The sequence below is a fragment of the uncultured Pontibacter sp. genome, from assembly GCF_947502515.1.
Classification (GTDB): Bacteria; Bacteroidota; Bacteroidia; order Cytophagales; family Hymenobacteraceae; genus Pontibacter.
Map to the genome: position 1 here is coordinate 457,150 of NZ_CANNAI010000001.1, position 56,260 is coordinate 513,409.

The window sequence follows — 56,260 nt, forward strand, 5'->3', positions numbered from 1 at the left end:
CACGTGAGCTTCGTGAAAAGCAATTCATGAAAATTGTTTCGTTGGCACCTGAAGTTCTTTAATCATTAATTCAGACATCAAGATGAATAAGAAAAAACTTCATGTAAAAACTGGCGATACAGTAAAAGTGATTGCCGGTGATGACCGCGGAAAGACAGGCCGCATTACTGCTGTTAATATTGAGAAGCAAAGAGTAACAGTTGAGGGAATCAATATGGTGACTAAGCATGCAAAGCCTAGCGCTAAGAACCCTCAGGGTGGTATCTCTAAAATGGAAGCTCCTATTCATGCCAGCAACGTAGCTTTGGTAGATCCTAAGTCAGGTGAAACCACTAAAGCTGGCAGAAGAAAAAACAGCGAAGGTAAAACAGAGCGTTATTCTAAAAAATCAGGAGAAGTAATCTAATATGGCAACTGCAAGATTTAAAGAAAAATATCAGAAGGAGGTTATACCTGCCCTGAAGGAGAAGTTCCAGTACAAGAACGTAATGCAGGTGCCTAAGATCACAAAGATCTCTATTAACAAAGGTATCGGTGCTGCAGTAGCTGACAAGAAACTTGTTGACATCGGTGTTGAAGAGCTTACTACCATCACAGGTCAGAAAGCTGTTGCAACTATCGCTAAGAAGTCAGTTTCAAACTTCAAGCTTCGTGAAGGCATGCCAATTGGTGCACGTGTGACACTAAGAGGCGAGCGTATGTACGAATTCATGGACCGTTTGTTAACAATTGCTCTACCACGTGTACGTGACTTCAGAGGTGTTAGTGATAAAGGTTTTGATGGTCGTGGCAACTATACACTTGGTGTAAAAGAGCAGATCATCTTCCCAGAGATCAGCATTGATAAAATTAAAGCCATTAGTGGTATGGATATTACCTTCGTAACGACTGCTCAGACTGATGAGGAGAGCTACGAGTTGCTTAAAGCGTTTGGTATGCCTTTCACTAATATTAAGAAATAAGAAAAATGGCTAAAGAAGCAGTAAAAGCGAGAGAGCTTAAAAGACAGAAGTTAGTAGCAAAGTACGCTGCGAAGCGTGCTGAACTTAAAGCTAAAGGAGATTACGAAGGACTTGATAAGCTTCCTAAGAATTCATCTCCAGTAAGGTTACATAACCGTTGCAAGCTGTCTGGAAGACCACGTGGTTACATGAGAAAATTCGGTATCTCACGTGTAGTGTTCAGAGAACTGGCTGTTATGGGTAAAATTCCTGGTGTAACAAAATCGAGCTGGTAATTTTTTCTTAACATATTAAGAAAGAAGAAAAGATATTCTTATCTTTGCCGCTCGCTTAGAAAAAGCGTTCAAGATTTAAGTGATTCATAATGAACTCAGATCCAATAGCAGATTATTTAACTAGAGTGCGTAATGCCATCAAGGCAAACCACAGAGTAGTTGAAATACCATCTAGCAATATCAAGAAAGAGATTACAAAAGTATTGTACGAAAAAGGATACATTCAAAGCTATAAGTTTGATGATTCCTCTGTACAAGGTACTATTAAGATCGCTCTGAAATACAACCCTACCACTAAGCAATCTGCTATTGTGAAACTTGAGAGGGTAAGTAAGCCAGGGCTTCGTAAGTATACCGGAAATGACAGCTTGCCACGCGTTCTGAACGGATTAGGCATTGCTATTCTGTCAACTTCCAAAGGTGTAATGACTGAAAAAGAAGCCAAATCACTGAATGTAGGTGGTGAGGTATTATGTTACGTTTACTAATAGGAGGATAGACAATGTCACGTATAGGAAAATTGCCAATCACTCTGCCAAACAACGTAGAAATGTCTGTTGCAAAAGACAACGTTGTTACTGTAAAAGGTCCTAAGGGATCCCTAACAACTCCAGTAGATAAAGACATTATTGTAAAGCAGGAAGACAATCAGATTGTGGTTGAGCGTCCTACTGAGCAGAAGCGTCATAAAGCTATGCACGGTCTTTACCGTTCACTGATCAACAACATGGTTGTAGGTGTAAGTGAAGGCTATAAGGAGCAGCTGGAGTTAGTAGGTGTAGGTTACAAAGCAACCGTTCAAGGTAACGTTTTGGAACTTGCTCTTGGATACTCACACAATATCTTCATGACTATGCCTGAAGAAGTTTCTGCTACAGCAGTAACTGAGAAAGGTAAAGCACCAGTTATCACGCTTGAAAGCAATGACAAGCAACTGATCGGTCAAGTAGCTGCTAAAATCAGATCACTCCGTAAAGTAGAGCCTTACAAAGGTAAAGGTATCCGTTTTGTGGGTGAAGTTGTAAGAAGAAAAGCTGGTAAGACAGCGTCTAAATAATCATCATCATGTCTGTTAATAAAGTATCAAGAAGACTTAGAATTAAGAGAAGTATCAGAAACAAGATTTCTGGTACTTCCGCCAGACCAAGATTATCTGTTTTTAGAAGCAACAAAGCTATCTATGCGCAGCTGATCGATGACACTACAGGAAAAACTTTGGTGGCTGCCTCTTCTGTGAAGCTTGATGGTGCAACTAACGCTAATATTTCTGTGTCCAATCAGGTTGGTAAAGAAATAGGAGCAAAAGCTATCGAGATGGGTATTTCACAAGTGGTGTTTGACCGTTCTGGATACCTTTACCATGGTAATGTAAAATCATTGGCTGAAGGCGCTCGCGAAGCAGGCCTTAAATTCTAAGAATTATGTTGAAAAATAATATTCGTAGTGTAAAGGCTAGCGAGATCGAACTGAAAGAAAAAGTTGTTGCGATCAATCGTGTAGCCAAAGTTGTAAAAGGTGGTAGAAGATTTAGCTTCGCTGCTATCGTCGTAGTTGGTGATGGCAATGGTGTAGTTGGATACGGCCTTGGGAAAGCAAATGAGGTAACTGATGCAATTGCGAAAGGTATCGATGATGCGAAGAAGAACTTGGTTAAAGTTCCTCTTTATCATCACACTGTACCGCATGCAATGGAAGGTAAATACTCAGGTGGTTTCGTTCTTGTGAAGCCTGCTGCACCAGGTACAGGTGTAATTGCCGGTGGTGCAATGCGTGCTGTATTAGAAAGTGCTGGTATCAAAGACGTACTTTGCAAGTCTAAAGGTTCTTCTAACCCACATAACGTGGTAAAAGCAACTTTTGATGCGCTGTCAAAAATGCGTGATCCTTTGGCCGTAGCTCAGCAGCGTGGTGTTAATTTGCAGAAAGTATTTAACGGTTAATTGAGATGGCTAAAGTAACAATCACACAGGTTAAAAGCATTATTGACAGACCAAAGAACCAAAAGCTTACAATTCAAGCGTTAGGTCTTGGTAAGATCAATAAATCAGTAACTGTTGAGAAAACACCTCAGATTGCTGGTATGATTAACAAGGTTCACAATTTAGTAGAAGTAAAGGACATTTAATATGTATTTGAATTCATTAAAACCTGCAGAAGGGTCTGTTAAGACTAGAAAGAGAATAGGCAGAGGAACTGGCTCAGGTAGAGGTGGAACTTCTACTAGAGGTCACAAAGGTGCCAAGTCTCGTTCAGGCTACTCTCAGAAGTCAGGCTTTGAAGGTGGTCAGATGCCACTTCAGAGACGTGTACCTAAGTTTGGTTTCAAAAACTTCAACAGAGTAGAGTATAAAGGAATAAATTTAGATGTTCTGGAGTCTTTGGCTGCAGAAACTAATGAAAAAGTTTTTAACTTTGATTTCTTCAAGGCACACGGTTTAGTGTCCAAGAATGACAAAGTTAAGATCTTAGGTAGAGGAGAGATATCTAAAGCTGTAGAAGTACACGCTCATGCTTTTTCTCAGACTGCCATTTCATCCATCGAAAAAGCAGGCGGTAAAACAGTAGCCCTTTAATTTTTATGAAGAAGTTTATAACAACAATTAAGAACATTTTTGCTATTGATGATCTAAGAGTACGAATACTCAATACCTTAGGTTTTATAGCTATTTTTAGATTAGGTTCTTATGTTGTTCTTCCTGGTATAGATCCTAACCAGCTCAAGGCCAACACCGAAGGTATATTTGGCCTTTTGGATACGTTCTTAGGTGGAGCATTTAGCAATGCTTCCATCTTTGCGTTAGGGATCATGCCATACATTTCAGCTTCTATCGTATTACAGCTACTTACTATAGCCGTTCCGTATTTTCAAAAAATGCAGAAGGAGGGTGAGTCTGGTAGAAAGAAAATCAACCAAATCACCCGAGTTCTTACTATTATTATTACGCTTGCTCAAGCAGTAGGCTTTGTTGCGACTATTAATAGTGAAGCAATTGTAATAAATACTACGCTGTTTACCGTAAGCTCCATGATTGTGTTGACATCAGGCACGATCTTTTGTATGTGGCTTGGTGAAAGAATTACAGATAAAGGTATAGGTAATGGTATATCAATGCTGATTATGATTGGCATTATCTCTCGTTTCCCAGGTGCTATTGTTGCTGAAGCCTTATCTAAAGAATTAAATGGTGCATTGCTGTTTATATTTGAGTTAGTGGTTCTCTTCTTTGTAGTAATGTCTGTAGTAATGCTTACTCAGGCAGTAAGAAGAATACCTGTACAATATGCTAAGCAGGTTGGCGGTAGCTCGCTATACAGCGGACAGCGCCAGTTTATTCCTTTGAAAGTAAATGCGGCAGGTGTTATGCCTATCATCTTCGCTCAATCATTAATGTTCCTACCCTCTATGATTGCTTCAATCTGGGCAGATTCAAATGAAACAGCAAGTTATATAGGAGCAACATTCTCTGACTTCACTTCGTGGCAATACAATGTAGTGTTTGGATTGATGATCCTGATATTTACATACTTCTACACAGCGATCACGGTTAATCCAAATCAAATTGCTGATGACTTGAAGCGTAGCGGTGGTTTTGTGCCGGGTGTTAAGCCAGGTCGTTCTACCTCAGAGTATATTGATAATATTCTTACAAAAATCACGCTGCCTGGTGCTATTTATCTAGCGCTTGTTGCAATCTTTCCTGCTATCGCCATGCTATTTGGAGTAACTAGAGAGTTTGCTCAGTTCTATGGTGGCACTTCACTGATTATCATGGTGGGTGTTGTTCTCGACACATTGCAGCAGATTGAAAGTTATTTACTAATGCGTCATTATGATGGCATGATGAAATCTGGTAAGCTTAGAGGCAGAACAGAGAATATTGCCATGGTATCCTAATAAATGGTTTTTTACAAGACTGAAGAAGAAATAGAGCTAATTCGCCAGAGTGCTTTAATATTAAGTAAAGCACATGGCGAAATAGCTCTTCTTATAAAGGAAGGGGTGTCAACCCTTACACTGGATAAAAGAGCTGAAGAGTTTATCAAAGATCATGGAGCTGTTCCATCTTTTAAGAACTACAATGGGTTTCCTTTTAGCCTCTGTATCTCGGTAAACTCGACTGTAGTTCATGGGATGCCAAGTAATTACGTTTTGAACGATGGAGACGTAATTTCTGTTGACTGTGGAGTCTATTATAACGGTTTTCACAGCGACTGTGCTTACACCCATGCTGTTGGTAATGTTTCAGAAGAGGTTTCTCATCTGTTAGATGTTACAAAAGAGTCCTTGTATAAAGGTATTGAAAAGGCAGTAGTTGGAAATAGGCTTGGTGATGTTAGTCATGCTATCCAGACACATGCTGAAGCTTCTAAATATGGTGTTGTTCGAGAATTGGTAGGACACGGTATTGGACGTAACCTACACGAGGCTCCTGAAGTGCCTAACTACGGTAAACGTGGACAGGGATTAAAGCTTCAGAATGGGCTGGTACTTGCAATTGAGCCAATGGTGAACCTTGGTACCAGGTATATTATTCAAGAGGAGGATGGATGGACAATCCGGACCCGTGATAATAAACCATCTGCTCATTTTGAGCATACAGTTGTAATAAGAAAAGATCAAGCAGAAGTATTAACAACTTTTGATTATATAGATAAAGCTAAACAACAATAAATGGCGAAGCAGTCCTCTATCGAGCAAGACGGTACTATCATCGAAGCATTATCAAATGCAATGTTCCGGGTAGAGTTAGAAAATGGTCATCAGGTGATCGCACATATCTCAGGTAAAATGAGAATGAATTACATCAAGATTCTGCCAGGTGACCGAGTTAAATTGGAGATGTCTCCTTATGATTTAACTAAAGGAAGAATTGTTTATCGATATAAATAACTACAATGAAAGTCAAAGCATCAGTAAAAAAGAGAAGTGCTGAATGTAAAGTGATCCGCCGCAAGGGGAAGCTTTATGTGATCAACAAAAAAAATCCAAGATATAAACAAAGACAAGGATAATTATTAATTATGGCAAGAATAGCAGGAGTTGATATTCCGGACAACAAAAGAGGAGAGATCTCTTTGACGTACATCTATGGTATAGGTCGTAATCTCTCTGTGCAAATCCTAAACAAAGCCGGGGTGGATCTTGACAAAAAGGTGAAAGACTGGACCGAAGATGAAGCTAATGAGATCAGAAATGTGATCGCAGCTGAGATCAAAACAGAAGGTGTTTTGAGATCAGAAGTGCAATTGCATATCAAGCGTCTTCTTGATATTGGCTGCTACCGTGGTTTGAGACACCGTAAAGGTCTACCTGTACGAGGTCAGCGCACGAAGAATAACTCGCGCACAAGAAAAGGTAAGCGTAAGACAGTAGCAAACAAGAAGAAAGCTTCTAAATAATTTTTGATCATGGCTCAGAAAAGAAAAGACAAAGCTAAGAAGCGTGTTGTAGTTGTTGAATCAACAGGCCAGGTACACATCAAAGCTTCTTTCAACAATATTATTATCTCAGTAACCAACAACGCAGGACAAGTTATCTCTTGGGCTTCTGCTGGTAAAATGGGTTTTAAAGGTTCTAAAAAGAACACTCCTTACGCTGCACAAATGGCTGCTGCAGATTGCGCAAAGGTTGCTTATGACCTGGGTATGCGTAAAGCTGAAGTATTTGTTAAAGGCCCTGGTGCAGGTAGAGAGTCCGCCATCCGTACTGTACAGAACACTGGTATCGAAGTAACAACTATTAAGGATGTTACACCACTTCCTCACAACGGATGTCGTCCTCCTAAACGCAGAAGAGTTTAATTAGTAAATTAGATTAAATACAATGGCAAGATATACTGGTCCTAAAAGCAAAATCTCCAGAAAATTCAACGAGGAGATTTTTGGCCCAAGCAAAGCATTAAAAAAGAAAAGCTATCCTCCAGGACAGCACGGCCGTGGCCGTCGTAAGAAGCAGTCTGAATATGCAATTCAGCTTGCTGAAAAGCAGAAAGCAAAATATATCTATGGTATGCTGGAAAAGCAGTTTGCTAACCTGTTTGACAAGGCAGCTCGTAAAGGCGGTATCACTGGTGAAAACCTATTGATCCTTCTTGAGTCTAGACTTGACAACACAGTTTACAGACTGGGTATTGCTCCAACAAGAAGAGCTGCCCGTCAGCTAGTATTGCACAAGCATATCACTGTTAACGGGGAGATCGTTAACATTCCATCCTATAGCTTAAAAGTTGGTGATACGGTAGCCGTTAGAGAGAAGTCAAAATCTCTTGAGGCAATTACGACTAGCTTGACTGTACGTAATGCACGTGCTTTCAGCTGGTTAGAGTGGGATGCAGCTGAGATGGTTGGTAAATTTGTGTCTGCGCCACAGCGTGACCAGATCCCTGAGAAAATTCAGGAGCAGCTGATCGTCGAGCTTTACTCTAAGTAAGCCGCTTAATCAATTTTTAACCTTTAACACTGCAAGTATGTCAATATTAGCATTTCAAATGCCAGAGAAAGTTGTAATGGAAAAAGCCGACGACTTTCATGGTTTATTTGAATTCAAGCCGCTTGAAAAAGGTTACGGAGTAACCATCGGTAATGCTTTGCGAAGAATTTTGCTTTCTTCTTTGGAAGGTTACGCAATTACTAGCGTTCGCATACCTGGTGTACTGCACGAGTTCTCGTCTGTTGAAGGCGTTGTAGAGGATGTATCTGATATAATCCTCAACTTGAAAATGGTTCGCTTTAAGAAAGTAAGCGAAGTTATTGATGATAAGGTCACCGTATCTATCTCAGGTCAGGATAAATTTGTAGCTGGCGACATCAGCAAATTTTCTACAAGCTTTGAGGTTCTAAACCCTGAGCTGGTAATCTGCAACCTGGACAAGAACATGACTCTGGAAGTAGAGCTTACTATTCAGAAAGGACGTGGCTACGTTCCTGCTGAAGAAAATAAGCCAGCTGATCAGGTATTTGGTCTTATTCCAATTGATGCCATTTTCACGCCAATCAAGAATGTAAAGTTCAGCGTTGAAAATACACGTGTTGAGCAGAAGACTGACTATGAAAAGCTATTGCTTGACATACAGACTGATGGTTCTATACATCCTGAAGATGCCTTGAAAGGCGCTGCCAATATTTTGATCCAGCACTTCATGCTCTTCTCTGATAACACAATGACTTTCGAAACAGCTAAGCCTGAAGAAGAAGAAGCTGTGGATGAAGAACTGCTGCACATGCGCAAAGTACTGAAGACTTCACTTCAGGATATGGATCTTTCAGTTAGAGCTTACAACTGCCTTAAGGCTGCCGACATCAAAACGCTTGGCGACCTGGTACAGCTTGACATCTCTGACATGATGAAGTTCCGTAACTTCGGTAAGAAGTCTTTGACAGAACTTGAGAACCTGGTGCAAGAGAAAGGCCTGACTTTTGGCATGGACCTTTCTAAGTATAAATTAGAAGAAGATTAATAATCCTACGGCATAATTCCCGATCCCCGGGTGGGTCGATCGACGGTATGCACGTGCACAATTCAAAATAATGAGACACGGTAAAAAAATCAATCACTTAGGAAGAACCGCTTCGCACCGTAAAGCAATGCTGTCAAACATGGCTGCTTCGCTTATCATGCACAAGCGTCTTTCTACTACAGTAGCCAAAGCGAAAGCACTGCGCAAGTATGTTGAGCCTCTACTGACAAAATCTAAAAACGACACGACTCACTCCAGAAGAACTGTTTTTGCTTACCTGCAAGACAAGGAGTCTGTGAAAGAGCTGTTCGACGAAGTATCTGTAAAGATCGCAAACAGACCGGGTGGTTACACTCGTATCCTGAAGACTGGTTACAGACTTGGTGACAACGCTGAAATGTGCGTTATCGAGCTTGTTGACTACAACGAGGATATGCTGACTACAGCTGGTGCTGCCGGTGGTGCTAAGAAAACTCGTCGTCGTTCTTCTTCTAAGAAAAAAGGTGCTGAGTCTACTGAGGCTTCAGCTCCAGCAACTCCAGAAGCAGAGGACACTAAAGATGAAACAAAAGATGCTGAATAAGCTTCATTTGTGAAATATTGCAAAGGGACATGACGTAAGTCGTGTCCCTTTTTTATTTTTGTATCAAATTATTAAAATGAAAAAACACACAACTTCCGAAGCTATTCTTTTATTGCAAGATGGTACCGTATTCACAGGTAAGAGCCTGGGACGCATCGGTACAACAGGTGGTGAGTTATGCTTTAACACTGGTATGACAGGCTATCAGGAAATCTTCACGGATCCATCGTATTATGGTCAGTTAGTTGTCACTACTTTTTCACACATTGGTAACTACGGTGTGCAGTCTGATGAAGTCGAATCAGGGAAAGTGCAGATCAATGGTCTTGTGTGTAAAGAGTTCTCGCACTTCTTTTCCCGTAAGCGTGCGGAAGGCTCTTTGCAAGACTACTTTGAAAAAGCAGGTATAGTTGGTATCTGTGAAATCGATACGCGTGCCCTTGTGCGCCACATCCGAGATAAAGGCGCGATGAATGGAATCATTTCATCTGAGACTTCTGATGTAGCTGAGCTTAAAAAGCGTTTAGCCGAAGTACCGTCTATGGATGGGCTTGAATTGTCCTCGCATGTGAGCACGCCCGAGGTATACGACATGAAACCAGAAGATGTAAAGTATAGAGTTGCTGTGCTTGACCTTGGTGTAAAGCGTAATAGTTTGAACAACCTGGTAGCTCGTGGCTGTGAGGTGAAGGTATTCCCTTATGATACACCATTTGAAGAAATGGAAAAGTGGAACCCGGACGGCTACTTCATCTCTAATGGACCTGGTGATCCGGCTGCTACTACTATTGCGATCAACAGTGTAAAGCAAATACTGGACAAGAACAGACCGATGTTTGGTATCTGTATGGGGCACCAGATGCTGGCACAGGCCAATGGTATTGCAACTTACAAAATGCACAACGGTCACAGAGGACTTAATCACCCTGTTAAAAATCTGATCACTGGCTTTAGTGAGATCACTTCACAGAACCATGGTTTCGTAGTGGATTCGGAGCAACTGAAGAATCACCCGGACGTAGAAGTGACGCATATCAACCTGAACGATAATACCGTGGAAGGTATACGTATGAAGTCAAAGCCAGCATTCTCGGTGCAATATCACCCGGAGTCCTCACCAGGACCACATGATTCCGTTTACCTATTCGATGATTTTATCACGCTATTGGAGCAAAACAAGTAAAACTATATAAAAACAAACCGATGAGCTTAATTACAGATATTAAAGCCCGCCAAATCTTTGATTCAAGAGGCAACCCAACAGTAGAAGTTGATGTGTTTACAGAAAACGGCGTATTAGGCCGTGCTGCTGTGCCATCTGGCGCTTCTACGGGTGTGCACGAGGCGGTAGAACTTCGTGACGGTGACAAAGGCAAGTACATGGGCAAAGGTGTACTGCAGGCCGTTCAAAACGTAAACGAGAAAATAGCTGAAGAGCTTGTCGGGTTCCCGGTGTTCGAGCAGAACCTGCTTGACAAGATCATGATCGAGCTGGATGGTTCTGACAACAAAGCAAACCTTGGTGCCAATGCAATCCTTGGTGTATCGCTTGCTATAGCACGTGCAGCCGCGCAGGAGCTAGGTATGCCATTATACCGCTACGTAGGAGGTGTTAATGCTAATACCTTGCCCGTTCCGATGATGAACATCCTGAACGGTGGCAGTCATGCTGATAACGCCATCGACTTCCAGGAATTCATGATCATGCCAGTTGGTGCACCTTCTTTCTCTGAAGCGCTTCGTATGGGCTCTGAAGTGTTCCATCACCTGAAGAACGTGCTGAAGAAAAAGGGTCTTTCGACAAACGTAGGTGATGAAGGTGGATTTGCTCCAAACATTGCTTCCAACGTGGAGGCAATCGAGGTAGTACTGCAGGCCATCGAAGCAGCTGGTTATAAGCCGGGTGACGACATGATGATTGCCATGGATGCAGCTAGCTCTGAGTTCTACGACAAATCTACTGGTCTCTATACCTTTAAGAAGTCTACAGGCGATAAGCTGACGTCTTCTGAAATGGTAAGCTACTGGAAAGAGTGGACGGAGAAGTATCCGATCGCTTCTATAGAAGATGGTATGGACGAGGACGACTGGAAAGGCTGGAAAGAGTTGACTGAGTCTATCGGCAATAAGGTACAGCTGGTAGGCGACGATCTGTTTGTAACAAACGTTAACCGTCTGCAGCAAGGTATAGACCAAGGCGTAGCCAACTCTATCCTGATCAAGGTAAACCAGATTGGTACGCTGACGGAGACGATCAACGCCATTAACCTAGGGCTGCGTCACGGGTATAAGAGTGTAATGTCACACCGCTCTGGAGAGACAGAAGACAACACAATTGCTGACCTGGCAGTAGCGCTTAACACTGGACAGATCAAGACAGGTTCGGCTTCCCGTTCTGACCGTATGGCCAAATACAACCAGTTGCTTCGCATCGAGGAGGAGCTTGGCGAAGTGGCTTATTATCCTGGAAAGAAGTTCTAAAGAACATCTGGAAAATATTTTACCGATAAGGGTGTGGGTTTATGACTCACACCCTTATTTTTGTATAAAGCCCTCAGAATAATATCTATAGTTTCCTATATATGCTTCAACGTATACCTAAGTTTGTTCGCAGTTTTTATTTCATTACAGGTATGCTCTTCCTGGTATGGATGCTTTTCTTTGATTCCAACGACTTTATCACGCAGTACCGCATGAGCAGGGAGTTGCGCGATAAAGAAAAGGATAAGGAGTACTACCTGGAAAAAATGGCCGAGGTACAGCAGGATCGTGAGGAACTGATGGGTAATCCGGAACTGCTTGAAAAATTTGCCAGAGAGAAATACCTGATGAAGCGTCCGGGCGAGGATGTGTTTATCGTTGTGCCGAAGAAAGAGAAGTAAGAATACAGATCCAATGATGGATGTGCAGAAAGCTGTTTTGACGAACAGCTTTCTCTGTATATAGCCCATTGAGGTACATTAGACACAAATGTCATATGAATGACATAGTAATACCGCTATCCCGAAAGCAACTTTTGCTGTAACATTGAGCAAAAAACAGAAACACTATGAAACAGTTGGGACAGAAAATACTGGACATCCGTAAGCGAAAAGGACTGAGCCAAGAGGAACTATCAGAGCATGCGGGAATAAGCCTGCGCACTTTGCAGCGCATAGAGAAAAACGAAAGCGAACCACGAGGCTATACCTTGCAATCTATTTGCCAGGCCTTGGGCGTAGACGTAGAGGAGGTATATGACTACGGTAAGGAACCAGACAAAGGTGTATTACTGCTAATGCATCTATCGGTACTTTCTTACTTGTTGATGCCGCTGGGGAATCTCATTTTCCCGCTGATCATCTGGGTAACACAGAAAAAGAAAGTGCTTCACGTGCACGAGCAAGGTATAAGCCTGCTAAACTTTCAGATCACCTGGTCGTTGGTTACATATCCCCTTATGTTGACGTTTGTCTGGATGAAAATCTTACATTCTCCCATTTGGTGGTACATACTTATAGCTTATCTGGTACTATACTTCTCTAATGCACTGTATGCTATTTTTGTGAGCTGGAGAGTGAGCAAGGTTGCTGAGCGGTCGCCTTATCCTTTCTCGTTAGGTATACTGAAGGTATAAACCAGGGCAGCAGGTATAAAGCACGCCCATTCCCACACCTCCCCTTATTTTTTCGTAACTTTGCGTATAGCGTTGCCCAAGTAGAGGGCGACCTCACTAACGTATAAGAACATGGCAAAAGTTGCGATAAACCTTTCTACGGGAGCCCTTCAGCAGGAAGAGGTGATCGTAGGTATAGACCTTGGGACTACCAACAGTCTGGTAGCCTATATACATCCCGAAACCAAAAAGCCGGTAGCTATAAACGACCTCGGTCGCGGTACCATTGTGCCATCTGTGGTGCACTTCACCCAGAACGGCGAAACGATTGTGGGCAACGAGGCAAAAGAATACCTCACTACTGATCCGGCCAATACCATTTACTCAGTGAAGCGCCTGCTGGGCAAATCTTACAAAGACCTGGGAGAGCACAAAGATTACTTTGGTTACAAGATCATCGACGATGACAGCGAAGGACTGGTGAAAATCAGGGTAGGGGACAAGTTCTACTCCCCGATTGAACTGTCGGCGGAAATTTTGAAAGAGCTCCGTGAGCGTGCCGAGCATGCCCTGAAGACACCCGTGAACAGAGCAGTAATCACCGTACCAGCTTACTTCAACGACTCCCAGCGCCAGGCAACGCGTGACGCGGGTAAACTGGCTGGGCTGGAAGTGCTGCGCATCGTGAATGAGCCGACAGCTGCTTCGCTTGCCTATGGCATAGGTATAGATCCTTCCGAAGAAAAGACGATCGCTGTATACGACCTGGGCGGTGGCACATTTGATATTTCTATTCTGAGTCTGCACCAGGGTATTTTTGAAGTGCTCTCTACGCATGGCGACACCTATTTGGGTGGCGATGACATGGACCGCGCTATCATCAACTACTGGATTCAGGAAAACCAATTGGTGGCAGACACGCTGAACGAGGACAAGAACCTGCAGCAGGAGCTGCGTTTGAAGGCAGAGGAGGCCAAAAAGGCATTGAGCCAGCAGCAGATATATACCAGCAAAGTGAATGACATCGAATGCGGTATTACGCGTCACAAGTTCGAGGAATTGATTGCTCCGATCGTGGCCAAGACTATTGACAGTTGCTGCCAGGCGATGGGTGATGCCAAGCTGAAGCCGGAGCAGATCGATGCCGTGATCATGGTAGGTGGCTCTACCCGCGTACCGATGGTATTCGAAGCGGTATCGGAGTTCTTCGGAAAGCCTGCCAACAATACCCTCAACCCGGATGAAGTAGTGGCCCTCGGTGCTGCCATTCAAGCCGATATCCTGTCGGGTAATCGCAAAGACATTCTGCTGCTGGATGTGACGCCGCTCACGCTAGGTATAGAAACTATGGGCGGACTGATGGACTCCATTATCCCGCGTAACTCCAAGATCCCAACCAAAGCCGGACGTCAGTACACAACCTCCATTGATGGTCAGGTGAACATGAAGATATCAGTGTACCAGGGAGAGCGTGACTTAGTGAAGGAGAACCGCAAACTGGCTGAATTCGACCTAAAAGGTATACCGGCCATGCCAGCAGGATTCCCGAAAGTAGACGTAAACTTTATTCTGAATGCAGATGGTATTCTGAAAGTAGAAGCGATTGAATTGCGCTCAGGAGTACGCCAGGAGGTGGAAGTGAAACCACAGTATGGCTTGACAGACTCTCAGGTAGAGCAGATGCTGCTGGATTCTATTACGCACGCACGTGAGGATGTGTCGGCGCGTATGGTGATCGAAGCCCGCACTACGGCTGAGCAGATGCTGCACCAAGTGGAACGCTTCCTGGAGAAAAATAGCCAGCACCTGACAGAAGAAGAAATCAAGCTGACCCAGGAGAACTTGCAGAAGCTGCGCGACGTGCTGCCAAGCGGCGACAAAGATCAGATTCTGAAAGCCGTGGATACCTTGGAAGAGCAGACCAGCCCGTTTGCTGAGCGTGTTATGCAAATCTCCATCAAGCAGGCTATGGCGGGCAAGAAAATAGAGTAGGCTATACCTATTACTTATACCCATAAAAAGAGAAGAGCTGACCGTGATGGACAGCTCTTCTCTTTTTGTAGTTACTATTTCTCTCTATTTTGTCATCCTGAAAGGATCTTGGTTGCGGCTTAGCATAGGCTTAAACTTTCTTCAGCTAAGTTTCTTAACAGATTGACAAGAAGTTTTGGGCAGATATTCTTTGGATCTTCGATTTTGATTTCCAGCATTGGTTAGAGGTAGTTTTATACTTGCACTGAGCCTACGTTTTGCAATTTAGCTTAGCGACTGAGCGAAAGCAGCGCGTCGAGTAAGGTATAGTTCAGGTATAGCAGTGTGATTGCGACGATCGCCCCCACCATGACACTGGCATAGGGTTCGTCCTGTTCGCGTACGCCTTTGATACCCCAGTATATATAGGCGATCAGGGCAAGTAGTCCATATAATAAAAGGAGCACAGGTATAGCGATCAGCACTGATTCCGGTACGAGCCGCCAGAAATAGTTGAACCCGAGCCAGGCTACATTCAGGATCCAGGACAGCACCAGCATCAGGATGCTGCGTCTTGTGGAGCCTAAGCCTAATAACCGAAATATGGCTATACCTTTGTCCGTCGCCATGACTTAGAATTTTACGCCAAACTTCTTGCCTATCTCTGCCAGGTCTTTTTCAACTGGTGGGAGGAGCGGTATACCTTTTTGTAGACGTTTGGCTGTCATGATGCGTTCCGGGTCGCCTGGTATAAGCACGGCTTTCTCACCACGTTTCACTTGGGCATTGCGGAAAGCATTGATCCAGTTGTCCATGTGGTGCTTGAACTCGTCAGCAGGACGGAAGGCGTCGATGCGCATAGCGCCGAAAAAGTGCCCTATACCTTGGCCCACCGGGTCGGCGGGAGGAGCGAGGAAGCTGACGAATGGTGGTACCCATGGGCCGTAGTTGGCGCCTGAGAGCACACCCGAGAAAATATCGACGATAGAGCCGAGCGCATAGCCTTTGTGACTGCCGCGGTTTTTGGTGCTACCCAATGGGAGCAGTGCACCACCAGCCTGTACTTCAAAAGGGTTGGTAGACCCCAATCCGGTGGCCGTCTGTACCCAACCACTTGGCGTTTGCTTTTGCTTGCGCTGGAGTATTTCCAGCTTGCCGTTGGCGGCAGTGGTGGTGGCTAGATCAGCTACAAAAGGAGGCTGCTCGTTGGCTGGCACAGCTACTGCAATCGGGTTAGTGCCGAGCATACGCTGCGTTGAGTGCGTTGGTGCCACTAGCGGGCTGGCGTTGGTCATGGCCATGCCGATCATGTCGCGCTGCAGGGCCTGCATGGCATGGTAACCGGCTATACCGAAGTGGTTCGAGTTGCGCACCGACACCCAGCCCGAACCTACGTTCTCTGCTTTTTTCATGGCATTCTCCATCGCACGCGGCGCCACCACCAGACCCAATCCGCCGTCGCCGTCTACTGTGGCGGTGCTGGGTGTTTCGTGGACTATGGTAATGTTCGGTTTCGGATTGATGCGGCCAGCTTCCCAAAGGCGAATGTAGCCACTCAGGCGGGCTACGCCGTGGGAGTCTACGCCGCGCAGGTCAGCCTCCAGCAGTACCTGGGTCGCTAGCTGGGCATCTTCCAAAGAGCAGCCTATGTTCAGGAAAATCTCGCGGGTGAAATCAAAGAGGTGTCGGTATGGGTACATAGCAATCTTGTTAGTGCCGCAAATTAAAAAAATATCAGGCCAATGCCTCGCAATTCCTCAAGCGATTATCCTTCACGGAAATTATACCTCTGAACATCATTTATATACCTGTTTTTCTATACTTTCGGGATTCATTAGAAAAGTGGAATGGATTTTGACTTGGCCAAAGCAGGCTAAAACAATATGACTATGAAAAGAGCATTACTTCTGATCTGGATACTCACAGCGGCTGTTGCAGTACAGGCACAGAGCCGGCTCGTGTTTAACGAAGCTATACCTGTCTCTTTCCTGATCAAGCAGGAGGCGGCTGGCAACAGCAGTCAGGTAAACAGCAACAAGCTGATACAGTTGCTAACTGAAGGAGGCACGACTACCAACAAATCCGGCGGACGCCCGAGCCGCAAGCCTGAGTTTGTAGTAAGACTGGAGCAGCAGGCCCGCATTGCCAAAGCCGGTGATCAATTGCAGATCAAGGTACAGCTGCAGCAGATAGGCGTGAGCGGCGATGTGCATTACCGTGGCTTTGACCTAGGCAGCGTGCTATTGCCGGAGCAGGCCAAGATGACGGTACGTTTGTTCAACAGTCAGCAGAAAGAAGGAAAGCGCTTTAGCCTTCCGGCCCTGAACCTGAAGCCAAATGGCATCGTGGCCTTGGAAACCACCGTGCCAGACACCGCCAACAGCCAAGGTTATACCTTGAAAGTGGAAGGGCTGGAGTTGGTGTATACCCATGCAGATGTGCAGGAACTGGAGGAGCGGATCAGCCTGATCAAAGACTACTATGCTGCCGACGCTACCCTGAACAAAATGCTGCAGGATGTCGCCCTGATCAAGCACGACGATGTGGACCGCATTAAGCAGCAGGACCAACGTCTAAGCGATATGGAAGAAATGCTGAAGAAGCTGCAGGACAAGCGTTTTTCTGATAAACTGAGCCTGAACCAGTACGATCCGCAGCGCTATGTGGCCAAGGCGAACCAGCTGAATCAGTTAGTGAAAGAGCGTCGCAAAGCGGTGAACCATACCCTGGCTACGCTCGACCAGCAGTTTTATAACCGGGGCATCAGTCTAATGGCCCGCAATAACCTGGCGGCTGCCAGCACTTACTTTGTCAAGTCCTTGGAGGTGAACCCGCGTTTTGCTCCTGCACACCTTCAACTGGCCCGCCTGGACTTTATGAGTGGCAACGTGCACGAGGCTGCCGGCCGCACCCGGGACATCCTCACCCAGATGCGGGTAGATCCTGAGACTCAGCAGATGGCGCTGGGACTGGCGCACGACATCTACAGTTCGTTCATGGCAGAAGGCCATGCCCATAACAGCCGTGGCGACTACCGTAGTGCTGTGGCAGCCTATGCCGATGCCCGCGCTCTGTGCAGCACCTTGGGCGGATTGCGTTGCAACATGCCTGCGCTGAATGACGGTGAAGGCCGCGCCGTGTATGGTTATTATCGCAGCATGGTAGAGGAGGGCAAGCGCTCTCTGAGCCGTGGCGATCTGGCGCAAGCTGAGCAAATGGCCGACGATGCCTATACCTTCCAGCGCCAGTACGACTACCTGCTGCACGATGCGACTGATGCTGCCGAACTGCAGGGACAGGTAAAGTACCAGTACTATGTGCAGCACATCGACAAAGGACGGCAAGCCATGAAGTCAAAAGACTACCGCTATGCGTTGGAGCAATTTGAGTCAGCCTTGGCGCTGGAGCAGGGCTATACCTTTCAACCTGTGCGTGAGCTAAGCAACTTGCTGCAGCAGGCTGCTAAACCGGTGCTGCTAAGTCAGCTTGCAGATGGTTATACCCTGGCCATGAGCAACCGGTTGAGCGATGCCAGAGCAGTAGCCAGTTCAGCTGAAAATATGCGCAGTCGTTATGCCCTGGAGCGTGACACCGAGGTACAGGCCAAGTACATCGAGCTACGCGACCGCATTTTTACGCAAGAATGTCTGAACGTGCAGGCCGATTATGACCGTCATTACCAAAATGCGAAAGCATTGGTGAGCGAGAAGAAATTCATCGCCGCCGACCAGGCCTATCAGGCTGCCCTCAACGCGGCAGGTGCGAAAGCAACTTGCACCATCGCTACCTTTACCGCAGAAGACGGACGTGCCACTATTGCCGATGCTGTTGCTTACCAGCGTATGCTCGAAGAGACAAATCGCATGGTAGCGACTGGTCGCTATACCGATGCTATACAAAGGTATAACGAAGCAGAGCAGCACTACCTGAGCAAGTCAATTGCTCGCTTTGGGCTGGATCACATTTCGCTCTACAACTTTGCACGTGAGCAAAGCAAGCTTGCCTTCACCGCGACTGTGGTAGATCACTTCACAAGCATCCGGCAAGAAAAAGCGGCTCTGCAGCTGCTCGCTAACCTGCTCGACAGGGGCTATTCTAAAGGCAAAACCAAGAAAACACAGCAACAGCTAGGTATACAGTTAGCTATAAAAGACGTAACCAGCGGTCAGACTGAAACAGCCAAGGTGATGGCAGCTTCTTATACCCAAGGTGACAAAAAACTGAAGCATCTGAGTAAGGCTTACGAAAAGGAGCGCAAGAAATTGGCGAAGGGCTAAGCTTCTTACATGTTTTAGGATATAGCTGAAGAATACCATCAACAACGAAAAAGCCTGCTGTTCAAGCAGGCTTTTTCGTTTCTAAGTAGGTATAGCATCTTATTTCAGCTGCATGTTATCGAGCCAGATCACATACTCCTTCTTGTCTGCGTCGTAACGGAAACCGTAGCGGGTAGGGTAGTAGAGGCCTTTTTGCTGAAATTCTTCTGGCTGCTTCAGGTCAAAAGTATCGTCAGGCTTCGACTGCAGGTACTCCACCGTATACATCGGCTCAAAAAAGATGACGCGGCCATCATAAGAGCCATAGATCATGGTCTGAGTGAATTTCTCACCATTCAACTCCGGGCTATACCGGTCCACCCAGTGCTTGCCCATTTGCGGGACATTCACCTGCACATCAATATAGTCTGCTGGCAGGTAGCGTGGAGCTGGTTCTATCATTAGTTTAGAATCGCTAGCTTCGTCGCCGATTGCCTTACGCGCTGCCGACGAGATCATGTAAAAGTGCGCATCAAAGTGAGGCAACTCGTACAGCGCAGGCGGGTGCCCCATCGGGTTCCAGTCCATCACGATATGCTTGAAAGGCGTCTGTTGCATGATCTCTTGCGGAAGCTCCATTTCGTAGTAGATCATGTGTCCGTGCCCTTCGGAGTTGTCTTGTTGAGGGAGCGTATTAACGGCCTGTTCCGAGATGCGTACACCGACAGCAGCAGGATTTCCGGCTTCATCAAAAGTAGCCCAACTGTAAGCAGTACCTTCTCCTACATGTATGGTCTTGCCATGTATAGTCTGGTTAGCCAAAGGTGAAGTTTCATCGTCATGGTCGTCGCAGCTGGAGAGCAGCATGACCAGCGAAAGCATGAAGCTGATCTGGAATAATCGTTCAGGAACCATTGTGGTAAGCATAATCTGAGATGCGTTCTTATTTAAGCGTTGTTGAAGCCCTCTTCCTGCAGCACCTTTTGCAGTACCCCTTCTTTCAGGGCATAAGCCGACACCCTAATCTCTTTCAGTTGATAGGTCTCCAATACGAAATCCACCAGTATACTCGCCAGCACGATCATATCAACCCGCATCTCCAGCATACCTGGTATAGCCAGGCGTTCGTCGTGGGTTTTGTGCAGCAGTTCCTGGTATATCTTGTAGAAGTCAGAGACCTGCAAGGCAGCAGTGGCAGGCTGCGAAAGTTGTCGGGTGTTATCGCCGCGGCTCAACGCATCGATGTCACAAAGGGTGTCGAAAGTGCCGGACGATCCTACCAGTCGGGCAGGCGTATACCTTTCCACAGCCTCAGTGAGCGGCTGCAGTTGCTCTGCTAAGAATTGTTTCTCGGCAGCTACCTGCGCATCAGGTATAGGATCGGCGGTGAAGAACTTATCCATTAGTCGCTGGGCACCCACTTCAAAGCTTTGTTTCCAAAAGATCTCCTGGTCATTGCAGATGATAAACTCCACACTGCCTCCGCCGATATCCATGATCAGGGAGATCTGACCGTCGAGCACACCGGCCGAGCGCACACCGTAATAGATCAGTTCCGCTTCCCGGTCACCGTCTATTATCTCTACCTGTATATCGGTCTGCTTGTAAATGTCTTTGATGAAATCCTCACCGTTGCTGGCGTTGCGCACCATGCTGGTCGCCATGGCCCGCACCGTCTCCACGTTGTACTCGTCGATCTGCCTCCGGAAATCCTTCAGTGTTTTCATAGCCCGCTCGTACGACTCCGGCGCAATAGTACCTTTGCTGATGCCGCCTTGGCCGAGTCGTACCGGGAGCTTGTTTTTCACAAAGTCTGTGCGGTTACCATTAGCATCTACCTCCGTGATGAGGAGGTGAAAGGTGTTGGTGCCCATGTCGATGAGTGCGAGGCGTTTGGTCATAGGGGAGGGTAAGTTTCTTATTAAATATTATCAAAAGAGGCGAAAATGGCCGCAATCGAGAACAAAAGAATATAAAAAGCTACTATTGCGGATATAAGAGCAAATAGCAGAAAGAACAGATATACGAGAACTTTCTGTATCACCGAGTAGTTAGTATAACTCATATTATAAAATGGGGTTTTGGTCGCATAGATGTGTGACCAAATGAAAACTGCCACTGCGCCTACGAATGCCCCTAGAAAAGCAGACAGCATGCCGATCGATAATCCCCCTTTTAGTAGAATCATATTTGTTATAGGTTGCGAGTATGTATTTAAGGAAACCTCGTAAATGATAATATAAATCGGCTCACCATTTAGCGATGTGCTAATAAAGTGTTTTTCAGTTTGAAGTAAAATTATTTTAGTGAAGCTAAATAGCTTCCTTTTTACACCAGCCCGGGTAATGGGTTTCTATTAGTAGAGAATCTCTACTGGTAAGGCAATCTAGTTGGCCCTCTCTCTTTATAATATCTCCATTATCGTTAAACTGTACCGCACTAAAAACTTCCGTTTCAGTAGCACAAAGAACGTGTTTTACCTTTCCGGTTTCAAAGAATATGAATGTTCGTCCGTTCTCATGTATAGCTGAGGTATCTCCATTTGGATAGAAAGAGACATTAAATACTATTCTTCCGTTGCTATACTTCGTTCTGTTTCTTAAAATTTCCACTTCGTCATAATCCATTACCCAACCGTGCAATTCATCATTCATGTAATTTCTTGCTGATTTCAAACTGCCATCCTCAAAGTATTCACGGCCTTCGCCTTCTAATTTTCCATTAACATAAGGTATTAGCTCCTTTTGCTTACCATTTGGATAGTAGTATTTAGCTGGGCCATTTAATTTATTACCTTTTATATGCACCTCTGCTTCAATATTCCCATCATCAAAATAGTATGTAACAACTCTTTGTTCATTGTTACTACATCTGCTATTTAATAGCACTACTAGGACTAACAAGAAGGAGAAATTGAATCTTTTCGTAAGCATATTCAAAGTCTTTACCTACTACCCCTCCGAACTAAACCGAAAGAAAGTCCCTAGCGGTAATTTCCGCTCTCCTCTGTCGTGCAGGTATATCTCACCCAGTTCTTCATTCTTGATCTGCTCCCCGAAAGTCAAACGCATCAGATTATCCAATATCAAGGCCGAGAAGCCAAGGGAGTAGAGGTTAATCACCAAAAAGTAGTCAGTTTTGTCGAGCATCTGGTGACAGAGTTTGATGAGTTCGTTCAGCTCGTTTTCCAGTTGCCACTTCTCGCCGTTCGGACCACGGCCATAGGCAGGAGGGTCCAGGATGATGCCGTTGTAGGTGTTTCCGCGCTTCACTTCACGACGGGCGTACTTCATGGCGTCTTCTACGATCCAGCGCACGTTATCCAGTCCGCTGGCCTCCATGTTGTCGCGGGCCCAGAAGTTGACCTGCTTTACCGAGTCGAGGTGGGTGACATCGGCTCCAGCAGCTTTGGCAGCTAGAGTAGCAGCACCGGTATAGGCAAACATGTTGAGCACCTTCGGCGTTTTAGTCTTCAGGGAGCGGGTTTTGTTGTAGATAAATTTCCAGTTGCTGTCCTGCTCCGGAAACAGGCCTACGTGCTTGAAAGAAGACAAGCCCAGGCGGAAGCGCAGTTTCAGGTTGTTGTACTGGTAATTAATGTACCACTGCTCCGGCATTCCTTTTTGGAGCTTCCACTGGCCCCTTTCCTGGCTGCCTTTGTCGCGGGTGAACACGGCATTCGCCATGCGCTGCCACTCCGATTCGGGCAGGTGCTTGTCCCAGATAGCCTGCGGCTCGGGGCGTGCCACGTAGTACTGGCCAAAGCGCTCCAACTTTTCAAAATTACCTGAGTCAACGAGTTCGTAGTCAGACCAGTTTTCTGTTGTTAAAAAGGAATACATATATTTGCTGTTTATATCCGGCTGTGTAAGGTTGGCAAATTACGAATTATATGCCGTGCCTGAAAATTGCACGCAAGCGCCGGATTAAATGTTTCTACTATATGGCACTTAGCTTTTACAAATACCAGGGCACTGGCAACGATTTCGTGATGATCGACAACCGGAAGCTGACCTTCCCGGCAACTGACGAGCAACTGATCAAAAGCCTCTGCAACCGCCGCACAGGTATAGGCGCGGACGGTCTGATCCTGCTGCAAAACCACGACGATTACGACTTCGAGATGGTGTATTACAATGCCGATGGTCGACTGGGATCTATGTGCGGAAACGGTGCCCGCTGCACGGTTCGCTTTGCCAAACAGCTGGGCGTGATCGAAGACGTGGCTTATTTTCTGGCTGCCGATGGCGAGCATCAGGCTACGATCGAGCGGGAAGAAATCCAGCTGAAGATGACTGATGTGGTAGGAGTGGAGCGCATCGAAGATGACTTTTACCTCAATACCGGTTCGCCGCATTATGTGCGTTTCGTGGAGAATGTCGATAACCTGGATGTGTATGCCGAAGGCCGCCTTGTCAGGTATAGCCCTCGCTTCAACGCAGTAGGCACCAACGTTAACTTTGTGCAGCGCCTTTCGGATAATGAAATCTATGTGCGTACCTATGAACGTGGTGTAGAAGACGAAACCCTGTCTTGCGGCACCGGCGTAACGGCCTGCGCCCTAGTAGCAGGTATGACAGGTATGGAGAGCCCTGTTTCGGTAAAGACACCTGGCGGAAACCTGAAAGTAGCCTTTGAGCAGGACGGTATGGGCTTCCGCTATATCTATCTGATCGGTCCCGCTAAATTGGTGTTCACAGGTACGGTGCCGGTTCCGGAGAAGGTATAATAGATGTTTCTCCGCTCCGAACATACCTACCTGCGGGCGCTCGAGCCCACCGACCTGGATTTTCTCTATACCTTAGAAAACGATACCTCCACATGGCATGTGGGCAACACGCTCACGCCCTACAGCAAGTTCGTGCTGGAGCAATACCTCGAAAATGCCGCCCTAGATATCTATACAGTCAAGCAGCTCCGACTGGTCATCTGCAACCAGGCAAAGGAACCCATCGGCGCCATCGACCTCTTCGACTTCGACCCACTGCACCACCGCGCAGGTATAGGCATTGTAGTGTCGGCCCAATATCGCGGCAAAGGCCACGCCTCCGAAGCGCTAAATCTCTTGCTTGGTTACTGCCAGCACACCCTGCAACTACATCAGGTATACTGCAGCATTACCGCCAGCAACCATAGCAGCATCAAACTTTTCGAAAATGCTGGCTTCGAGGAGATAGGTATACGCCGGGATTGGCTGCGCAAGTCCGATGGGACTTGGGATAATGTGGTTGAGATGCAGCGGGTGTTTCCTGTCTGAATCAGGATTTACAGGATTTAAAGATTAACAGGATTTTCGTGCACGATTTTGTCCGGCTGCGCCCTTTGCAGGGTAAGGCCGTTAAGTTCCAGAAAATTTTCCCCTTGAGGACAAGCGAGACGCGTGTCGAAACTTGCAAGCGAAGCTCTCGGAGGGGTGTTGAGGCTGCGGATGCATCGTAAATAAGTGCGCTAATGGCAATTTAGCACCGAATTTACACCCCTATAATCCCCTCAAGGGGATAATTACCGACAGAACTTAACAGCCCTACCTATCCACAAGGGGGACTTTGCAGCCACTACCAATTCTCAGGTATAAGTGTTGTAGTGACTACTACACACCACTGGCAGGTATAGCAAAACTAACTTGCACGGAAACTATGAAACAGATAAAGGTGCCAGGTGCACAAATGACGATTTTGTGTTTGAGCGGTCAGCGAGTTTAAAATCGTCTTGATTTTTTTGCTTACTTTTTTCATCAAGGAAAAAAGTAAGGCCCGCCCGGCCAGGGCATACGGTGCCCGCCGCATAGGCGAAGCAATGAAACAAGCCACGTTGCTATACCACTAATAGCAGTTGCTATACTTAAGCCCCCTTCTACAGCAGACATAAGCGCAGACGCTTGCTCGATTGACTAAGCGAAACAACCTCCATCCTGTCACAATGCCACAACCCATCCTACTACTTTCCCTTTCTGACACAGGAATTTACACTGCCTGAGCTTTGTTGAGGAAATAAGTATAGCCTATCGGCAAATATGGCAGAAACGCCATGCAGCTGTCATTCTGGTATTGTTTTAGTGCATTGCCTTAGATATATCAGAAAAACAGCTTATTTTTGACGATATTGCAAACGCAGGATTTCATTTAAGAATAACAAATACAGATGTTTGATTTTTTCGGTAAAACCGTTGCGAAACTATTCGGAACCAAGTCCGACAGAGATATAAAGGAGGTAGTGCCTTACGTATCCAAAATTAATGAGGAGTACGCTAAGCTCAATAGCCTCACCGACGACCAGCTTCGTCAGAAGACACTCGAGATCAAAGGAATCATTGACGAGCGCCTTAAGCCAATCGACGAAAAGATAGCTGCTCTGCACAAGCGTGTGGCCGATGAGCCGGAGCTGAACATCGTGCAGAAAGAGAATATTTTCTCGGAGATCGACGAACTGGAGAAGGACCGCAATAAAGAACTGGAGGTAGTGCTGATGGAAGTACTGCCTGTCGGTTTTGCCATTGTTAAAGAAACTGCACGCCGCTGGAAAGAAAACGGTCAGTTGGTAGTAACCGCCAACGACATGGACCGCGAACTGTCAGCCCGCAAGCCAAACGTGCAAATTGACGGCGACAAAGCTATCTGGGCTAATAAGTGGATGGCTGCCGGCAACGAAATCACATGGGAAATGCTGCATTATGATGTGCAGTTGATTGGTGGTATCGTGCTGCACCAGGGTAAAATCGCTGAGATGGCCACGGGTGAAGGTAAAACACTGGTGGCAACGCTGCCTGCCTTCCTGAACGCCCTTTCGAAGCGCGGTGTGCACGTGGTAACCGTGAACGATTATCTGGCCCGTCGTGACTCTGAGTGGATGGCGCCTTTGTTCGAATTCCACGGCATTACGATTGACTGCATCGACAAGCACCAGCCTAACTCTGAAGCCCGCCGCAATGCCTACCGTGCGGATATCACCTACGGTACAAACAACGAATTCGGCTTCGACTACCTGCGCGACAACATGTCACGCGAAACAAAGGACCTCGTACAGCGCAAGCACCACTACGCCATGGTCGATGAGGTGGACTCCGTGTTGATTGACGATGCCCGTACACCATTGATCATTTCCGGTCCGGTGCCACGTGGTGACGAGCACGAGTTCTATCAGCTGAAGCCACGCATCGCTACACTCGTAGATGCGCAGCGCAAGGTGGTGATGAACTTCCTGACTGAGGCTAAGCGCCTGATCAAAGAAGGAAATACACAGGACGGTGGTCTGGCTTTGTTCCGTGCCTACCGTGGTCTGCCTAAGAGCAAGCCGCTGATCAAATTCCTGAGTGAGACGGGTAACCGAGCTATCATGCAGAAAGTGGAGAACTACTATCTACAGGATAACTCACGCATGATGCCGGAGGCCGACGAGCCGCTTTACTTCACCATCGACGAGAAGCACAACCAGATCGAACTGACTGAGAAAGGTATTGACCTGATCACTGGTCAGGGCGAAGACCCGCAATTGTTTATCCTCCCGGATATCGGAACTGAGATCGCTAACATCGAGAACAACACCTCGCTGAACGAAGAAGAAACGCTTCACGCCAAAGAAAAACTGATCGCTGACTTCCAGGAGAAGACCAAGCGTGTGCATACCATCAACCAGTTGCTTAAGGCCTATACCTTGTTCGAAAAGGACACGGAATACATCGTGACGCCGGACAACAAGGTGAAGATTGTTGATGAGCAAACAGGTCGTGTGATGGAAGGACGTCGCTACTCGGATGGTCTGCACCAGGCCATCGAGGCGAAAGAGAACGTGAAAGTGGAGGATGCGACGCAGACCTACGCCACCGTTACGCTTCAGAACTACTTCCGTATGTACCACAAACTGTCAGGTATGACAGGTACAGCCGAGACAGAAGCAGGCGAATTCTGGGACATCTACAAACTGGACGTGGTAGTTATACCTACTAACCGTGTAATCGCCAGAAAAGACGAGCACGACAAGGTATACAAAACCACGCGTGAGAAATACAACGCCGTAGCTGATGAGATTGTGCAGCTCACAGAAGCTGGACGCCCTGTGCTGGTAGGTACCACTTCAGTGGAAATATCTGAGCTCCTGAGCCGTATGCTCACACTGCGTAAGATTAAGCACCAAGTACTGAACGCCAAACAGCACCAGCGCGAAGCCGAGATTGTAGCTGAGGCTGGTAAGCCAGGCACGGTAACTATTGCCACGAACATGGCAGGTCGCGGTACCGACATCAAGTTGGCACCTGAATCGAAAGCAGCGGGTGGTCTGGCCATCATCGGTACAGAGCGCCACGAATCCCGCCGCGTTGACCGCCAGTTGCGTGGTCGTGCCGGTCGCCAGGGTGACCCGGGTTCTTCGCAGTTCTTTGTGTCGCTGGAGGATAACCTGATGCGTCTGTTCGGTTCTGACCGTATCGCCCGTCTGATGGACCGCATGGGTCTAGAAGAAGGCGAAGTGATTCAGCACTCGATGATTACCAACTCGATTGAGCGTGCACAGAAGAAGGTAGAGGAAAACAACTTCGGACAGCGTAAGCGCCTGCTCGAGTACGACGACGTGATGAACGCACAGCGTGAAGTGGTGTATAAGCGCCGTCGCAATGCACTGTACGGTGAGCGTCTGGAGCTCGATATCTGGAACATGATTTACGATATCAGCGAAGACATGGTGGTGAACTACAAGAACACCGCTGACTACGACAACTTCCAGCTGAACATCATCCGTGTATTCGGTATCAATACCAGCATCACAGAAGATGAATTTAAGTCTGGTCAGGCCAATCAACTGGCAGAGCGTCTATACAACGAGGCCCTGAACCATTACCTGACTAAGAACAAGCAGATAGCCGAGCAGGCATTCCCGATTATCGAAAACATCCACCTGAACCGCGGACCGATGATCGAGAACGTGGCTGTGCCGTTCACAGACGGCAAGCGCCATTTGGCCGCCGTAGCGAACCTGACCAAGACGTATGAGTCGCATGCCATGGAGCTGATTCGTGCCATGGAGAAGATCATTACGCTGGGCACGATCGACCAGGCCTGGACCGACCACCTGCGTCAGATGGACGACCTGAAGCAAGTAGTGCAGAACGCCGTGTACGAACAGAAAGACCCGCTCTTGATTTACAAGTTTGAGTCTTTTGAGTTGTTCAAGCGTATGATCGGCAAAGTGAACGAGGAGACAGTATCGTTCCTGTTCCATGCTTACATACCAGTGCAGGCGCCGGAGCAAGTACAGGAGCCGCGTCCGCCGCAAATGCCAAAGCCGCCGGTATTGCATGAGCAGAAAGAGGAAGTACACTCTTCGCTGGAGCATAACAGCAGCCCGATGCATGCACCGGAACCAGAGAAGGTGATGCCTGCCCACTCACAAAAAGTGGCCGGCCGCAACGACCGCGTAAGCGTGCAGTATAACGATGGCCGTGTGCTTAAGGACGTGAAGTTCAAAACGGTAGAGGAGGATTTGCTCCACAACCGCTGCGTACTGATTGAAGACTAATCCCAGATAGCCGCCTTCTGAAAAGTCTGGCGGCTATTCTTTTATATGATCATCTGAAAGCAAAGGATATAAGAGCGGGTGCATAGCCCGGCTTTATATCCTTTGTCTTTGTTTAAAACATCTTTTGTCAAGAATTATGTCAGGAGAAGAATTAGCTACTTATATAGACCACACCATTCTGCGACCTGATGCAACAGCCGAGCAGGTGATGCAATTGTGTGACGAGGCCCGCAGCTACGGTTTCGCGGCAGTCTGCGTGCCACCATGCTATGTGCAGGCAGCTGCCGAACAACTGGGACCAGGCGCAAGAGTGAAAGTGGCCACAGTGGTGGGCTTTCCGTTGGGTTACCAGCATCCGAAAGTAAAGTTTCTGGAGACGCACCAGGCAATAGCCGATGGTGCCAACGAGATTGATGTGGTGATGAATGTTTCGTTCTTTAAATCTGGCAGGTATAGCGAGATACAGAACGAGCTGAGTGACCTGGCGAACTTCTGCCACCTGAAAGAGGCGGAACTGAAAGTGATCATCGAGACGGCCTTGCTTTCGCAGGACGAGATCACCAAAGCCTGTGAGATATGCGCGGCGGCCGGTGTGGACTTCGTGAAAACCTCAACAGGTTTTGCTTCGGGAGGTGCCCGGGTGGAGGATGTGCAGTTGATGCGCCACGTGCTGCCGAGCCATATCAAAATAAAAGCCTCGGGTGGTATTAGAACATACGCCGATGCCGTGGCGTTAATTGAGGCGGGAGCCGACCGGTTAGGTTGCTCCGCCAGTATTCAAATTGTAAAGCATGAACAGAGCGCTTAGTTTCCTTTTTATTATTGCCCTGATAGTATCATCGGCCTGCAAGCCTTCAGCAGAGGCCCGCACGAGCACGCCGGACAGAACTACAACCAGTGCCCGTGTAATAGATGACATCAGCGTATACCGTCCGACTTACCCGGCCGATGCGGCCAATGCCCCGGCAGCTGCCAGGGTAGAACCAACTAACCATGCCAATGCCAAGGTAGCCGTGTTGATGGATTCGGTGGCCAGCGTGAACAAGAACATCCGATATGCGCAAGGTTACCGGATATTAGCCTACAATGGTTCAGAGCGCCAGACCGTGATGGACCTGCGCAAAGCGATCATCGCCCGCGTGCCGGAGGAGAAGGACTACCTGACCTATCAGCAGCCAAACTTCAGACTCAAGATAGGCGACTATTTCACCCGCATGGAGGCGCAGCAGGTGCTCAACCAGATCAGTGACCTCATACCTAACGCCCACATTGTACAGGAGCAGATCAATATTCCTAAAAACTAGGTATAGCGACCCGCTACAGGTATACAGCGTTGCAGTTGCTCAGGCGGCTGCAACGTTTTTCTTTTTATATTTGACAAAGATACCAGGACCGCCAATGGTCTGTTGCCCTATTACTTACATGAATCAATTAGCACAGAAAATAAAAGAGCTGGCCTCAACCTATGCCCAAGACACGGTAGGTATACGCCGGCATATCCACGCCAACCCGGAGCTTTCTTTTGAAGAGCACAACACGGCTGCTTATGTGGAGCAGGTGCTGCAAAGCTATGGTCTGGAAACTACCCGCATGGCTAACACCGGAGTGGTAGCCCTGATCGAAGGACGAAACCCAGAGAACAAAACAATCGCCCTGCGGGCAGACCTGGATGCGCTTCCTATAACAGAACAGAATGCCGTAGACTACAAGTCGAAGAACGAAGGCGTGATGCATGCCTGCGGACATGATGTGCACACGGCTTCTTTGTTGGGAGCTGCCCGTATTCTGCAGGAGGTACACAACGAATTTGAAGGCACCGTAAAACTGGTTTTCCAACCAGGAGAGGAGAAGTTTCCTGGAGGTGCTTCCATTATGATCAAAGACGGCGTGCTGCAGCAACCAGCTCCGGCAGGTATAATCGGCCAGCACGTGTTCCCGATGCTACCGGCTGGCAAAGTTGGCTTCCGGTCAGGTATGTACATGGCCAGCGCCGACGAGATTTACATCACCGTGAAAGGCAAAGGCGGCCATGCAGCCCTGCCGGAACTCAACGTAGACCCCGTGCTGATCACCTCGCACCTGATCGTGGCCTTGCAGCAGATCGTGAGCCGCCATGCTAGCCCTAAGGTGCCGACGGTGCTTTCCTTTGGCAAAGTAGAGGCCTTGGGAGCAACGAATGTGATCCCGAATGAGGTGAAGGTAGAAGGTACTTTCCGGACGATGGATGAGGTATGGCGCAAAGAGGCGCACCGACGTATACGCAAGCTAGCCGAGGGACTCTGCGAAAGCATGGGCGGCAGCTGCGACATCGACATTAAGTTTGGTTATCCTTTCCTGAAGAACGACCCTGACCTGACCGGTCGTGCCCGTGAGGCAGCAGCGCTATACCTGGGAGCGGAAAATGTCGTAGACCTCGACCTGTGGATGGGAGCCGAGGACTTTGCCTATTACTCACAGGAAGTAGCCGCTTGCTTCTACCGATTGGGTACCCGCAACGAGGAGCGGGGCATCACGTCAGGCGTGCATACCCCAACTTTTGACATTGACGAAGCAGCACTGGAAACCGGCATCGGGCTGATGGCCTGGATAGCCGTGCAGGAACTGGCAGCTGATAATCTATAATATTTATGAGAAAGCTATACCTGATACTTGCATTGGCAGCACTGCCGATTCTGAGCAAGGCCCAAAGCAAAATAAAAGCGCCTACCGCCATCTGGCCTGAATTGCAACTGAGTTATGGGCTAGGGGAGAGCGGTCTGCTGTTTCTTCAGAACCACTACCGCATCAACACCGACGAGCGCTACAACGGCGTGGGCAGTTTTGAGCGGATTGAGTTCACATTGGGTTATGAGCATGCCTTTACCGACCATTGGTTGGCAGGTGCCATGTTCCGCTATGCCAAAGAAGACATGCCTACGAGTAACTTTACCTCGGCTTTTATCCGCCATGCCGGTAACATTAAGGGTTTATATTTCAACAAACAGCTGATGCTCGATTACGTGAACCAGGAGCGGCGCGACCCTTTCGCACGGTTCAGGCTGATGGCAGAGCTGGGCAAGCGACTTCCGCTGGGGCAGCGCTTCATTACGCCGTCGCTTTCTTACGAGATGTTTGTGGTGAAGGAGTTCGGCGAAGAAACAAACGAATTGTTGATACGCACCATCGACCGCACCCGTCTCAGATTGGACGCCACTTACGAGATTGGCGAGCGGTTTCGCATTACGCCTTACTTCCTACGACAAACCGATTACTACTTTGTGGAGGTAGGGCCAAAATATGACGAAGACGGGGTTTTGGTTGAGCCGGGTTATACTACGAAGCGCAACCGCATTTCACCTGTCTTTGGTTTAGAACTGAAGTACACTATCAATAGAGCAGTTTCTACAGGCAGCTATACCTATTAGATCTCTGAAAAATTGACAGGAACGTCAGTTTTAAGTGTCTTATTAAATGACATTATTTCATGATTTTATAAAATAAAACGCTTGGCAAACTTTTGGCTATATCCTGATTGTAAGTGAAAACAAAAACTTAAAAAAAGGAGGTTTTATGGTACTTAGAAAATATAACGGCATGCAGGATGACATGCCTCAGACTTTCAGCTCAATGTTAGACAGATTCTTCAACGAGTCTGTAAACTCCAGAGGTTTCTCTGGTTTTACGCCACATGTTGATGCCTGCGAAACCGAGAACGGTTATGAAATTGAAGTAGCCCTGCCTGGTATTCGCAAAGAGGACATTGCCATCGATTTCCAGGAAGGTAAACTGACTATTTCGGGTGAGCGCCGCTTCGAGAAGAAAGAGGAAGGACGTCGCTACCAGATGCTGGAAACCCAATACGGTACTTTCTCCCGCTCTTTCTATCTGCCTGACAATGTAGACGCAGACAAGATCTCTGCACAACTGCAGGACGGCGTGCTCGTGGTGAACGTGCCAAAAGACGAGCAGAAAACTATGAAGCGCCAGATCTCAATCTCAGGTGGGGAGGAGGTGAAGCAGCCAGCGAAACAAAAGCGTGTGGCAGCCACAGCCTCTGAGAACGGCAAAGATAAATAAGAGAACATCACACAGAAAAGAGGCCACCTAAACTGGCCTCTTTTTTGTTATAGAAATGTTAAAGAATGCGAATTGCCTTGACCTTGTATACCACCGTATAGTATATTAGCGTTATAGGTTTGTTATATATATAATTCTTAATATTAGATATTCACCAATCAGGAGGAGTTCAATACATGAAGACGAAACAGTTTATTGTTGGCCTCACACTTTCGGCGCTGATGGGCGGCGGTGTGGCAGTAGGCAGCTATAAGTTGCTGGAGAATGATAGTCCGCAGGGAGTAGAGACTCAACAGCAGTACCCAACCGTACGCTACACGAGCGATATGCGCAGCAGCGATGTGATTGTGCCGGAGGGTCTTAATTTTATAAAAGCAGCACAGGTAACTACACCTGCCGTGGTGCACGTGATGACCGAGTATAGCGCACGCACGGCACAGCGCAGCAATACGCCTATGGACCCGTTTCTGCGTGAGTTCTTTGGCGACGGCTTTGGAGAGCGCGTGCCACGTGGCCCGCAGATGGGTTCCGGCTCCGGCGTGATTATCGCCTCGAACGGCTACATCGTGACCAACAACCACGTAATCGACCGTGCCGACAAAATAGAAGTGACGCTGGATGACAAGCGTAAGTTTGAAGCCACACTGGTAGGTACCGATCCTACTACCGATCTGGCCTTGCTAAAGATCAACGCCGATAAACTGCCTGTTATTCGTTATGGTAACTCAGACGACCTGCAGGTAGGCGAGTGGGTGCTTGCCGTGGGTAACCCGATGAACCTGACCTCCACAGTAACAGCAGGTATCGTGAGTGCCAAGGGGCGTAATATTAACATCCTGCGCACTACCCAAAACCGCGACCTGAGCATCGAGTCATTTATTCAGACAGATGCGGCTGTGAACCCGGGTAACAGCGGTGGTGCCCTGGTAAACCTGAACGGTGACCTGGTAGGTATAAACACCGCCATTGCATCGCAGACAGGCTCTTTTGCCGGTTATTCTTTTGCTGTGCCTTCGGCTATTGTAAGCAAGGTAGTAGACGACCTGCTCAAGTTTGGCGAAGTGCAGCGTGCCCTGTTAGGTGCCCGCATTCAGGAAATTGATGCTGCCCTGGCGAAAGAGAAAAACCTGAGCACGCTCAATGGTGTTTACCTGGCCGAAGTAGAAGAAGGTGGTGCCAAAGAAGCCGGTCTTCGTAATGGGGACGTAATTACAGCGATCAACGATGTGAAAGTAGCCCGCTCTTCGCAGTTACTGGAGCAGGTGGCCCGCTACCGTCCTGGTGATAAAGTGAAGGTGGAATACCTGCGTGATGGCAAGAGTCGCACAGCCAATGTAACACTGAAGAATCTGAATAACAGTACCGAGATTTCGAAGCGTAGCACAGCCAACTCCGTAACCTTTGACGGTGCTACATTTGAGGCAGTGAGCAAGCAGGAAATGAACAAGCTAGGTATAGACGGTGGCGCCAAGATCGCGAACGTAGCCAAAAGCAAGTTCCGTGACACTGGAATGAAAGACGGCTTCATCATTACACGCATCGATAAGTATGCGGTGAACGTGCCTTCCGATGTGGAGCGCCACCTGAAGAACTTTGAGACCGGCATTGTTTATATTGAGGGTGTATATCCTGACGGTCTGAAAGCCTACTACCCGATCGGGAAGCGCTAAGACCTAACCACGACATAAAAAGCTTCTGCCATGCATGGCAGAAGCTTTTTTGTTTTAATAGAAGAGAAAAAAGGCCTATCTTCATGCAGCAGAGCGGTCTGCCTGTCAGCTCGCTGCTGTAGATCACAGTTACAACACCTTTAACCCAAAACACAGGTAAAATTATGAAACAGACCATAGATGAACTGCCATTGACGAAGGCGATTGCCGATGTGCTGCAGCAGCTAGGTATAAAAGAACTGAACCCAGCCTACAGCACTGGCCTGAACTGGGGCGGCGAAAATAACACTACCCGCGACATTTACTCTCCAGCCGACGGCAACCTGATTGCGACCGTGAACATGGCCACTGCCGACAACTACGAACAAGTGGTAAGCACCGCTCAGGAAGCATTCAAGGTATGGCGCACCGTGCCGGCCCCGAAACGAGGTGAGGTTGTGCGACAGATCGGCAACAAGCTGCGTGAGCATAAAGAAGCGCTGGGCAAACTCGTGAGTTATGAAATGGGTAAGATCCTGCAGGAAGGCCTTGGCGAAGTGCAGGAGATGATCGATATCTGCGACTTTGCTGTGGGCTTATCGCGCCAGTTACATGGCTATACCATGCACTCGGAGCGTCCGCAGCACCGCATGTATGAGCAGTACCATCCGCTGGGCATTGTGGGCGTTATCTCGGCCTTCAACTTCCCGGTAGCAGTATGGAGCTGGAACGCTATGCTGGCAGCCGTTTGCGGCGACGTGACCATCTGGAAGCCATCAGAAAAGACTCCGCTTACGGCTATCGCCTGTCAGCATATAATCCGCGACGTGCTGGCCGACAACGAACTGCCGGAAGGTATCTTCAACGTGATCATCGGCGATGCTGAGATTGGCAGCTTGATGGCGCATGACACCCGCGTTCCACTGGTATCGGCTACCGGCTCTACCCGCATGGGCAAGAAAGTAGGCGAAGCGGTAGGCGCTCGTCTGGGCAAGTCGCTGTTAGAGTTGGGAGGTAACAATGCCATCATCATGACGGAGAATGCAGATATTGAGATGGCGCTTCGTGCCGTGGTGTTCGGTGCCGTAGGTACCTGCGGACAGCGCTGCACCTCTACCCGCCGTCTGATCATCCACGAGAATATATACGATCAGGTGCGTGATCGCTTGCTCAAGATCTATCCGAATCTGCCGATCGGTCACCCGCTGAGCGATACCACGCTGGTAGGACCGCTGATCGACAAAGATGCTGTGAAGACTTTCCAGAATGCCTTGGAAGAAGTGCAGAGCGAAGGCGGCAAGCTATTGATCGGTGGTGAGGTGCTGGAAGGCGAGCATTACGCGACCGGTACCTATGTGACCCCAGCTATAGTAGAGGCAGAGAACCACTACCACATGGTGCAGGAAGAAACATTTGCACCCATCCTGTACCTGATCAGGTATAGCGGTGGCGTAGACAATGCCATCGACATCCAGAATGGGGTGAAGCAAGGCCTGTCATCGGCTATCTTCTCGACTAACATGCTGGAGACAGAAGCCTTCCTGACGCACTGGGGTTCAGACTGCGGCATCGCTAACGTGAACATTGGTACATCCGGTGCAGAGATCGGCGGTGCCTTCGGTGGCGAGAAAGATACAGGCGGTGGTCGAGAGTCCGGTTCCGATGCCTGGAGAATCTACATGCGCCGCCAGACCAACACAATCAACTACAGCCGCGAGCTTCCACTGGCGCAAGGTATCAAGTTTGACATTATGGATTAAGGATCAGGATTTCAAGGATTACGAAAGATAGACAGGATTGAGTATGTTTTCTAAGATAGATTACTGCTTCATGATTAAATAAGTGTTACATCTACCACAAAAGGTAATCTAATCCTGTTCATCCTAAGGAATCCAGAAAATCCTGATTCAGACAAGGAAGCCAGCTCCATCTAGAGCTGGCTTTTTTTGTGGCCATGCCTGACAAATAAGTGAAGTGCTGTAATGCAACTGGGAGCAACGGATAATTTTTAAAAATATTTTGCAACTTGATGCAACCCAACGGATTCACTTGTGTCTTTAGTGCAGAAAGTAGGAAGGGGAGGCAAAGATATAAGATGAAATAAGAGAATAAGTCGACTAACAAGGCAAAGAACACGATAAACGAGGCGATTTTGGAAAAAGGCACTTTTCAGGATGTAAACGCACAGGTAGTGCAGCGCTGCAGGGAAGGGGATAACCGTGCCCAGTACGAACTGTACAAACTGTACTCCAAAGCTATGTTTAACGTGAGTATGCGCATCACCAACGACTATGCCGAGTCTGAGGACGTGCTGCAGGAAGCCTTCATCAGCGCCTTCAAAAACCTGCATTCTTATAAAGCAGAAGCTTCATTCGGAAGCTGGCTCAAAAGGATTGTGATCAATGCCTCGGTAAACGCGGTGCGCAAGCGTCGTTCGGAACTGGTGCCGCTCGAAGACCGCATCGCCGGCGACATACCTGACGAGGAGTATGATGACGATACCGAGTGGCAGGTAGAGCAGGTGCGCCGCGCCATACAGCGTCTGCCAGACGGCTACAGAGTGGTGCTGAGCTTATACCTGCTGGAAGGCTTCGATCATGCCGAGATTGGGGAGGTGCTGGGTATAAGCGAGTCCACTTCGAAGTCGCAGTATAGCCGGGCCCGCAAAAAGCTTCTGGAGATTATGAAAGACACACATTCCATGGCCTAGCCGTGGGTAATGATAAAATAGAGAGAGATGAAAGATAGATTAAAGGAATTTGTGAACGAGAACCGGGAAGACTTCGACATGTTCGAGCCCAGACCGGAGCTATGGCAGGAGATCTGTTCCGAGCTGAATACACAAAAGGCACTGGAGGAGAAGCCCCGCAAAGAAGCCAAGGTGATCAGCATCAACTTCGGGGAGCGCCTCAACTTCACGGCTGACTTCATGTTCATGCGGGTTGCTGCTACCATCGTGCTCTTGCTGGCTTGCGGCATCACCCTCTGGACAGTGAAACAGAATAGCCCGACTGCAACAAACGCTATCGCTGCGAATTCCGCAGCGGGTGAGCAGCCTTCAGTGTACCAGTTAGCGCCAGAACTGGCCGAGGTGGAGGTATATTACACCAGCCAAATCAACAATAAGCGGGAAGAACTTAGCGAATACGACCTGAAAGTGCTCGGTATGGACGAGACACGGGCGATAGATCGGGAACTGGCCCGCCTCGACAGCAGCTATACCCAACTCAAGAATCAATTACATACTACGCCGAACACCGACCAGGTGATGGCGGCCATGATCCAGAACCTGCAGATCCGGATCGAAGTGCTGAACCGTCAGTTGGAAGTACTCAAGAAAATAGAAGCTATAAAAGAACAGGATACTACTGAACCACAGAACAATGGAACGACAACTATTTAAATCATTGCGCTACCACCTAGCCACGCTTTTGGTGATACTACCAGCCCTGGCCATGGCACAGCCTTATGCGCCAGAGCCTTGTCCAAGCCAAATGCCGCCTGCGCCACCAGCCCTAGCTGCGCAGCAGACACTGCCACCTGCTCCTCCTTTGCCACCAGCGCCTCCTCTGGTGGAGCATCCGCATCAGTCAGGCTGGCAGGAAGCTGAGGTTTATACCTACAGTTCAGAAAAGCGTAAAAGCTTCGACAAGACCTATAAGGTTAGCAAGTCGGATGTGCTGAACATCGACAACAAGTTCGGCAACGTGCACGTGAATACCTGGAATCGCAACGAGATACAGGTGAAGGTAGACATCATCAGCCGTGCCAACTCAGAGCAAACCGCCCAGGAGATGCTCAACAAGATCAACGTAACCGACAGCCGTAGTGGCAATACAATCATGGTTAAAACCGAAATGGGGTCTGTTAACTCCAAAAGCGGACACCAGAGCTTCGAGATCAACTACACGGTGAACATGCCAGAAGATAACCATCTGGTGGTAAAGAACAGCTTCGGCAACGTATACCTGCCAGACATGAAAGGCAAAGTAGACCTGAATGTGCGTCATGGAGCATTTAAAGTGGGTAACCTGGCGAATGCATCAAATTCCATTAAAGCCTCGTTCTGCCAAAGCACACCGAATACGATCGGTTACCTCAACAAAGGCAGTGTAGATTTAGCTTACTCTACCTTAAATCTAGGCAACACCAATGGTGTAAATGGCTCCTCCAAGTTCAGCGATCTGAAGATTGGCAATCTCTCTGAGGCATTGGAGATGGATATAAAATACGGCTCGTTTAGAGTGGACAATGTGAAGAAAAACTTCAAGACCATTTCTGTGAGTGGCGGTTTCGCTCCGATTCAGCTTCACTTTGAGGATGATTCAGCCTTCGATTTTAATGTGAACGTACAGTTTGCCGACTTCAAAGTGGATCGCAACCTCGTAAAGTTTACCACCCTGGAGAAGGGCCATACTTCAGCGGAGTATAAGGGCAAGTATGGTAACTCGACTTCCAAAGGTTCTATCAACATCACGTCCAAGTATAACGATGTGAAGTTTACAAAATAATAAATTGATTTATAATCTATTATGGCCGATTGGGTTGAATAATAGAGTTTGTTTAAGATAAGAGAAGCCGGCCTGTTTATAGGCCGGCTCTTTTGTTTAAGAGGTATGGAAGAAGCTGCTTACCGCAGAATGCTGGCAAGAATGTTTTATATTTGAGTATGACAAACGACAAAGAGCTACTCAATTCATCGAAAGCCCCTGAGCCGGTGGGGCTATACCCGCATGCCCGCCGTGTGGGCAATCTTTTGTTCCTGTCTGGCGTTGGACCAAGAGAACGTGGCACTAAGAAAATTCCGGGAGTAGAGCTGGACGAGGCGGGTAACATTACGTCGTACGACATTGAGACGCAGTGCCATTCCGTGTTTCAGAATGTGCGTTACATCCTGGAGGATGCCGGCTCAAGCTGGGCAAACCTGGTGGATGTGACCGTTTTCCTGACGAACATGAAAGACGACTTTGCCACTTACAACCGCATCTATGCCGAGTATTTTAAGGATAACCAGCCTTGCCGCACTACGGTGGAGATAAACAAACTGCCTACGCCCATTGCCATTGAGCTGAAGTGCATCGCCACGATCGACTAAGCTATACCTGCAAACAGAAGAGCTATACGTGAACAACAGAGAAAACGAGTTTAAGCAGCGGGCCGCGGCCTACGCTGAACAAGAACACAAAGCAGCCGGTAAATCGAAAACAGTTTCGTGGCTGCGTGTGGTGGTATTTGTGGCGGGAGCTATTGCGGCCTGGCTCTTTTTCAGAGATGGTAACACCAGCGCAGGCATCATCAGCATCGTTGGGTTTTATATTCTGTTTGTGCTGGTCATGCGCTGGCACAGCCGGCTCGACTACAGGTATAAGCAGTTGCAGTTGCTCGGCAAGCTCAACTTGCAGGAAATCGACCGGTTACATGGCAAGCTCCATACCTTCGATGGCGGCGATGCCTTCAGAGACGACCATCATCCCTATACCTCCGACCTGGATATTTTTGGTCCTGACTCGCTTTTCCAACTCATGAACCGCTCCGTGACCAGCATTGGCAAGCTTCGGCTGGCACAGTGGTTTCGACAGGCTGCGCCCGCTTCGGAAGTGTTGCGTAGGCAGGAGGCAGTGGCGGAACTAGCCCAGCCCGAGCAACAGGAGTGGCTTCAGCAGGCTATCGTGAAGCCAATGCACTACAAGCACACCGAAGAACACACACAGGAATTCTTTGACTGGCTCCGGGCGCAGCATTTTTATAAGGAACACCCCTGGCTGAAGGTGTTGGTATTTGTGCTGCCAGTATTGACTCTAGCGTCGATTGCAGCTTGGTTCTATGGTTATTCAGGGTACATTGCACTTGGTTTTCTGGCCATTCAGTATTTGCTGGGGCTCAAATTCCAGAAGCAACGCGACGACTACTATGACAAGAGCATCGGCATGTACGAGGCTATGCAAAGTTACACTGACCAACTGCAGCATCTGGAAGCACATACCTTCAAAGCTTCGATGCTGGAGGAGATTCGAACAAAGCTCTACCGAGGCAATACACCTGCTTCCGCTGCTATTGGTAAAGTAGCGACTATCATCGATTACTTCTCCTGGCGGCTGAGTACGCTGATGAGCTTCTTCCTAAACACCATCCTGATGTGGGATTTTGTGTGGATTTACCGGATCGAGTCCTGGAAAGCTGAGCACCTGGATCAGGTGGAAGAGGCGCTGAAGCTATTGGCAGACTTTGAAGCTCTAAGCAGCATGGCAGCTTACCAGTATGCCCAGCCGCACTTTGCTATTCCTGAGCTGAGCAGCACACCATTTGAGTTTGATGCTGAAAGGCTGGCGCACCCGCTTATCTTTACAGTAGAACGAATCGCCAATGATTTCCAGATGCAGGGAGCAGGCAAAACTATCGTGGTAACGGGTTCCAATATGTCCGGCAAGACAACTTTCCTGCGCACGGTGGGCATCAACATGGTACTCGCCTTTATGGGAGCAGCCGTTTACGCCCGCCGCCTGACAGTAGCCCCGGCACAGGTATACACGGCCATGCGCACTGCCGATAATCTGGCCGAGAATACTTCTTCTTTCTACGCGGAGCTCAAGCGCCTGCGTATCCTGCTCAACATGACAGAAGGGGTGGAGCCGGTCTTCTACCTGCTAGACGAGATACTCAAAGGCACCAACTCCCGCGATCGCCATGCCGGGGCTATGGCCCTAATCCGGCAATTGCACCGCCGCAACGCTTCTGGCCTCATCTCCACGCACGACCTGGAACTGGGCGCCATGGAGCAGGAACTGTCGGGCAGTGTCGAGAACTTTAGCTTTAACAGTACCATCGAGGGTGACAAGATCCTGTTCGACTATACCTTACACCGGGGCATCTGCCGCAGTTTCAATGCCAGTAAGCTGATGCAGCTGATGGGCATAGAGATGGAGCGGACCGACGCAGCAGGGTAGAGTGGTGTACCTCCAGCCTCAATTTTACGTTAGCATATCAACACACATAAACAACCAGCAAATAAACCTATGAGAGTAGTAGCCGACATACCTAACCCACACGTGAAAATCACGCTGCATTCCTATAATGGCAAGTATATTCTGAAACTGGAAAAAGCCAACCTGGAGCAGATCTATAAAATAGAGGAAACGGAAGTGAATGGAGACGAAGGGGCCAAAGCTTTACTAGACGAGGAGTTTATTGAAGCAGTTGTCAATCGCTTCCAGGACATGCGTGATGCCTTTGTGAGCACGGTAAGGCGGAACAATTAAGAAATCTATTAAAGGTTTGTAACCTTCTAAACAGAAAAAGCCCGCTACTCAGCGGGCTTTTTCTGTAATTTATACCTGACAAGCTTATTCGTTGCGCTTTCGGAGCTCGAGCACACGATAACGGATACCCACATTGAAGCTGAGCTTATCACCACGGGATACAACCGTTGCCTGTTGCTCTTGTCTGCCTTGGGCTTTATACAGCACATCGGTGCGTGTCAGGTCGGCAAATCCACCCATGTAGTTGACAGAGGCATCCACGTTGAACTTGTTCGTAAGCTTGTAGCTCAGGCTGGTGCCGCCTTCCAGCATCCAGGTATACTTGTCCAGCACAGTGAAATCGCTTCGGTAAGAAATCTTGTCTTGCTCAAAGTCGCCACTTCCAGCGCTGTAGGTAGGGCCCGCCTCAAACTGATAACGTAAATGTGACGCCCCTCCCGATACATACAGGGCTAATCGATCATTCAACTTCCATGCTCTCACGTTCAAACGAATAGGGAAGCGGAGGTAGCTGATGGTCGGGGAGCCTGCTTCAAAGCCCTTTTCAAAATCGGCCCCACGTAGGCGTACTGTTTTCATCAGCGGCTCTTTAAGCAGGCCTATCTCAAAGCCATACTTATCATCCAGTTCGTAGCGCAGGGTGCTGCCATACGTGGAATGTCCAAATCTATTAGTGGAGTAAACTAAATCAGCGGGATCTGTTTTGCTCTGATATTCTATACCTAAACCGAACTGACCGCCCAAGTATACCCGGTGCTGCGCTTGTAGTTGGAAGCTGCATACGATTAATGCACTTACCAAAAGTATTAATCTTGTTTTCATGCTTAGTTCTTAAAATATTCGTCGGGCGGGTTTTTTGGCTTGCTGAAATCAAACAGCTGGTAACTTAGCTTGAGCAGGAAATTTGTGCTGCTGCCTTTGGAGTAGGAGAAAGCGGTAATCTTAGTCGATTCATCCTCATGCCAAGCTGAATAGATGCGTGTAATATCTCTGAAACCGTGGTAATAACTGGCAGCTAAGGCAAGATTCAGTTTCGGCTTTAATTTATAGTTCAGGCTTATTCCAGCTTCTCCAAGCCAGGCATGCTTATTTAGCGCATAAACCTTTGCCTCAAAATAGGGAAAATCTGAAGTGCCATTATTACCAATTTCACTACTATATAATTCGCTTGAAATGTAGCACTCTTGTGTCGGACAGTTTGCGCGATAGTTATAACTATATGATGCTCCGATTTGCCCTCTAAGGCTCAACTTCGAATTAATCACATATAGTTCTCGGCTTAACCGGATTGGTATTTGAAGCATTCTGTCAGGTCTGTTCCAGCCATAATACATTGGGGCGATGGTTGTGTTTACATTTGTCGTTTGTGGATTGCTGTATAATCCACTTTCTAAACTATAGTCTTTATTTAGCTCGTAGCTAATGCTTATACCTTTTATAGTGTGTCTGTATTCCTTCTGATACATAAGTCGATTGGGGTCTTCATAAGTAAAATGCTCTTGTTTTGGGCCAATCTCAATGCCAACATGTAGCTTATTCTGAGCATATACATCTGAATATAAAACTTTAAAAAATAAGCAGAGGAATAGAGTAAACGTTCCGGTGAGTTTCATAAGAGTAAATAGGCTTCACTTCTCTTATGGAATGTCAAAGAGAAATGAAGCCTTGAATTTATTGTGCAGATATATTAACGTTAGATCTTGTATTGTGATCCTCAACCACATGGTTTGTTACACCCCTGCTTATTCGGAAACCATAAGCAGGTTGAGTGATTGTAGCACCCGAGGTATTAGTTACCATAAACATTGCAGTATTTACCTCAAATACTTTTTCGACATTATTGTTTTCATTTTTAGCTAGGTATCCTGTATTATTCGTGGTAACCCATTGCCCTAAGTCGTTTTTATACTGGAAATCAACATCCCACTTTACGCTAATGAACGCCGCATTTTCGGCCCACCATGCACCGCCCCAATAGTTTTGGCATCTCGTATTAGAGCCAATTGTAGCATAAATGCCATAGTTTAGGCTCCAGAAGCGTCCTTTAATTCTGCGATCTCCATTTGCATATTCCTGCTCACAGGTATAGTTAGTACCAAATACATTGCCTCCTTGATCGTTGCACCACTTCGCAGGGAGCACATTTAAGCCACCCGTACCTCCTCCTGTGCTGCCACCTGTCCCAGGATCGTTAGGATCATCGGCTGGCTTGGGCATGGTGTTGTCATCTGTGTTATTTTCAAGGCTCATTAGGTACAAGCCTTCTTCAACTTCGATCAGTCCATCCTGAGCAGGCTTTTGTTTGATGTGGCTCATTCTGCCTTTATTCGCAAGAAGGTTCTCTAATGTAGCTGTTTTACCTGGCTTATACATGAATGTGCCGTCAGAAGTAATTCGGAAAATATGGTCACCTATGGCAACTTCACGTTTGTCATTTAGGACAGAAGCAAAATAGGGATCTGGAACCAGTTCGTCGTCCTCTACAACGGTCCAGGAGCTGGTTGATTGAGTAGCAGTACCTGGGGCAATCGCACTATACGCTGCCTTGTCCTGCATCTTGCGGGATAGCGATCGTATGCCAAGCTGTGCTGATAGTGTCTCGGCTTGCTTGGCATCTTTACTGATACTTGTTTTCATAAACTTACCAAAGTTTTCGCTATCAACAAATTTCAGCATATCGCCAGATCGTATTGGCTGTGATTGCGCTGTGGCATTTAGCTCATCAAATAGTGGCTCTTCGGCTTCTTTTGAGCAGGAAAGTAAAGTTAACGCTAAAGCGCAAAGCAAATACGATTTCCTTAGCGCCAGCTTAGCGCCAGCTTAGCGCCATTATGGTAGAGTTTGTTCATGTTTTTTTCTTTAAAGGGTTATAAGATTTTATGTAAATAAAGCTTTTTAAAATCGAATAATTTAGGAAAGTTTATGCATAAAAGTAACCTCGTGTTTTCACTTTTTCTGGGAGACAGTCTAAATTTTATCGCTTTTATTATATGTTATCAGCATGGTGTATGTTAATATTTATATTGATGTCTTTAAAATCATCGAAAAGGTAACATAGGTTGTAGGTCTCACTGTTGGTTTTATTTCGGATAGCCACAAAAAAAGGCTCTGATTTCTCAGAGCCTTTTTCACTAGATTTACTAAAGCGGATTAGCCGATAGCTACACGCTTGAACTCATATACAGTCAAACCTTTGCTTGTTTTCTCAAGCAGCTGAGAGATTGTAAGTGAAGAGTCTTTTACAAACTCCTGGTTCAACAAAGTGCTCTCCTTGTAGAACTTGTTCAGTTTACCTTGAGCGATTTTCTCCAGCATTTGCTCAGGCTTGCCTTCCTGACGCGCCTGCTCTTTACCGATCTCGATTTCACGCTCGATAGTAGCAGCATCAACACCGTCTTTGTCAAGAGCGATTGGCTTCATGGCAGCGATCTGCATCGCGATGTCTTTGCCAACTTCAGTTACATCAGTACCGTTAGTGTTGTTCATAGCTACCAATACACCTAATTTACCATTAGAGTGGTTGTAAGCAACAACTTTCTCAGCCTTCACAGTCTCGTAAGAAACTACGTCGATCTTCTCACCGATTTTACCCATCAGGTCAGTGATGTGGTCCTGCAGTGAACGACCGTCAGCCTGAGGAGCTGCCAGCAATTCTTCTTTAGAAGATGCGCCTGTAGAAACAGCAGTCTGTAGAACGGCGTTAGCCAGGTTTTTGAAGTCTTCAACTTTAGATACTGGCTCAGTCTCGCAAGCCAGCGCAACTGCTACACCAGTAGCACCATCTTCGCTCACCTGCGTCAGCACGATACCTTCAGAAGTAGCGTTGTCAGCACGCTTACTGGCAATTTTCTGACCTTGCTTACGCAGAATATCTTTAGCAGCTTCGAAGTCGCCGTTGGCTTCAGTAAGTGCTTTTTTGCAATCCATCATACCTGCACCAGTTTCCTGGCGAAGTCTGTTAACGTCTTGTGCTGTAATAGCCATGATTTTATAATTAAGAATTATGAATTAATAATTAAGAATTATCTACTGAGAGGTTTTCCGAAAAGAAGAACTGGAACTGGTCTATTACTTTCGCAGTCTTTAATTCTATGACAGAATTTCCTTTTCTCCTTCCTGATTCCCCTAAAACAAACTGAACATTGAAGCTTGAAGGCCCAATGTTCAGTTTATTTACTATGCTATATGCATTCGAGATTATTGCTCGTCAGCTTCCTGCTTGGCTTTGATGCCTTCTTCTTCAGAACGCTTGCGCTCAGTCTCTTCTTTGTCCACTTTACGCTCAGACAGACCTTCTTCAATAGCCTTACCCATGATAGAAACGATCAGGGCAATAGACTTAGAAGCGTCATCGTTTGCTGGGATTGGGAAGTCAACCGTCTCTGGGTTAGAGTTTGTATCGCAAACTGCGAATACAGGCAGGTTCAACTTCTGTGCTTCTTTTACTGCGATGTGCTCACGCTTCACGTCCACGATGAACAGAGCAGCTGGCAGGCGAGACAGGTCAGCGATACCGCCCAGTACACGCTCCAGTTTCTCACGCTCACGAGAAAGCATCAGACGCTCACGCTTTGCGATAGCTGCATAAGCTGTGTTGTCTTTCACCATCTTATCGATAGTCGACATTTTCTTAAGCGACTTACGCACAGTAGCGAAGTTTGTAAGCATACCACCTAACCAACGGTCAGTTACATAAGGCATTTTAAGACGACGAGCTTCTTCAGCTACGATGTCCTGTGCCTGCTTCTTGGTAGCTACGAAAAGGATTTTGCGACCAGACTTGGCGATGTTCTTGATAGCTGAAGTAGCTTCCTCAAGGGCAACCAGTGTCTTGTTCAGGTCAATGATGTGGATTCCGTTCTTCTCCATGAAGATGTACGGAGCCATTTTCGGATCCCACTTGCGGGTAAGGTGACCGAAGTGAACACCTGCCTCAAGTAATTCTTTATAATTAGTACTTGCCATGTTGTTGATACACCTTTAATATTAACGTTTACTGAACTGGAATGAACGACGCGCTTTGCGCTTACCGAACTTCTTACGCTCCACCATACGAGGATCTCTGGTTACGAATCCTTCTTTGCGGAGTGCAGATTTAGTCTCGGCGTTTTCTACTACCAGTGCTTTCGCGATAGCAAGTCTAAGTGCTTCAGCCTGGCCGCTTACACCACCACCTTTTAGATTAGCAGTAACATCGTACTTGCCAATTACTTCTAAGGTTTGAAACGGCTGATTCACAATAGTTTGCAGTACTTCGTCAGGGAAGTACGCCTTGATATCTTTACCGTTAATAGTGATATTCCCTTGCCCGGCCGTCATGTAGATACGAGCCACCGAGGTTTTTCTTCTACCAGATGTATTGATAACTTCCATTAATTATTAGATGTTGAGGGTTAATTCTTTAGGCTGCTGAGCTGCAAATGGATGCTCGCTTCCTGCAAAAACATGAAGATTACGGAATAGCTCGCGACCTAGTGGGCCTTTTGGCAACATGCCACGAACAGCACGCTCTACAAGCAGTGTAGAGGATTTAGCCTTAAGCTCACGTGGAGAAGTCTTGCGCTGACCACCTGGGTAACCAGTGTGTGACAGGTAATACTTCTGATCCCACTTGCGACCAGTGAAACGTACATTATCAGAGTTGATAACGATTACGTTGTCGCCGCAGTCAGCGTTTGGCGTGTACGAAGGCTTGTTCTTGCCTTTCAGGATCTTGGCGATTTCAGACGCCACGCGACCCAAGCTTCCTTGCCCTGCATCAATAATCACCCAGCCTTTGTTGGCTGTCTTCTTATTGACAGTAAGGGTCTTATAACTTAAATGATCCATTTTTGGTGGTTGTAAGCGATTTATTTAACAATTAATTTTTTCTCGAGGGTTCTTGAAAAATGGTCACAAAGATAGAAACTCTTTATTTGATATGCAATACTTGATGTAGAAATATGCTGGAACACAGAGGAATACTGAAAAAAACAGGCAGCGGCACAAAGCTGCACCGCCGCCTGTAAGCTAATCTATTATCCGGTTCTATTTATTAAAGGTTAGCGGAAAATGGTTCCGATCTTCACTGCACCAGTCTTTTTGTTGTTATGTACTACAATAATGTTCTCAGCGTCTACTATACTTTTAAGCTCTTCTGCATTATAAGTCATATCAGCCATTACTCCTTTTGGAGATATTACAGTTATTTTTAAACCTGCTAGATTACCTCTGTTATGTTTTTCGACAAAGTTTAATGACATCATATTATTGTTAAAAGCTATTTTAGCTGCTCTAACTTCTTGCTTAGTAATATCTTCTGGCCATATAAAGTAGGCAAGGTACTCCTCTGTTTCAACTACACGGCTTTCACCAGCTTTAGGTATAGCTGGCCCCTCATACCTTACTGGAGGAGGTGGGGGAGGTAGCTGCTCTCCTGGAGGTGCTGGTAGCACAGGAGGTATGGCGTCTTTAGCAGGTGCAGGGGGCGGTGGTGGTGTACCTGGCGCTTCTGGTGCTGGTGGTGGTGCAGGTGTTCCTGGAGCTGGTGGCGCTGGTGGTGTTGGCAGCTTTTTGTTAAACTCCTGAACCTGTTTAGAGTCTTTATTTTTCGCAGTTACGATCGAAACCACGCCCTTTGCAGCCCCTTTGCCAAAGGTCTCCTCTGCCGTTTTACCTTTAACTACATGGACGCTATGAATCGTTTGCGGATCAATTTTACGAGCAGCCTCTCTGCTGGTTTTTACTCCGTCAACAAAATACATGGCTGCGTCAGGAAGATTGTCGCCTGCTTGTAGCGCTTCTGGTGCTCTCACCGGTGGCGGGGGCGCAGGTAATTCATCTTTTATCATCACAGGCGGTGGGGGAGGCAGCAATCCTGGGAATTCTCCGTATTTGCTTCTCGCTTTGTCCATGCTCTTTTGGTCCTTCAGGTTATACATTTCAGTAGCCCCCGATTTCAAGAACAAGACTACTGCTTGTGGCCCTTTCTCTGGATGAATCTTCCAACCCACTTTATCGATAGTCGGGTTTCTTTTCAGGAAGTTGGTGTACTCCACAGGCAGGTTGTTACGGTCTTGGTAGTAGCCAATGTCCGTCGGCGAAAAAATGCGCTCTCCATCCTGTTGTTGTACAGCGTCATTTCTTTGAGAATCGAACTCGGCCCTAGTAACAACTTGTGCTGGGCCAGGGCCCGACGGGAGAGGGCCGTACTTCCTTTCAGCAGCAGCTCGGCTGTTCTTATCAGCCATGTTGTAGATCTCTTCCGTTGACTCCAAGCGTACTCTGATCTCTTTGCTTGACACCCATTCGAGCTTTCTTACCTGCGGGTTGCGGGCATAGAAAGCTTTGTGCTCTTCAGCTACTTTCTTGGCTCTTGCTTCCTGGTCTGGAGCATCACGTTTTACAACTGGCGGTGTGCTTGGTAGTTTTCCGTACTTCTTCTCAGCCGCCGCCATGCTTTGCTTGTCTCCAAAGTTATAGGTCTCTTCGGCACCAGACTTTAGTGCTATGACAATCTTATTGTTTGACTTCCAGGAAACCTTGCTTACTTCTGGATTGCGAGTGTAAAAGGCTGCATATTCGTCAGTCGGGCTTGCTTCTTTCTGTGCTGTTTCCTCTGTTGGAAGTATAGCATCGGTTAATGTGGTAATATCCTCCTGCGAGGCGCTTCTAAAAGCAACCAACAACACAGTTACGAGGGGCAACACAACCAACAGTCTGAGCCGGTTGGCTTTGCTTGTGGGCATTTTATTCATCATGGCAATTCGTCGTTTAAGTGATGGGAAATTAAACTGATTGGCAAGCTGAGGTTGTGTGGCGCCCACAACTTTCAGTAAGAGGTATTGGTATGCTACTCTATCGACGCCAGCATTTACAACATGCTGGTCGGCTATAAATTCAAGGTTTTCTTTCATGGCCTTTTTCATCAGCCACACGCCCGGGTTGAACCAGTAAAACACGGTGCTCAACTCGGCCAGCAGCACATCCAGTGTATGCCAGCCGTTCACGTGAATTTGCTCGTGCCGCAGAATCGACTCCAGTTCGGGCGACTGGTGCTGCGCTGGGTTCAGGTAAATGGTTTTCCAGAACGAAAAGGCTTCGCTTATACCTGACACTTTGCGGAAGTCCACACCCTGATACGAGGCGGGTACTGAGGCGCGGTGAATCTTGTAGAGCGACACAAATTGCACGAGCAGCCGTAGCAGCATCAGTCCGCAGCCGAGCCAGAACAGCCCGACAGGTATAAGCCAGTAGTCAAATGTAGGACCCTCTTCAGGTATAGCGGTGGGTGTCCAGGCAGGTATAACCACGGCATAGCTTTGCACCACGGCCAGCTCTTCGTGCCGACTAAACAACTCAGAGAGGTCTACCAACGGATAAACAGCCGAGAACAAGATGCCGAACACTAGGAAAAGCCGGTTGAGGTGGTAGAACGTGAGTTTGCGCAACACCAGGTAGTAGGCCAGGTAAAAGAGCACTAGGGCCACATTCGCTTTCAGCAGGTATAGGAGCAAGTCTGGCATATCATTTCGACTTTTTGTTCTCAATCATATCGATAATCTCTTTCAGCTCCTCGGCGCTAATCTGCTTTTCCTTGGCGAAAAAGGCCACCAGCTCTTTGTAGGAGTTTTTGAAGTAGTCGCCCACAAAGCCTTTCATGAAGCGCTTCTTGTAATCCTCTTCCTTGATGCTTGGAGTATAGCGGTAAGTGTTGCCGAACTTCTCGCTCTGCAGAAAGCCTTTCTTCTCGAGGTTCTTCACCGTAGAGGCCAGAGTAGTATAGGGTGGCTTCGGCTCGTCGAGTTTCTCCAGAAACTCTTTGATAAAACCGCCGTCCAGCGACCAAATCGCTTGCATGGCTTCCTCTTCTTGTTGTGTCAGCTTTTCCATAATTCTACGATGTTTTCGTATAGTTACGAAAGTTTCGTAGAAAGGTCAAGTGTTTGTGCTATAATTCTTTGAATATTTTTCTGAATGCTTCACAATCCTGCTAATGCCACCCGCAGACGCGGTTTTGGGAATAATGCGGAAACATCTAATTTTAAGAGGCGTCTTAAAGTGTAGCGGTATACCTGTTACAGGTATAGCCATCCATTTATTTAAACTGACCAACATGAAAGCCATACTTGTAAAACAGCCCGGCGGACCAGAGCAACTAATGCTGGGAGAATACGAACAGCCATTGCCTAAACCTAACGAACTGCTGGTGCGCGTACACGCCACTGCGCTCAACCGAGCCGACACCTTGCAGCGACAGGGTAAATACCCACCTCCGAAGGGAGAAAGTCCGCTACTGGGCCTCGAAATAGCCGGAGAGGTAGTAGAAGCAGGTATAAACTGCACCCGCTTCAAAAAAGGCGATAAAATCATGGGTCTGCTACCGGGCGGTGGCTATGCTGAGTATGCCGTGATACACGAAGAAATGGCCATGGCTATACCTGGCAATCTGAGCATGGAAGAAGCCGCCGCTATACCTGAGGTATTCCTCACAGCCTGGCAAGCGATCTCCTGGTTAGGCAAGTTGCAGGCAGGTGAGCGCATGCTGATACACGCCGGAGCCAGTGGGGTAGGTACGGCAGGTATACAACTGGCCCGTGCCCTACAAGCGCAGGTACTGGTGACTGCTTCTGAAAAGAAAGTAAAGGCCTGTCTGGACTTAGGCGCTCACAAAGCGATCGATTATAAGGAGGTGCCTTTTGAGGACGAGGTACTGGCCTTTACCAATTCTGAGGGGGTAGATGTGATCGTGGACTTTATCGCCGGACCATACTTTAAGCAAAACATTGCCTGTCTCCGCCTGGATGGCAGGATGGTGCTGTTGGCTAGCCTGGGCGGTGGTAAGGTAGAAGAGTTTGACCTGCGCCAGATCCTGATAAAGCGCCTGCAGGTGATTGGCTCTACGCTTCGTTCCCGCACCCGCGACTATCAGATCAAACTCACACAGGACATGGCTGCTTTTGCGATGCCTTTATTTGAGAGTGGCACGATTAAGCCAGTTGTTGACTCTGTATTTGACTGGTCTGATGTGGCTGAGGCGCACCGCCACATGGAGGCCAATAAGAACATCGGCAAGATTGTGCTGCGGGTAAGTTAGAAAAGCTATACCTTATACAAGCAAAAAGGGGACTAATGTCGCATCAGGCCCCTTTGTTTTTTACGCTAGTTGTACTGCCTTAGTTGCTTGATCAGCACTGCCATGTCTTTTGGGTATGGCGCTTCTACTTTGATCGGCTCCTCGTTCATCAGTCTGAAGCCAATCGTGTGCGAGTGCAGTGCAAATCGTTTGATAAGCGGTTGCTCTTCGGTTTGTTGCTTGAGGTTGAACTTGCGTTTCAACGTGCTCAGGTATAGGTCCTCGCCGCCGTACAGTTTATCGCCCACAATCGGTGCTCCTAGGAAAGCCAGGTGAATGCGAATCTGGTGTAGGCGGCCTGTTACCGGCATACACTCCAGCAAGGTATGGCGACTGTAGCTTTCCAGCGTCGTGAAATATGTTTCGGCTGGTTTGCCCTGTGGGGTCAGTTTGGCTACACCTTTAGCACCAGCCAGTATTGAGCGGTTCACGAGTTGGTCTTCAAACTTATGCACACCCCAGGCTACGGCATGGTATACCTTGTACACCTCGCGGTGCTCAAACTGCATCGACATGTGGCGGTAAGCCTCCGGGTTTTTGGCAAACACCAGGCAGCCGGAAGTATCTTTGTCGAGGCGGTGGCAGGCTTGCAGATCCGGGTTATGCTGCTTGGCGAGCTTAAGTAGGTTGGTGGTATTGGGAGTGCGGTCTTCGAGGGTGGACAAAAACGGTGGCTTATTCACCACCAGAAAGTCCTCGTTCTCAAATATAATCAGGTCTTTAAAAACCGGGTATTTCATGCGTAACTGTATCATTAACAAGCGCGGCTATACCTTAGCCACACAGCATGCAAAGATACGCAAATTTGGTGGTAGCTGATTGTTGGTAACTTATTGTTAATTGTTGAATAGCTGAATTGCTAAATGGTTAAATTGTTGAAACTCCTTTATAATGCCGAATAGAGGTGCGGCTCCTGAATCAGTTTTCTAACTATTGAGACAGTTAAGGAGATACCTGATTTATTTAAAAAATCAACAATTTAACCACCAACTATCCCTTCGCCTTGAGCAGTTTAAAGCGGAGCGTTGTCCCTTTGCCGAGCTCGCTTTTTACAGCGATGAATGAGCGATGGGCTTCGATGATGTGTTTGGAGATGGCCAGGCCAAGGCCTGAGCCTCCTTTGTCGCGGGAGCGGCTCTTGTCGATGCGGTAGAAGCGTTCGAATATGCGGTTAATATGCTCCTGGGCTATACCTGTGCCGTCGTCTTTTACGGTAATGGTATAGCGCTTGCGACCTTCTGTAAACGAAACCCAGATGTTGCCGCCAGTCCTGCCATACTTGATGGCATTGTCCACGAGGTTGATAAACACTTGCCGTATTCGGTTGGGATCGGCGTGCAGCATGACCTTTTCATTTGGCTCCACATCCAGCAGGTGTAGTTTTATCTGGCTGTTGCTGGCTTTTTGCTCCAGTTGCTCAAACACCTCCCGTACCAGCTGCACAGCGTCAAAGTCTTGCTTCTCCATTTTCACAACGCCCTTTTCGAACTGCGAGATGCTGATCAGGTCCTGCACCAGGGTGTCAAGGCCATCAAGGCTATTGGCTGCTTTCTGTAGAAACTTATCGCGCACGTTGGGGTCGTCCATGGCGCCGTCGAGCAAGGTATGGATAAAGCCTTGCGCAGCGAAAATGGGAGTCTTGAGCTCATGCGACACATCAGCCAAAAACTCGCGGCGCATGACCTGCAGGTGCCTGAGTTCGTCAATTTCCTGCTGCTTGCGCTCTGCAATCTGGTAGATGTCGTCTTTTATTTTCCGGAGCGGGTCAGCCGTAAACAGGGAACGGCCCTCTGCTTTGCGGTATTCCTGTTTTTTGATTTTCTCCAAGCTGGAGTACACGTTTTTGATCTCACGGAACACCAGTGCCTCGTACGAGAAATAGATCAGCAGAAAGCAGCAGATGAACACCAGTACAAGCGCTGCCATTAGGCCCCTTGATGAAAAGTAGCTGGCTAAAGCCAGAAAAGCAGTAAGCACAAGGGCCACTGCCAGGGATACCAAAAGGGCAAGCGTACGGGAGTTTAAGTTCATGTATCAGTCAGTGTTAAACTTATAGCCAACACCCTTGATGGTTCTGATCTGATCTTCCCCAATCTTCTCACGCACTTTGCGAATGTGAACGTCCACAGTTCGGGCGATCACATACACATCACTACCCCATACGTTGTTGAGCAGTTCTTCGCGCGTAAATACTTTGTTGGGAGTGGCTGCCAGAAAGGACAGGAGTTCAAACTCCTTTTTTGGAAGCGTGATCTTTTCGTCGCCTTTGTACACGGCAAAGCTGGTGCGGTCTATACGTAAACCCCCGATCTCGATCACCTGTTCCTGCTCTTCCTGCTGCGCATCGCGGCGGGCATAGGCTGCCAGGCGGCTGAGCAGGGCACGGGGTTTAATGGGTTTTGTGATGAAGTCGTCAGCGCCGGCATCGAAAGCGGCAACTTCGGAGAACTCCTCTGACCGGGCAGTCAGGAAGATAATGTGTGTCTGGCGGAAGTCCTGCTCTTCGCGCAGCTGACGGCAGGCGGCGATACCGTCCAGTACCGGCATCATCACATCCATCAGAATCACATTCGGCTTAAAGGTATGCGCTACCTCTATGGCCTTCTTGCCGTTCTCGGCCTGGGCTACGTCGTAGCCTTCGCGAGCCAGGTTGTACTGCAGTAGCTCCACGATATCCGGGTCATCGTCAACTACCAGTATTTTGTAATGGGCTTGGGTTGGTGTCTGCACGTGTTTATGATTAGAGTTGCCTGTCAGCAGAACAGGCAGGTATAGCTATTGTTGGAAGCCATTTGGCTGCATCCATTTCATGACAAAGATATTATTTCGGCAGGTATGGAATGCGTAGATAACCAAATCATAATATTTTCTTAACATTGGCAGCTCGTGTACAAAAAAAGCCAGCTACTAGAGCTGGCTTTTCCTTTATTTCTGTGCCACGAGGGCAGGTTTATGCTTCAGGTTCTTGTGTTCGTACAGGTCCACTTTTACAGCGCCCACAAACATATCAGCCGATATCAGCACCGGCACCTTGTTTCGGTCATCTGACAGGTATACCGTGATCGCATCCTCTCCCTTAAAGAGCTTGTTCTTAGGCATTCGCGGCACCAGTTTGATGGCTCTGAAAGAACCGGCCTTAGTGTTAACCGTTTCGCGGCCCTGGTACGTTACCACCATGTCAAAAGCCTCCTCATCAAAAAAGCCTTTGATAGTGAACTTGTCGCCCGGCTTGAAGCGGTCATAATCCAGTGTGCGGAGGTAATAGAAGCCACTCACGATATCCTGGGCGCCGGCTGGAATTTTATGCGTGCTTTGCTTCTTGTCCTTATTTTTTTTCTTCATCTCTACCTGCGCCGTGTTTGTGAAGTGGTTAAAATCCACCGTCTCACGCTTGCGGTAACTGCCTTCCTCTATATTACGGAAAGAGCGGTGAGGCAAAATAGCAGCCGTGTCAATGTATGACTGCCAGGTGTCACGGATCCTGATGAAGAGGTCGAATGAACTGGTTGTTTTGCCGTACACAGTTGCCTTGTAAGTAGGTCTGTCGTTAATGCGATGCAGGCCAGGCGCTATGTCAATCACGGCTTCGGCCGCTGTGATGGGGCCGTAGTGCACTTTGTATTTAAGCAGCTCTCCTGCTGTGAAGCTTTCATTTGGGACAGTGCGTAGCGACTCCTTGGCCACAAAGCCAGAGAGAGCAACTAACACTAACACAATAATTGGTAATATCCTTTTCATAAGCTAACGGGTAAGGCTGGTGTCGTTTACAGTTTGTGTCCAACTATTATACCAAATTCAGGCCTTTACACTAAGGTAATATCTTATATTCACACTACCAACAACTTAAAACGCAAAAAGGTGCTATGTAGCATAGCACCTTTTTGATTACTTGTTAACTGGGAATAATGTTCATTCCGCGCCACTTGGATCTTCCAGCGCAGCGGCCACTTTTTCAGGCTCGCCTTTTACGATCGCTCTGATCTTCGCTTCGATCTCTTCCTGCAGCTCTGGGTTGTCAAGCAGTATCTGCTTCACGCCATCGCGGCCCTGACCCAGCTTGTCGCCGTTGTAAGAGAACCAAGAGCCAGACTTCTGCACCACGCCAAGCTCTACGCCCAGGTCAAGGATCTCACCTACTTTAGAGATACCCTCGCCGTACATGATGTCAAATTCTACTACTTTGAACGGAGGCGCTACTTTGTTCTTCACTACCTTCACACGAGTACGGTTACCAGTAATGTTATCAGCAGACTCTTTGATCTGGCCAACACGACGGATGTCCAGACGTACAGAGGCGTAGAACTTAAGGGCGTTACCACCCGTAGTGGTTTCCGGGTTACCGAACATCACACCGATCTTCTCACGAAGCTGGTTGATGAAGATACAGCAGCAGCCAGTTTTGTTGATCGTACCGGTCAGCTTACGCAGTGCCTGTGACATCAATCGAGCCTGAAGGCCCATCTTGCTGTCACCCATGTCGCCTTCCAGTTCGCCTTTCGGTACCAGGGCGGCAACAGAGTCAATTACAATAATATCGATCGCACCGGAGCGGATCAGGTGGTCAGCGATCTCCAGTGCC

At 47.6% G+C, this 56,260-nt stretch carries 62 protein-coding genes (2 of these 62 running past the window's edge); 42 read left to right on the top strand and 20 right to left on the bottom strand.

Annotation, left to right across the window (positions count from 1 at the left end; translation table 11 throughout):
- From rplN to dnaK, 24 genes are all read left to right on the top strand, one after another.
- On the top strand, positions 1 to 62 hold the 3' end of the coding sequence (rplN, locus tag Q1A54_RS02190) for a 50S ribosomal protein L14 (RefSeq protein ID WP_076420876.1). 307 nt of this gene lie to the left of the window's left edge; the window shows 62 of its 369 coding nt (coding positions 308–369); its start codon lies off the left edge, out of view; its stop codon occupies positions 60 to 62.
- A gap of 20 nt (positions 63 to 82) precedes the next feature.
- Complete coding sequence (gene rplX, locus Q1A54_RS02195; protein ID WP_007654285.1) at positions 83 to 406, top strand: 50S ribosomal protein L24; 324 nt, start codon at positions 83 to 85, stop codon at positions 404 to 406.
- A 1-nt stretch (position 407) separates the two neighbouring features.
- Entirely contained in the window at positions 408 to 962 is a 555-nt protein-coding gene (gene rplE, locus Q1A54_RS02200; RefSeq protein WP_196119970.1) for a 50S ribosomal protein L5, read from the top strand.
- A gap of 5 nt (positions 963 to 967) precedes the next feature.
- Positions 968 to 1,237: a 30S ribosomal protein S14 gene (gene rpsN, locus Q1A54_RS02205; protein WP_007654283.1), complete on the top strand. Its 270-nt coding sequence runs from the start codon at positions 968 to 970 to the stop codon at positions 1,235 to 1,237.
- Positions 1,238 to 1,326: 89 nt separating this feature from the next.
- The gene (rpsH, locus tag Q1A54_RS02210) at positions 1,327 to 1,725 is read left to right on the top strand and encodes a 30S ribosomal protein S8 (RefSeq protein WP_007654282.1); all 399 of its coding nucleotides are present in this window, start codon (positions 1,327 to 1,329) and stop codon (positions 1,723 to 1,725) included.
- Between the two features lie 14 nt (positions 1,726 to 1,739).
- A complete protein-coding gene (rplF, locus tag Q1A54_RS02215; RefSeq protein WP_196119968.1) occupies positions 1,740 to 2,294 on the top strand; it encodes a 50S ribosomal protein L6 in 555 nt (184 codons plus the stop codon).
- An 8-nt stretch (positions 2,295 to 2,302) separates the two neighbouring features.
- Positions 2,303 to 2,653 carry a 50S ribosomal protein L18 gene (rplR, locus tag Q1A54_RS02220; RefSeq protein WP_299984729.1) on the top strand — a complete coding sequence of 117 codons (351 nt, stop codon included), beginning with the start codon at positions 2,303 to 2,305 and terminating at the stop codon, positions 2,651 to 2,653.
- Between the two features lie 5 nt (positions 2,654 to 2,658).
- The gene (gene rpsE, locus Q1A54_RS02225) at positions 2,659 to 3,177 is read left to right on the top strand and encodes a 30S ribosomal protein S5 (RefSeq protein ID WP_040573757.1); all 519 of its coding nucleotides are present in this window, start codon (positions 2,659 to 2,661) and stop codon (positions 3,175 to 3,177) included.
- A gap of 5 nt (positions 3,178 to 3,182) precedes the next feature.
- Positions 3,183 to 3,362, top strand: a complete 180-nt coding sequence (gene rpmD, locus Q1A54_RS02230) for a 50S ribosomal protein L30 (protein ID WP_007654273.1) — start codon at positions 3,183 to 3,185, stop codon at positions 3,360 to 3,362.
- Between the two features lies 1 nt (position 3,363).
- Positions 3,364 to 3,810 carry a 50S ribosomal protein L15 gene (gene rplO / locus Q1A54_RS02235; RefSeq protein WP_007654272.1) on the top strand — a complete coding sequence of 149 codons (447 nt, stop codon included), beginning with the start codon at positions 3,364 to 3,366 and terminating at the stop codon, positions 3,808 to 3,810.
- Positions 3,811 to 3,815: 5 nt separating this feature from the next.
- Positions 3,816 to 5,132 (top strand): preprotein translocase subunit SecY, encoded by a 1,317-nt coding sequence (gene secY / locus Q1A54_RS02240; RefSeq protein ID WP_299984732.1) that lies wholly within the window; start codon positions 3,816 to 3,818, stop codon positions 5,130 to 5,132.
- 3 nt (positions 5,133 to 5,135) lie between these two features.
- A complete protein-coding gene (map, locus tag Q1A54_RS02245; protein ID WP_007654266.1) occupies positions 5,136 to 5,909 on the top strand; it encodes a type I methionyl aminopeptidase in 774 nt (257 codons plus the stop codon).
- Complete coding sequence (gene infA, locus Q1A54_RS02250; protein WP_007654265.1) at positions 5,910 to 6,128, top strand: translation initiation factor IF-1; 219 nt, start codon at positions 5,910 to 5,912, stop codon at positions 6,126 to 6,128.
- Between the two features lie 5 nt (positions 6,129 to 6,133).
- The gene (rpmJ, locus tag Q1A54_RS02255; RefSeq protein ID WP_007654264.1) at positions 6,134 to 6,250 is read left to right on the top strand and encodes a 50S ribosomal protein L36; all 117 of its coding nucleotides are present in this window, start codon (positions 6,134 to 6,136) and stop codon (positions 6,248 to 6,250) included.
- Positions 6,251 to 6,259: 9 nt separating this feature from the next.
- Positions 6,260 to 6,637 carry a 30S ribosomal protein S13 gene (rpsM, locus tag Q1A54_RS02260; protein ID WP_007654263.1) on the top strand — a complete coding sequence of 126 codons (378 nt, stop codon included), beginning with the start codon at positions 6,260 to 6,262 and terminating at the stop codon, positions 6,635 to 6,637.
- 9 nt (positions 6,638 to 6,646) lie between these two features.
- Positions 6,647 to 7,039, top strand: coding sequence for a 30S ribosomal protein S11 (gene rpsK / locus Q1A54_RS02265; RefSeq protein ID WP_007654262.1), 393 nt, complete (start codon positions 6,647 to 6,649; stop codon positions 7,037 to 7,039).
- A gap of 22 nt (positions 7,040 to 7,061) precedes the next feature.
- Positions 7,062 to 7,667 carry a 30S ribosomal protein S4 gene (gene rpsD / locus Q1A54_RS02270; protein WP_196119961.1) on the top strand — a complete coding sequence of 202 codons (606 nt, stop codon included), beginning with the start codon at positions 7,062 to 7,064 and terminating at the stop codon, positions 7,665 to 7,667.
- Positions 7,668 to 7,704: 37 nt separating this feature from the next.
- On the top strand, positions 7,705 to 8,694 hold the full coding sequence (locus Q1A54_RS02275; RefSeq protein ID WP_196119948.1) for a DNA-directed RNA polymerase subunit alpha: 990 nt from the start codon (positions 7,705 to 7,707) through the stop codon (positions 8,692 to 8,694).
- Between the two features lie 70 nt (positions 8,695 to 8,764).
- Positions 8,765 to 9,277 (top strand): 50S ribosomal protein L17, encoded by a 513-nt coding sequence (gene rplQ, locus Q1A54_RS02280; protein WP_299984737.1) that lies wholly within the window; start codon positions 8,765 to 8,767, stop codon positions 9,275 to 9,277.
- A 76-nt stretch (positions 9,278 to 9,353) separates the two neighbouring features.
- A complete protein-coding gene (carA, locus tag Q1A54_RS02285) occupies positions 9,354 to 10,460 on the top strand; it encodes a glutamine-hydrolyzing carbamoyl-phosphate synthase small subunit (protein ID WP_299984739.1) in 1,107 nt (368 codons plus the stop codon).
- A gap of 20 nt (positions 10,461 to 10,480) precedes the next feature.
- On the top strand, positions 10,481 to 11,758 hold the full coding sequence (gene eno / locus Q1A54_RS02290) for a phosphopyruvate hydratase (RefSeq protein ID WP_299984741.1): 1,278 nt from the start codon (positions 10,481 to 10,483) through the stop codon (positions 11,756 to 11,758).
- Between the two features lie 101 nt (positions 11,759 to 11,859).
- On the top strand, positions 11,860 to 12,159 hold the full coding sequence (locus Q1A54_RS02295; protein WP_007654253.1) for a septum formation initiator family protein: 300 nt from the start codon (positions 11,860 to 11,862) through the stop codon (positions 12,157 to 12,159).
- A 167-nt stretch (positions 12,160 to 12,326) separates the two neighbouring features.
- Positions 12,327 to 12,893, top strand: a complete 567-nt coding sequence (locus Q1A54_RS02300; RefSeq protein ID WP_299984744.1) for a helix-turn-helix domain-containing protein — start codon at positions 12,327 to 12,329, stop codon at positions 12,891 to 12,893.
- Positions 12,894 to 13,004: 111 nt separating this feature from the next.
- On the top strand, positions 13,005 to 14,864 hold the full coding sequence (gene dnaK, locus Q1A54_RS02305; RefSeq protein WP_299984746.1) for a molecular chaperone DnaK: 1,860 nt from the start codon (positions 13,005 to 13,007) through the stop codon (positions 14,862 to 14,864).
- 269 nt (positions 14,865 to 15,133) lie between these two features.
- On the opposite strand, the gene Q1A54_RS02310 is transcribed toward dnaK, so the two are convergent.
- Positions 15,134 to 15,472, bottom strand: coding sequence for a hypothetical protein (locus tag Q1A54_RS02310; protein ID WP_299984748.1), 339 nt, complete (start codon positions 15,470 to 15,472; stop codon positions 15,134 to 15,136).
- Positions 15,473 to 15,475: 3 nt separating this feature from the next.
- A complete protein-coding gene (locus Q1A54_RS02315) occupies positions 15,476 to 16,543 on the bottom strand; it encodes an Ldh family oxidoreductase (RefSeq protein WP_299984750.1) in 1,068 nt (355 codons plus the stop codon).
- A 189-nt stretch (positions 16,544 to 16,732) separates the two neighbouring features.
- Here Q1A54_RS02315 and Q1A54_RS02320 point away from each other — a divergent pair, with 189 nt between their 5' ends.
- Entirely contained in the window at positions 16,733 to 19,120 is a 2,388-nt protein-coding gene (locus Q1A54_RS02320) for a hypothetical protein (protein ID WP_299984752.1), read from the top strand.
- A 99-nt stretch (positions 19,121 to 19,219) separates the two neighbouring features.
- Here the strand turns inward: Q1A54_RS02320 and Q1A54_RS02325 are convergent, their stop codons facing one another.
- The 4 genes from Q1A54_RS02325 to Q1A54_RS02340 all read right to left on the bottom strand — a co-directional run bounded on the left by Q1A54_RS02325 (position 19,220) and on the right by Q1A54_RS02340 (position 22,941).
- Positions 19,220 to 20,026 (bottom strand): DUF5602 domain-containing protein, encoded by an 807-nt coding sequence (locus tag Q1A54_RS02325; protein WP_299984754.1) that lies wholly within the window; start codon positions 20,024 to 20,026, stop codon positions 19,220 to 19,222.
- A 20-nt stretch (positions 20,027 to 20,046) separates the two neighbouring features.
- On the bottom strand, positions 20,047 to 21,000 hold the full coding sequence (locus Q1A54_RS02330; RefSeq protein WP_299984755.1) for a phosphatase: 954 nt from the start codon (positions 20,998 to 21,000) through the stop codon (positions 20,047 to 20,049).
- Between the two features lie 411 nt (positions 21,001 to 21,411).
- On the bottom strand, positions 21,412 to 22,032 hold the full coding sequence (locus Q1A54_RS02335; RefSeq protein WP_196119917.1) for a hypothetical protein: 621 nt from the start codon (positions 22,030 to 22,032) through the stop codon (positions 21,412 to 21,414).
- 18 nt (positions 22,033 to 22,050) lie between these two features.
- On the bottom strand, positions 22,051 to 22,941 hold the full coding sequence (locus tag Q1A54_RS02340) for a class I SAM-dependent methyltransferase (protein ID WP_299984758.1): 891 nt from the start codon (positions 22,939 to 22,941) through the stop codon (positions 22,051 to 22,053).
- Between the two features lie 101 nt (positions 22,942 to 23,042).
- Between Q1A54_RS02340 and dapF the strand changes: the two genes are divergently transcribed.
- The 16 genes from dapF (at position 23,043) to Q1A54_RS02420 (ending at position 41,567) form a co-directional block, all read left to right on the top strand.
- Positions 23,043 to 23,828 carry a diaminopimelate epimerase gene (gene dapF, locus Q1A54_RS02345; protein ID WP_299984760.1) on the top strand — a complete coding sequence of 262 codons (786 nt, stop codon included), beginning with the start codon at positions 23,043 to 23,045 and terminating at the stop codon, positions 23,826 to 23,828.
- A 3-nt stretch (positions 23,829 to 23,831) separates the two neighbouring features.
- Positions 23,832 to 24,356, top strand: coding sequence for a GNAT family N-acetyltransferase (locus tag Q1A54_RS02350; RefSeq protein WP_299984762.1), 525 nt, complete (start codon positions 23,832 to 23,834; stop codon positions 24,354 to 24,356).
- Positions 24,357 to 25,240: 884 nt separating this feature from the next.
- On the top strand, positions 25,241 to 28,606 hold the full coding sequence (gene secA / locus Q1A54_RS02355) for a preprotein translocase subunit SecA (RefSeq protein WP_299984764.1): 3,366 nt from the start codon (positions 25,241 to 25,243) through the stop codon (positions 28,604 to 28,606).
- 124 nt (positions 28,607 to 28,730) lie between these two features.
- Complete coding sequence (gene deoC / locus Q1A54_RS02360) at positions 28,731 to 29,414, top strand: deoxyribose-phosphate aldolase (RefSeq protein ID WP_366915780.1); 684 nt, start codon at positions 28,731 to 28,733, stop codon at positions 29,412 to 29,414.
- Positions 29,398 to 29,910, top strand: a complete 513-nt coding sequence (locus tag Q1A54_RS02365) for a sporulation protein (RefSeq protein ID WP_299984765.1) — start codon at positions 29,398 to 29,400, stop codon at positions 29,908 to 29,910. The genes deoC and Q1A54_RS02365 overlap by 17 nt, the downstream gene beginning before the upstream one ends.
- Before the next feature lie 118 nt (positions 29,911 to 30,028).
- Positions 30,029 to 31,228 (top strand): M20 family metallopeptidase, encoded by a 1,200-nt coding sequence (locus Q1A54_RS02370; protein ID WP_299984767.1) that lies wholly within the window; start codon positions 30,029 to 30,031, stop codon positions 31,226 to 31,228.
- A 5-nt stretch (positions 31,229 to 31,233) separates the two neighbouring features.
- Positions 31,234 to 32,010, top strand: a complete 777-nt coding sequence (locus tag Q1A54_RS02375) for a DUF2490 domain-containing protein (RefSeq protein ID WP_299984769.1) — start codon at positions 31,234 to 31,236, stop codon at positions 32,008 to 32,010.
- A gap of 202 nt (positions 32,011 to 32,212) precedes the next feature.
- Positions 32,213 to 32,662, top strand: coding sequence for an Hsp20/alpha crystallin family protein (locus Q1A54_RS02380; protein WP_299984770.1), 450 nt, complete (start codon positions 32,213 to 32,215; stop codon positions 32,660 to 32,662).
- 176 nt (positions 32,663 to 32,838) lie between these two features.
- On the top strand, positions 32,839 to 34,332 hold the full coding sequence (locus Q1A54_RS02385; RefSeq protein ID WP_196119901.1) for a Do family serine endopeptidase: 1,494 nt from the start codon (positions 32,839 to 32,841) through the stop codon (positions 34,330 to 34,332).
- Between the two features lie 164 nt (positions 34,333 to 34,496).
- Positions 34,497 to 36,071, top strand: coding sequence for an aldehyde dehydrogenase family protein (locus tag Q1A54_RS02390; RefSeq protein WP_299984773.1), 1,575 nt, complete (start codon positions 34,497 to 34,499; stop codon positions 36,069 to 36,071).
- A gap of 392 nt (positions 36,072 to 36,463) precedes the next feature.
- Positions 36,464 to 37,021, top strand: a complete 558-nt coding sequence (locus tag Q1A54_RS02395; protein ID WP_007659677.1) for a sigma-70 family RNA polymerase sigma factor — start codon at positions 36,464 to 36,466, stop codon at positions 37,019 to 37,021.
- Between the two features lie 27 nt (positions 37,022 to 37,048).
- Positions 37,049 to 37,714: a hypothetical protein gene (locus Q1A54_RS02400; protein ID WP_299984776.1), complete on the top strand. Its 666-nt coding sequence runs from the start codon at positions 37,049 to 37,051 to the stop codon at positions 37,712 to 37,714.
- Positions 37,695 to 38,822, top strand: coding sequence for a hypothetical protein (locus Q1A54_RS02405; protein ID WP_230392246.1), 1,128 nt, complete (start codon positions 37,695 to 37,697; stop codon positions 38,820 to 38,822). Before Q1A54_RS02400 ends, Q1A54_RS02405 begins: the two co-directional genes overlap by 20 nt.
- Before the next feature lie 158 nt (positions 38,823 to 38,980).
- A complete protein-coding gene (locus Q1A54_RS02410; protein ID WP_299984778.1) occupies positions 38,981 to 39,406 on the top strand; it encodes a RidA family protein in 426 nt (141 codons plus the stop codon).
- Between the two features lie 28 nt (positions 39,407 to 39,434).
- Positions 39,435 to 41,255 (top strand): DNA mismatch repair protein MutS, encoded by a 1,821-nt coding sequence (locus Q1A54_RS02415; protein WP_299984779.1) that lies wholly within the window; start codon positions 39,435 to 39,437, stop codon positions 41,253 to 41,255.
- A 69-nt stretch (positions 41,256 to 41,324) separates the two neighbouring features.
- Complete coding sequence (locus tag Q1A54_RS02420) at positions 41,325 to 41,567, top strand: hypothetical protein (protein ID WP_299984781.1); 243 nt, start codon at positions 41,325 to 41,327, stop codon at positions 41,565 to 41,567.
- Positions 41,568 to 41,651: 84 nt separating this feature from the next.
- Here Q1A54_RS02420 and Q1A54_RS02425 read toward each other — a convergent pair whose 3' ends face one another.
- The 9 genes from Q1A54_RS02425 to Q1A54_RS02465 form a co-directional block, all read right to left on the bottom strand.
- Positions 41,652 to 42,389, bottom strand: a complete 738-nt coding sequence (locus Q1A54_RS02425; RefSeq protein ID WP_299984783.1) for an outer membrane beta-barrel protein — start codon at positions 42,387 to 42,389, stop codon at positions 41,652 to 41,654.
- Between the two features lie 2 nt (positions 42,390 to 42,391).
- A complete protein-coding gene (locus Q1A54_RS02430) occupies positions 42,392 to 43,180 on the bottom strand; it encodes an outer membrane beta-barrel protein (protein WP_299984785.1) in 789 nt (262 codons plus the stop codon).
- A 58-nt stretch (positions 43,181 to 43,238) separates the two neighbouring features.
- A complete protein-coding gene (locus Q1A54_RS02435) occupies positions 43,239 to 44,243 on the bottom strand; it encodes a hypothetical protein (RefSeq protein WP_299984788.1) in 1,005 nt (334 codons plus the stop codon).
- 474 nt (positions 44,244 to 44,717) lie between these two features.
- Complete coding sequence (gene tsf, locus Q1A54_RS02440) at positions 44,718 to 45,551, bottom strand: translation elongation factor Ts (protein WP_299984790.1); 834 nt, start codon at positions 45,549 to 45,551, stop codon at positions 44,718 to 44,720.
- Between the two features lie 213 nt (positions 45,552 to 45,764).
- On the bottom strand, positions 45,765 to 46,532 hold the full coding sequence (gene rpsB / locus Q1A54_RS02445) for a 30S ribosomal protein S2 (protein WP_076420834.1): 768 nt from the start codon (positions 46,530 to 46,532) through the stop codon (positions 45,765 to 45,767).
- A gap of 21 nt (positions 46,533 to 46,553) precedes the next feature.
- Positions 46,554 to 46,940, bottom strand: coding sequence for a 30S ribosomal protein S9 (gene rpsI, locus Q1A54_RS02450; RefSeq protein ID WP_007657861.1), 387 nt, complete (start codon positions 46,938 to 46,940; stop codon positions 46,554 to 46,556).
- Between the two features lie 6 nt (positions 46,941 to 46,946).
- Positions 46,947 to 47,396: a 50S ribosomal protein L13 gene (gene rplM / locus Q1A54_RS02455; protein ID WP_196119887.1), complete on the bottom strand. Its 450-nt coding sequence runs from the start codon at positions 47,394 to 47,396 to the stop codon at positions 46,947 to 46,949.
- Between the two features lie 212 nt (positions 47,397 to 47,608).
- Positions 47,609 to 50,071, bottom strand: coding sequence for a M56 family metallopeptidase (locus tag Q1A54_RS02460; RefSeq protein ID WP_299984793.1), 2,463 nt, complete (start codon positions 50,069 to 50,071; stop codon positions 47,609 to 47,611).
- Position 50,072: 1 nt separating this feature from the next.
- Positions 50,073 to 50,438: a BlaI/MecI/CopY family transcriptional regulator gene (locus tag Q1A54_RS02465; RefSeq protein ID WP_299984795.1), complete on the bottom strand. Its 366-nt coding sequence runs from the start codon at positions 50,436 to 50,438 to the stop codon at positions 50,073 to 50,075.
- 223 nt (positions 50,439 to 50,661) lie between these two features.
- On the opposite strand from Q1A54_RS02465, the gene Q1A54_RS02470 reads away from it, so the two are divergent.
- Positions 50,662 to 51,642, top strand: coding sequence for an NAD(P)H-quinone oxidoreductase (locus tag Q1A54_RS02470; RefSeq protein WP_299984796.1), 981 nt, complete (start codon positions 50,662 to 50,664; stop codon positions 51,640 to 51,642).
- Between the two features lie 65 nt (positions 51,643 to 51,707).
- Here the strand turns inward: Q1A54_RS02470 and Q1A54_RS02475 are convergent, their stop codons facing one another.
- The 5 genes from Q1A54_RS02475 to recA all read right to left on the bottom strand — a co-directional run.
- The gene (locus Q1A54_RS02475) at positions 51,708 to 52,421 is read right to left on the bottom strand and encodes an RluA family pseudouridine synthase (protein WP_196120219.1); all 714 of its coding nucleotides are present in this window, start codon (positions 52,419 to 52,421) and stop codon (positions 51,708 to 51,710) included.
- Positions 52,422 to 52,671: 250 nt separating this feature from the next.
- Entirely contained in the window at positions 52,672 to 53,712 is a 1,041-nt protein-coding gene (locus Q1A54_RS02480) for an ATP-binding protein (RefSeq protein ID WP_299984798.1), read from the bottom strand.
- Between the two features lie 3 nt (positions 53,713 to 53,715).
- A complete protein-coding gene (locus Q1A54_RS02485; protein WP_299984800.1) occupies positions 53,716 to 54,411 on the bottom strand; it encodes a response regulator transcription factor in 696 nt (231 codons plus the stop codon).
- A 195-nt stretch (positions 54,412 to 54,606) separates the two neighbouring features.
- Positions 54,607 to 55,419, bottom strand: a complete 813-nt coding sequence (locus Q1A54_RS02490; protein ID WP_196119875.1) for a DUF3108 domain-containing protein — start codon at positions 55,417 to 55,419, stop codon at positions 54,607 to 54,609.
- Between the two features lie 171 nt (positions 55,420 to 55,590).
- Positions 55,591 to 56,260, bottom strand: partial view of a recombinase RecA gene (gene recA / locus Q1A54_RS02495; RefSeq protein ID WP_007657847.1) — the 3' portion only. 374 nt of this gene lie beyond the right edge of the window; 670 of the gene's 1,044 nt are visible here — the last part of the coding sequence; its start codon lies beyond the right edge, outside the window; it ends in the stop codon at positions 55,591 to 55,593.

Excerpts from the sequence above, each read along its gene's own strand:
- rplE (WP_196119970.1), top strand. The coding sequence starts at position 408 with ATGGCAACTGCAAGATTTAAAGAAAAATATCAGAAGGAGGTTATACCT.
- Q1A54_RS02460 (WP_299984793.1), bottom strand. The coding sequence starts at position 50,071 with ATGCCAGACTTGCTCCTATACCTGCTGAAAGCGAATGTGGCCCTAGTG.
- Q1A54_RS02320 (WP_299984752.1), top strand. The coding sequence starts at position 16,733 with ATGAAAAGAGCATTACTTCTGATCTGGATACTCACAGCGGCTGTTGCA.
- rpmD (WP_007654273.1), top strand. The coding sequence starts at position 3,183 with ATGGCTAAAGTAACAATCACACAGGTTAAAAGCATTATTGACAGACCA.
- Q1A54_RS02315 (WP_299984750.1), bottom strand. The coding sequence starts at position 16,543 with ATGTACCCATACCGACACCTCTTTGATTTCACCCGCGAGATTTTCCTG.
- Q1A54_RS02490 (WP_196119875.1), bottom strand. The coding sequence starts at position 55,419 with ATGAAAAGGATATTACCAATTATTGTGTTAGTGTTAGTTGCTCTCTCT.
- rplR (WP_299984729.1), top strand. The coding sequence starts at position 2,303 with ATGTCTGTTAATAAAGTATCAAGAAGACTTAGAATTAAGAGAAGTATC.
- tsf (WP_299984790.1), bottom strand. The coding sequence starts at position 45,551 with ATGGCTATTACAGCACAAGACGTTAACAGACTTCGCCAGGAAACTGGT.
- Q1A54_RS02365 (WP_299984765.1), top strand. The coding sequence starts at position 29,398 with ATGAACAGAGCGCTTAGTTTCCTTTTTATTATTGCCCTGATAGTATCA.
- rpsH (WP_007654282.1), top strand. The coding sequence starts at position 1,327 with ATGAACTCAGATCCAATAGCAGATTATTTAACTAGAGTGCGTAATGCC.
- Q1A54_RS02340 (WP_299984758.1), bottom strand. The coding sequence starts at position 22,941 with ATGTATTCCTTTTTAACAACAGAAAACTGGTCTGACTACGAACTCGTT.
- Q1A54_RS02325 (WP_299984754.1), bottom strand. The coding sequence starts at position 20,026 with ATGCTTACCACAATGGTTCCTGAACGATTATTCCAGATCAGCTTCATG.
- rpsE (WP_040573757.1), top strand. The coding sequence starts at position 2,659 with ATGTTGAAAAATAATATTCGTAGTGTAAAGGCTAGCGAGATCGAACTG.
- Q1A54_RS02335 (WP_196119917.1), bottom strand. The coding sequence starts at position 22,032 with ATGCTTACGAAAAGATTCAATTTCTCCTTCTTGTTAGTCCTAGTAGTG.
- rpsK (WP_007654262.1), top strand. The coding sequence starts at position 6,647 with ATGGCTCAGAAAAGAAAAGACAAAGCTAAGAAGCGTGTTGTAGTTGTT.
- Q1A54_RS02465 (WP_299984795.1), bottom strand. The coding sequence starts at position 50,438 with ATGGAAAAGCTGACACAACAAGAAGAGGAAGCCATGCAAGCGATTTGG.
- Q1A54_RS02330 (WP_299984755.1), bottom strand. The coding sequence starts at position 21,000 with ATGACCAAACGCCTCGCACTCATCGACATGGGCACCAACACCTTTCAC.
- map (WP_007654266.1), top strand. The coding sequence starts at position 5,136 with ATGGTTTTTTACAAGACTGAAGAAGAAATAGAGCTAATTCGCCAGAGT.
- Q1A54_RS02470 (WP_299984796.1), top strand. The coding sequence starts at position 50,662 with ATGAAAGCCATACTTGTAAAACAGCCCGGCGGACCAGAGCAACTAATG.
- Q1A54_RS02475 (WP_196120219.1), bottom strand. The coding sequence starts at position 52,421 with ATGAAATACCCGGTTTTTAAAGACCTGATTATATTTGAGAACGAGGAC.
- Q1A54_RS02370 (WP_299984767.1), top strand. The coding sequence starts at position 30,029 with ATGAATCAATTAGCACAGAAAATAAAAGAGCTGGCCTCAACCTATGCC.
- rpsN (WP_007654283.1), top strand. The coding sequence starts at position 968 with ATGGCTAAAGAAGCAGTAAAAGCGAGAGAGCTTAAAAGACAGAAGTTA.
- rplM (WP_196119887.1), bottom strand. The coding sequence starts at position 47,396 with ATGGATCATTTAAGTTATAAGACCCTTACTGTCAATAAGAAGACAGCC.
- Q1A54_RS02480 (WP_299984798.1), bottom strand. The coding sequence starts at position 53,712 with ATGAACTTAAACTCCCGTACGCTTGCCCTTTTGGTATCCCTGGCAGTG.
- rpsI (WP_007657861.1), bottom strand. The coding sequence starts at position 46,940 with ATGGAAGTTATCAATACATCTGGTAGAAGAAAAACCTCGGTGGCTCGT.
- Q1A54_RS02380 (WP_299984770.1), top strand. The coding sequence starts at position 32,213 with ATGTTAGACAGATTCTTCAACGAGTCTGTAAACTCCAGAGGTTTCTCT.
- rplX (WP_007654285.1), top strand. The coding sequence starts at position 83 with ATGAATAAGAAAAAACTTCATGTAAAAACTGGCGATACAGTAAAAGTG.
- carA (WP_299984739.1), top strand. The coding sequence starts at position 9,354 with ATGAAAAAACACACAACTTCCGAAGCTATTCTTTTATTGCAAGATGGT.
- rpsM (WP_007654263.1), top strand. The coding sequence starts at position 6,260 with ATGGCAAGAATAGCAGGAGTTGATATTCCGGACAACAAAAGAGGAGAG.
- Q1A54_RS02405 (WP_230392246.1), top strand. The coding sequence starts at position 37,695 with ATGGAACGACAACTATTTAAATCATTGCGCTACCACCTAGCCACGCTT.
- Q1A54_RS02390 (WP_299984773.1), top strand. The coding sequence starts at position 34,497 with ATGAAACAGACCATAGATGAACTGCCATTGACGAAGGCGATTGCCGAT.
- eno (WP_299984741.1), top strand. The coding sequence starts at position 10,481 with ATGAGCTTAATTACAGATATTAAAGCCCGCCAAATCTTTGATTCAAGA.
- Q1A54_RS02275 (WP_196119948.1), top strand. The coding sequence starts at position 7,705 with ATGTCAATATTAGCATTTCAAATGCCAGAGAAAGTTGTAATGGAAAAA.
- Q1A54_RS02410 (WP_299984778.1), top strand. The coding sequence starts at position 38,981 with ATGACAAACGACAAAGAGCTACTCAATTCATCGAAAGCCCCTGAGCCG.
- Q1A54_RS02430 (WP_299984785.1), bottom strand. The coding sequence starts at position 43,180 with ATGAAACTCACCGGAACGTTTACTCTATTCCTCTGCTTATTTTTTAAA.
- rpsD (WP_196119961.1), top strand. The coding sequence starts at position 7,062 with ATGGCAAGATATACTGGTCCTAAAAGCAAAATCTCCAGAAAATTCAAC.
- Q1A54_RS02425 (WP_299984783.1), bottom strand. The coding sequence starts at position 42,389 with ATGAAAACAAGATTAATACTTTTGGTAAGTGCATTAATCGTATGCAGC.
- rplQ (WP_299984737.1), top strand. The coding sequence starts at position 8,765 with ATGAGACACGGTAAAAAAATCAATCACTTAGGAAGAACCGCTTCGCAC.
- Q1A54_RS02385 (WP_196119901.1), top strand. The coding sequence starts at position 32,839 with ATGAAGACGAAACAGTTTATTGTTGGCCTCACACTTTCGGCGCTGATG.
- rplF (WP_196119968.1), top strand. The coding sequence starts at position 1,740 with ATGTCACGTATAGGAAAATTGCCAATCACTCTGCCAAACAACGTAGAA.
- rpmJ (WP_007654264.1), top strand. The coding sequence starts at position 6,134 with ATGAAAGTCAAAGCATCAGTAAAAAAGAGAAGTGCTGAATGTAAAGTG.
- rplO (WP_007654272.1), top strand. The coding sequence starts at position 3,364 with ATGTATTTGAATTCATTAAAACCTGCAGAAGGGTCTGTTAAGACTAGA.
- Q1A54_RS02350 (WP_299984762.1), top strand. The coding sequence starts at position 23,832 with ATGTTTCTCCGCTCCGAACATACCTACCTGCGGGCGCTCGAGCCCACC.
- Q1A54_RS02310 (WP_299984748.1), bottom strand. The coding sequence starts at position 15,472 with ATGGCGACGGACAAAGGTATAGCCATATTTCGGTTATTAGGCTTAGGC.
- secY (WP_299984732.1), top strand. The coding sequence starts at position 3,816 with ATGAAGAAGTTTATAACAACAATTAAGAACATTTTTGCTATTGATGAT.
- Q1A54_RS02375 (WP_299984769.1), top strand. The coding sequence starts at position 31,234 with ATGAGAAAGCTATACCTGATACTTGCATTGGCAGCACTGCCGATTCTG.
- secA (WP_299984764.1), top strand. The coding sequence starts at position 25,241 with ATGTTTGATTTTTTCGGTAAAACCGTTGCGAAACTATTCGGAACCAAG.
- Q1A54_RS02400 (WP_299984776.1), top strand. The coding sequence starts at position 37,049 with ATGAAAGATAGATTAAAGGAATTTGTGAACGAGAACCGGGAAGACTTC.
- infA (WP_007654265.1), top strand. The coding sequence starts at position 5,910 with ATGGCGAAGCAGTCCTCTATCGAGCAAGACGGTACTATCATCGAAGCA.
- dapF (WP_299984760.1), top strand. The coding sequence starts at position 23,043 with ATGGCACTTAGCTTTTACAAATACCAGGGCACTGGCAACGATTTCGTG.
- Q1A54_RS02435 (WP_299984788.1), bottom strand. The coding sequence starts at position 44,243 with ATGCTGAAATTTGTTGATAGCGAAAACTTTGGTAAGTTTATGAAAACA.
- Q1A54_RS02300 (WP_299984744.1), top strand. The coding sequence starts at position 12,327 with ATGAAACAGTTGGGACAGAAAATACTGGACATCCGTAAGCGAAAAGGA.
- rpsB (WP_076420834.1), bottom strand. The coding sequence starts at position 46,532 with ATGGCAAGTACTAATTATAAAGAATTACTTGAGGCAGGTGTTCACTTC.
- dnaK (WP_299984746.1), top strand. The coding sequence starts at position 13,005 with ATGGCAAAAGTTGCGATAAACCTTTCTACGGGAGCCCTTCAGCAGGAA.
- Q1A54_RS02420 (WP_299984781.1), top strand. The coding sequence starts at position 41,325 with ATGAGAGTAGTAGCCGACATACCTAACCCACACGTGAAAATCACGCTG.
- Q1A54_RS02295 (WP_007654253.1), top strand. The coding sequence starts at position 11,860 with ATGCTTCAACGTATACCTAAGTTTGTTCGCAGTTTTTATTTCATTACA.